The 57,671-nt window shown below is 68.6% G+C and carries 49 protein-coding genes (1 of these 49 only partly in view); 22 read left to right on the top strand and 27 right to left on the bottom strand.

Going from position 1 to position 57,671, the window contains the following annotated elements:
- Window positions 1–10 precede the first annotated feature (10 nt).
- The 3 genes from ABN401_RS09995 to ABN401_RS09985 all read left to right on the top strand — a co-directional run bounded on the left by ABN401_RS09995 (window position 11) and on the right by ABN401_RS09985 (window position 3,664).
- Window positions 11–2,086, top strand: a complete 2,076-nt coding sequence (locus tag ABN401_RS09995; RefSeq protein ID WP_349684696.1) for a capsule polysaccharide biogenesis protein — start codon at window positions 11–13, stop codon at window positions 2,084–2,086.
- Window positions 2,087–2,156: 70 nt separating this feature from the next.
- The gene (locus tag ABN401_RS09990; RefSeq protein WP_349684695.1) at window positions 2,157–3,308 is read left to right on the top strand and encodes a beta-ketoacyl-ACP synthase III; all 1,152 of its coding nucleotides are present in this window, start codon (window positions 2,157–2,159) and stop codon (window positions 3,306–3,308) included.
- A 98-nt stretch (window positions 3,309–3,406) separates the two neighbouring features.
- Complete coding sequence (locus tag ABN401_RS09985; RefSeq protein ID WP_349684694.1) at window positions 3,407–3,664, top strand: hypothetical protein; 258 nt, start codon at window positions 3,407–3,409, stop codon at window positions 3,662–3,664.
- A 55-nt stretch (window positions 3,665–3,719) separates the two neighbouring features.
- Here the strand turns inward: ABN401_RS09985 and ABN401_RS09980 are convergent, their stop codons facing one another.
- The 7 genes from ABN401_RS09980 to ABN401_RS09950 all read right to left on the bottom strand — a co-directional run bounded on the left by ABN401_RS09980 (window position 3,720) and on the right by ABN401_RS09950 (window position 15,444).
- Window positions 3,720–4,250: a porin family protein gene (locus tag ABN401_RS09980; RefSeq protein WP_349684693.1), complete on the bottom strand. Its 531-nt coding sequence runs from the start codon at window positions 4,248–4,250 to the stop codon at window positions 3,720–3,722.
- 160 nt (window positions 4,251–4,410) lie between these two features.
- Complete coding sequence (locus ABN401_RS09975; protein ID WP_349684692.1) at window positions 4,411–5,274, bottom strand: 2-dehydropantoate 2-reductase; 864 nt, start codon at window positions 5,272–5,274, stop codon at window positions 4,411–4,413.
- A 164-nt stretch (window positions 5,275–5,438) separates the two neighbouring features.
- On the bottom strand, window positions 5,439–8,117 hold the full coding sequence (gene ppdK, locus ABN401_RS09970) for a pyruvate, phosphate dikinase (RefSeq protein ID WP_349684691.1): 2,679 nt from the start codon (window positions 8,115–8,117) through the stop codon (window positions 5,439–5,441).
- Window positions 8,118–8,364: 247 nt separating this feature from the next.
- Window positions 8,365–11,940, bottom strand: a complete 3,576-nt coding sequence (locus ABN401_RS09965; protein ID WP_349684690.1) for an ABC transporter permease/M1 family aminopeptidase — start codon at window positions 11,938–11,940, stop codon at window positions 8,365–8,367.
- Window positions 11,941–11,950: 10 nt separating this feature from the next.
- Window positions 11,951–12,832: an ABC transporter ATP-binding protein gene (locus ABN401_RS09960; RefSeq protein ID WP_349684689.1), complete on the bottom strand. Its 882-nt coding sequence runs from the start codon at window positions 12,830–12,832 to the stop codon at window positions 11,951–11,953.
- 67 nt (window positions 12,833–12,899) lie between these two features.
- Window positions 12,900–13,238, bottom strand: coding sequence for an AprI/Inh family metalloprotease inhibitor (locus ABN401_RS09955; RefSeq protein ID WP_349684688.1), 339 nt, complete (start codon window positions 13,236–13,238; stop codon window positions 12,900–12,902).
- 100 nt (window positions 13,239–13,338) lie between these two features.
- Complete coding sequence (locus ABN401_RS09950; RefSeq protein WP_349684687.1) at window positions 13,339–15,444, bottom strand: malate synthase G; 2,106 nt, start codon at window positions 15,442–15,444, stop codon at window positions 13,339–13,341.
- 273 nt (window positions 15,445–15,717) lie between these two features.
- Here ABN401_RS09950 and ABN401_RS09945 point away from each other — a divergent pair, with 273 nt between their 5' ends.
- The gene (locus ABN401_RS09945) at window positions 15,718–17,280 is read left to right on the top strand and encodes a carboxylesterase/lipase family protein (RefSeq protein ID WP_349684686.1); all 1,563 of its coding nucleotides are present in this window, start codon (window positions 15,718–15,720) and stop codon (window positions 17,278–17,280) included.
- 13 nt (window positions 17,281–17,293) lie between these two features.
- Here ABN401_RS09945 and ABN401_RS09940 read toward each other — a convergent pair whose 3' ends face one another.
- Window positions 17,294–17,644 (bottom strand): type II toxin-antitoxin system PemK/MazF family toxin, encoded by a 351-nt coding sequence (locus ABN401_RS09940; RefSeq protein ID WP_349684685.1) that lies wholly within the window; start codon window positions 17,642–17,644, stop codon window positions 17,294–17,296.
- Complete coding sequence (locus tag ABN401_RS09935) at window positions 17,634–17,837, bottom strand: hypothetical protein (RefSeq protein WP_349684684.1); 204 nt, start codon at window positions 17,835–17,837, stop codon at window positions 17,634–17,636. Before ABN401_RS09935 ends, ABN401_RS09940 begins: the two co-directional genes overlap by 11 nt.
- A 327-nt stretch (window positions 17,838–18,164) precedes the next feature.
- On the opposite strand from ABN401_RS09935, the gene ABN401_RS09930 reads away from it, so the two are divergent.
- On the top strand, window positions 18,165–19,676 hold the full coding sequence (locus ABN401_RS09930; RefSeq protein ID WP_349684683.1) for a DEAD/DEAH box helicase: 1,512 nt from the start codon (window positions 18,165–18,167) through the stop codon (window positions 19,674–19,676).
- A 171-nt stretch (window positions 19,677–19,847) separates the two neighbouring features.
- On the opposite strand, the gene pufM is transcribed toward ABN401_RS09930, so the two are convergent.
- The 9 genes from pufM to ABN401_RS09885 form a co-directional block, all read right to left on the bottom strand.
- Window positions 19,848–20,768 (bottom strand): photosynthetic reaction center subunit M, encoded by a 921-nt coding sequence (pufM, locus tag ABN401_RS09925; RefSeq protein ID WP_349684682.1) that lies wholly within the window; start codon window positions 20,766–20,768, stop codon window positions 19,848–19,850.
- Window positions 20,769–20,783: 15 nt separating this feature from the next.
- Window positions 20,784–21,608 carry a photosynthetic reaction center subunit L gene (gene pufL / locus ABN401_RS09920; protein WP_349684681.1) on the bottom strand — a complete coding sequence of 275 codons (825 nt, stop codon included), beginning with the start codon at window positions 21,606–21,608 and terminating at the stop codon, window positions 20,784–20,786.
- A 115-nt stretch (window positions 21,609–21,723) separates the two neighbouring features.
- Window positions 21,724–21,888: a light-harvesting antenna LH1, alpha subunit gene (gene pufA, locus ABN401_RS09915; protein ID WP_349684680.1), complete on the bottom strand. Its 165-nt coding sequence runs from the start codon at window positions 21,886–21,888 to the stop codon at window positions 21,724–21,726.
- 82 nt (window positions 21,889–21,970) lie between these two features.
- Complete coding sequence (gene pufB, locus ABN401_RS09910) at window positions 21,971–22,102, bottom strand: light-harvesting antenna LH1, beta subunit (protein ID WP_349684679.1); 132 nt, start codon at window positions 22,100–22,102, stop codon at window positions 21,971–21,973.
- Between the two features lie 150 nt (window positions 22,103–22,252).
- A complete protein-coding gene (gene bchZ, locus ABN401_RS09905; RefSeq protein WP_349684678.1) occupies window positions 22,253–23,728 on the bottom strand; it encodes a chlorophyllide a reductase subunit Z in 1,476 nt (491 codons plus the stop codon).
- On the bottom strand, window positions 23,725–25,197 hold the full coding sequence (gene bchY / locus ABN401_RS09900) for a chlorophyllide a reductase subunit Y (RefSeq protein ID WP_349684677.1): 1,473 nt from the start codon (window positions 25,195–25,197) through the stop codon (window positions 23,725–23,727). Before bchY ends, bchZ begins: the two co-directional genes overlap by 4 nt.
- A 164-nt stretch (window positions 25,198–25,361) precedes the next feature.
- Window positions 25,362–26,354, bottom strand: a complete 993-nt coding sequence (locus tag ABN401_RS09895; RefSeq protein WP_349684676.1) for a chlorophyllide a reductase iron protein subunit X — start codon at window positions 26,352–26,354, stop codon at window positions 25,362–25,364.
- Window positions 26,351–27,274, bottom strand: a complete 924-nt coding sequence (bchC, locus tag ABN401_RS09890) for a chlorophyll synthesis pathway protein BchC (RefSeq protein WP_349684675.1) — start codon at window positions 27,272–27,274, stop codon at window positions 26,351–26,353. The genes ABN401_RS09895 and bchC overlap by 4 nt, the downstream gene beginning before the upstream one ends.
- Window positions 27,275–27,372: 98 nt before the next feature.
- Complete coding sequence (locus ABN401_RS09885; protein WP_349684674.1) at window positions 27,373–28,467, bottom strand: methyltransferase; 1,095 nt, start codon at window positions 28,465–28,467, stop codon at window positions 27,373–27,375.
- A 102-nt stretch (window positions 28,468–28,569) separates the two neighbouring features.
- Between ABN401_RS09885 and crtD the strand changes: the two genes are divergently transcribed.
- Together crtD and ABN401_RS09875 are read left to right on the top strand one after the other, a co-directional pair.
- Window positions 28,570–30,135, top strand: a complete 1,566-nt coding sequence (crtD, locus tag ABN401_RS09880; RefSeq protein WP_349684673.1) for a 1-hydroxycarotenoid 3,4-desaturase CrtD — start codon at window positions 28,570–28,572, stop codon at window positions 30,133–30,135.
- Entirely contained in the window at window positions 30,132–30,986 is an 855-nt protein-coding gene (locus ABN401_RS09875) for a hydratase (protein ID WP_490424185.1), read from the top strand. Before crtD ends, ABN401_RS09875 begins: the two co-directional genes overlap by 4 nt.
- Before the next feature lie 228 nt (window positions 30,987–31,214).
- Here ABN401_RS09875 and bchO read toward each other — a convergent pair whose 3' ends face one another.
- On the bottom strand, window positions 31,215–32,117 hold the full coding sequence (gene bchO / locus ABN401_RS09870) for an alpha/beta fold hydrolase BchO (RefSeq protein WP_349684671.1): 903 nt from the start codon (window positions 32,115–32,117) through the stop codon (window positions 31,215–31,217).
- 82 nt (window positions 32,118–32,199) lie between these two features.
- Between bchO and ABN401_RS09865 the strand changes: the two genes are divergently transcribed.
- A complete protein-coding gene (locus ABN401_RS09865; protein WP_349684670.1) occupies window positions 32,200–32,370 on the top strand; it encodes a hypothetical protein in 171 nt (56 codons plus the stop codon).
- A 9-nt stretch (window positions 32,371–32,379) separates the two neighbouring features.
- Here ABN401_RS09865 and ABN401_RS09860 read toward each other — a convergent pair whose 3' ends face one another.
- Together ABN401_RS09860 and bchI are read right to left on the bottom strand one after the other, a co-directional pair.
- Window positions 32,380–34,155, bottom strand: coding sequence for a magnesium chelatase subunit D (locus ABN401_RS09860; RefSeq protein WP_349684669.1), 1,776 nt, complete (start codon window positions 34,153–34,155; stop codon window positions 32,380–32,382).
- The gene (bchI, locus tag ABN401_RS09855; RefSeq protein ID WP_349684668.1) at window positions 34,152–35,162 is read right to left on the bottom strand and encodes a magnesium chelatase ATPase subunit I; all 1,011 of its coding nucleotides are present in this window, start codon (window positions 35,160–35,162) and stop codon (window positions 34,152–34,154) included. Before bchI ends, ABN401_RS09860 begins: the two co-directional genes overlap by 4 nt.
- Window positions 35,163–35,308: 146 nt before the next feature.
- On the opposite strand from bchI, the gene ABN401_RS09850 reads away from it, so the two are divergent.
- Together ABN401_RS09850 and ABN401_RS09845 are read left to right on the top strand one after the other, a co-directional pair.
- Window positions 35,309–36,595 (top strand): DUF3422 family protein, encoded by a 1,287-nt coding sequence (locus ABN401_RS09850; protein ID WP_349684667.1) that lies wholly within the window; start codon window positions 35,309–35,311, stop codon window positions 36,593–36,595.
- Window positions 36,596–36,704: 109 nt separating this feature from the next.
- Window positions 36,705–37,217, top strand: a complete 513-nt coding sequence (locus ABN401_RS09845) for a c-type cytochrome (RefSeq protein ID WP_349684666.1) — start codon at window positions 36,705–36,707, stop codon at window positions 37,215–37,217.
- Window positions 37,218–37,272: 55 nt separating this feature from the next.
- Here the strand turns inward: ABN401_RS09845 and ABN401_RS09840 are convergent, their stop codons facing one another.
- The 6 genes from ABN401_RS09840 to ABN401_RS09815 form a co-directional block, all read right to left on the bottom strand.
- Entirely contained in the window at window positions 37,273–37,530 is a 258-nt protein-coding gene (locus tag ABN401_RS09840) for a hypothetical protein (protein WP_349684665.1), read from the bottom strand.
- Window positions 37,531–37,534: 4 nt separating this feature from the next.
- Window positions 37,535–38,752, bottom strand: a complete 1,218-nt coding sequence (locus tag ABN401_RS09835; RefSeq protein WP_349684664.1) for a geranylgeranyl diphosphate reductase — start codon at window positions 38,750–38,752, stop codon at window positions 37,535–37,537.
- The gene (locus ABN401_RS09830; RefSeq protein ID WP_349684663.1) at window positions 38,739–40,088 is read right to left on the bottom strand and encodes a BCD family MFS transporter; all 1,350 of its coding nucleotides are present in this window, start codon (window positions 40,086–40,088) and stop codon (window positions 38,739–38,741) included. Before ABN401_RS09830 ends, ABN401_RS09835 begins: the two co-directional genes overlap by 14 nt.
- Complete coding sequence (chlG, locus tag ABN401_RS09825) at window positions 40,088–40,996, bottom strand: chlorophyll synthase ChlG (protein WP_349684662.1); 909 nt, start codon at window positions 40,994–40,996, stop codon at window positions 40,088–40,090. The genes ABN401_RS09830 and chlG overlap by 1 nt, the downstream gene beginning before the upstream one ends.
- 253 nt (window positions 40,997–41,249) lie before the next feature.
- Window positions 41,250–42,686 (bottom strand): transcriptional regulator PpsR, encoded by a 1,437-nt coding sequence (gene ppsR, locus ABN401_RS09820; RefSeq protein ID WP_349684661.1) that lies wholly within the window; start codon window positions 42,684–42,686, stop codon window positions 41,250–41,252.
- A 31-nt stretch (window positions 42,687–42,717) separates the two neighbouring features.
- On the bottom strand, window positions 42,718–43,602 hold the full coding sequence (locus ABN401_RS09815; RefSeq protein WP_349684660.1) for a cobalamin B12-binding domain-containing protein: 885 nt from the start codon (window positions 43,600–43,602) through the stop codon (window positions 42,718–42,720).
- 340 nt (window positions 43,603–43,942) lie between these two features.
- Between ABN401_RS09815 and bchF the strand changes: the two genes are divergently transcribed.
- The 12 genes in view from bchF to acsF are tightly spaced (at most 27 nt apart) and all read left to right on the top strand, a layout consistent with a single transcriptional unit that may run on beyond the window.
- The gene (gene bchF, locus ABN401_RS09810) at window positions 43,943–44,602 is read left to right on the top strand and encodes a 2-vinyl bacteriochlorophyllide hydratase (protein WP_349684659.1); all 660 of its coding nucleotides are present in this window, start codon (window positions 43,943–43,945) and stop codon (window positions 44,600–44,602) included.
- Window positions 44,599–45,933: a ferredoxin:protochlorophyllide reductase (ATP-dependent) subunit N gene (locus ABN401_RS09805; RefSeq protein WP_349684658.1), complete on the top strand. Its 1,335-nt coding sequence runs from the start codon at window positions 44,599–44,601 to the stop codon at window positions 45,931–45,933. Before bchF ends, ABN401_RS09805 begins: the two co-directional genes overlap by 4 nt.
- Window positions 45,933–47,492: a ferredoxin:protochlorophyllide reductase (ATP-dependent) subunit B gene (gene bchB / locus ABN401_RS09800; protein ID WP_349684657.1), complete on the top strand. Its 1,560-nt coding sequence runs from the start codon at window positions 45,933–45,935 to the stop codon at window positions 47,490–47,492. The genes ABN401_RS09805 and bchB overlap by 1 nt, the downstream gene beginning before the upstream one ends.
- On the top strand, window positions 47,467–51,366 hold the full coding sequence (locus tag ABN401_RS09795; protein ID WP_349684656.1) for a magnesium chelatase subunit H: 3,900 nt from the start codon (window positions 47,467–47,469) through the stop codon (window positions 51,364–51,366). The genes bchB and ABN401_RS09795 overlap by 26 nt, the downstream gene beginning before the upstream one ends.
- A gap of 11 nt (window positions 51,367–51,377) precedes the next feature.
- Complete coding sequence (bchL, locus tag ABN401_RS09790; protein WP_432763547.1) at window positions 51,378–52,286, top strand: ferredoxin:protochlorophyllide reductase (ATP-dependent) iron-sulfur ATP-binding protein; 909 nt, start codon at window positions 51,378–51,380, stop codon at window positions 52,284–52,286.
- A complete protein-coding gene (gene bchM, locus ABN401_RS09785; protein WP_349684655.1) occupies window positions 52,283–52,993 on the top strand; it encodes a magnesium protoporphyrin IX methyltransferase in 711 nt (236 codons plus the stop codon). The genes bchL and bchM overlap by 4 nt, the downstream gene beginning before the upstream one ends.
- The gene (locus tag ABN401_RS09780) at window positions 52,987–54,468 is read left to right on the top strand and encodes a BCD family MFS transporter (RefSeq protein WP_349684654.1); all 1,482 of its coding nucleotides are present in this window, start codon (window positions 52,987–52,989) and stop codon (window positions 54,466–54,468) included. The genes bchM and ABN401_RS09780 overlap by 7 nt, the downstream gene beginning before the upstream one ends.
- A gap of 24 nt (window positions 54,469–54,492) precedes the next feature.
- A complete protein-coding gene (gene puhA / locus ABN401_RS09775) occupies window positions 54,493–55,269 on the top strand; it encodes a photosynthetic reaction center subunit H (RefSeq protein ID WP_349684653.1) in 777 nt (258 codons plus the stop codon).
- On the top strand, window positions 55,266–55,970 hold the full coding sequence (gene puhB, locus ABN401_RS09770) for a photosynthetic complex putative assembly protein PuhB (protein ID WP_349684652.1): 705 nt from the start codon (window positions 55,266–55,268) through the stop codon (window positions 55,968–55,970). Before puhA ends, puhB begins: the two co-directional genes overlap by 4 nt.
- Before the next feature lie 27 nt (window positions 55,971–55,997).
- Window positions 55,998–56,456, top strand: coding sequence for a photosynthetic complex assembly protein PuhC (gene puhC / locus ABN401_RS09765; protein ID WP_349684651.1), 459 nt, complete (start codon window positions 55,998–56,000; stop codon window positions 56,454–56,456).
- Window positions 56,453–56,737, top strand: coding sequence for a hypothetical protein (locus ABN401_RS09760; protein WP_349684650.1), 285 nt, complete (start codon window positions 56,453–56,455; stop codon window positions 56,735–56,737). Before puhC ends, ABN401_RS09760 begins: the two co-directional genes overlap by 4 nt.
- A protein-coding gene (gene acsF, locus ABN401_RS09755; RefSeq protein ID WP_349684649.1) for a magnesium-protoporphyrin IX monomethyl ester (oxidative) cyclase crosses the window boundary here: on the top strand, window positions 56,734–57,671 show its 5' portion. The gene runs 184 nt beyond the window's last position; 938 of the gene's 1,122 nt are visible here — the first part of the coding sequence; its start codon is at window positions 56,734–56,736; its stop codon lies beyond the right edge, outside the window. The genes ABN401_RS09760 and acsF overlap by 4 nt, the downstream gene beginning before the upstream one ends.

Here is a 57,671-nt window from a genome sequence, read left to right as displayed (position 1 = left end):
AGCGTGACGATTGTCCCAGTCGACCTCTTCCCCCGACACGGCCTCGACGCCCGGACGCCGGGCCTGGGTGTGCTCGCCGGGCATCTGGGAAACGTCGTTCCTACGGACATTTCTGGCGGACTTCGACCTGCACGCCAGTCCGCTGGTTTCGGTCGACGCCGTCATCGGCTGGGGCCTGAAGCCGAGCTCGCGCGGCGGACGCCGCAGGGCGGGTCGGGCCGGCCTGCCCTATATCGCGCTGGAGGACGGCTTCCTCCGCTCCATCGGCCTGGGCGAAAGCGGGGCGGCGACGCTCAGCCTGATCGTCGACGACCTTGGTATCTATTACGACGCCACCCGCCCCTCGCGGCTGGAGTGTCTGATCCAGACGGCCGACGACTGGTGCGACGCGGCGATGCAAAACCGCGCCCGCGCCCTGATCGACCGCATCGTCGCCTCGGGCCTGTCCAAGACCAACATGGGCGCGGCGCTGGCCCCATCGGTCCTGAAGCCGGGCCGCCGCATCCTGCTGGTCGACCAGACGGCGGGGGACGCCTCCATCGCCTGTGGCCTTGCAGGGCCCGACAGTTTCGTCGCCATGGTCCGGGCCGCGCGCACCGAGCATCCGGACGCCCAGCTGATCGTCAAACGCCACCCCGCCGTCGCGGCCGGACGCAAGCAGGGATGCATTCCGGACAGCGAACTGGCCGGGCTGACCCTGATCGACACCGATGTCAGGGGTCCCGACTTGCTGGCGGCCGTGGACGCCGTCTGGTGCGTGACGTCGGCGCTCGGGTTCGAGGCCCTGCTGCGCGGCCTGCCGGTCCGCTGCTTCGGTGCCCCCTTCTATTCCGGTTGGGGCCTGACGACCGATGAGGTGACGACCGGCCGCCGGGGGGTGACGCGAGACATCGAGACGATCACCGCCGCCGCCCTGATCGCCTATCCCCGCTATATAGACCCCCAGACCGGCGAGCGCTGCGAGGCGGAAACGGCGGTCGCGCGGCTCATCACCCTGCGTGACCGCGCCGAGCGACTGGCGGGCGACTGGGCCGCCGTCGGCTTCGCCCCGGCCAAGCGCCCCCAGGTGCGCCGACTGCTGAATGGCCCCAAGACCCACCTGAGATACTTCGCCAGCGCCTCTCGCGCCGTCGCCCATGCGGAGCGGACCGGCGGCCGTCTGATCTACTGGGCCGGCAAGGAGACACCCGAGATCGCGGCGGCGGCCGCAGCGACCACGGCCCCGGTGGTGCGGATGGAGGACGGCTTCATTCGGTCGCGCGGCCTGGGCTCGGACTTCTTCGGCGCTCTGAGCGTCGCCCTGGACGATCTCGGCGTCTACTACGATCCGACGGCCCCCTCGCGGCTGGAGCGGCTGATCGACGATGGGGGGCAGGACGAGGCGATGCTGGCGCGCGCCGCGGCCCTGCGCGCGCGGATCGTCGGCGCGGGCCTGTCGAAGTACAATCTCGCCAGTGGACCCGCGCGGCCCGACTGGCCCGCCGACCGGATGAAGCTGCTGGTCGTGGGCCAGGTCGAGAACGACAAATCGATCCTGAAGGGGTGCGGCGACATCCGCACCAACTCGGGCCTGGTCGAGGCGGCGCGCGCCGACTTTCCCGACGCCTTCCTGATCTACCGCAACCATCCGGACGTCATGAGCGGCAACCGCCCCGGTCGGTTGGACGCCCACGCGATGGAGGCAGTCGACGCCGTCGCTGACGACCTGGACATCATAGACTGCCTGGAGGCCTGCGATACGCTCGCCACGCTAACGTCGCTGTCGGGCTTCGAGGCGTTGCTGCGTGGCAAGGTCGTTGCGACCTATGGGCGACCCTTCTACGGCGGCTGGGGGCTGACGACCGACCGGATGACCTTCGAGCGGCGCACGCGGCGAGCCGGCCTGGCTGCCCTCGTCGCCGCCGCCCTGATCCAGTACCCGATCTATGTCACGCCCGAGGGCTGGCCGTGCGAGGCCGAGGACCTGGTCGAGCGCCTGATCCGCGAGCGCGACACACCCGCCCCGCCCCCGCCGCCTCACCAGATCGCCCGCTGGTGGAAGGGCATCATCGCCAGTCTCGACCGCCGCCCGCCGCCGTCCTATTGAGACCTGAAACCAGAGGGATATCGTCCCTCAAACAGCGAGGCTCCGCGAGCCGAGCGATAGGGACACCACCTTGCCTCACGCCGTCATCGCCGCCACCGGCCTGTTCACCCCCGAGCAGTCCATCTCCAACGCCGAACTGGTCGCCGCCTACAATGCCTGGGCCGAGCGCTGGAACGCCGACCATGCGCTCCAGATCGCCGAGGGCGACGTCGCGGCGCTTACGCCGTCGTCGGTCGAGTTCATCGAGAAGGCGTCGGGCATCAAGAGCCGGTTCGTGCTGGACAAGGCCGGCGTGCTGGACCCCGCGCGGATGGCCCCCCGCATCCCCGAGCGCGGCAACGACGAGCTGTCGATCATGGCCGAGATGGCGGTGAAGGCCGCGCGTCAGGCCATCGAGGCCTGGGGCAAGCCGGTCAGCGAAATCGGCGCGGTGCTGTGCGCCGCCTCCAACATGCCCCGCCCGTATCCGGCCCTGGCGGTCGAGGTCCAGCAGGCGCTGGGGATCGACGGCTTCGGCTTCGACATGAACGTGGCGTGCAGCTCCGCCACCTTCGGCATCAAGACCGCGGCCGACTTCCTGACGAACGACCCGACCAAGGCCGTGCTGATGGTCAATCCGGAGGTCTGTTCGGCTCACCTGAACTTCACCGATCGGGACAGCCACTTCATCTTCGGCGACGTGGCCACCGCCCTGATCGTGGAAGCGTCGGACCGGGCCGGCCCGGGCGGATGGGACATCCTCGGCACCCGGCTGAAGACGGTGTTCTCGAACAACATCCGAAACAACTTCGGCTTTCTGAACCGCTGGGCGCTGGAGACGGGCGCTGCCGTCGGGTCCGACCGCGCGGCCGGCCAGCAGGACGACAAGCTGTTCATCCAGCAGGGCCGCAAGGTCTTCAAGGATGTGGTGCCCCTGGTATCGGACATGATCGTCGACCATGCCGGCGACCTGGGGATCGACCCGCAGGGACTGAAGCGCCTGTGGCTGCACCAGGCCAACATCAACATGAACCAGATGATCGGCAGGAAGGTCCTGGGCCGCGACCCGACCGAGGCCGAGAATGTCATCATCCTGGACGAATACGCCAACACCTCGTCTGCCGGGTCGATCATCGCCTTCCATCTGCACAATGACGGGTTCGATGCGGGCGAGACCGGGCTGATCTGCAGCTTCGGCGCGGGCTATTCAGCAGGGACGGTGTTCGTCCGTAAACGCGGCTGATCACGAACTGATGAGCCGAATAACACCGGCTTAGCTTGCGCCTGCGAGGCGAGTGGGTTCATGAAGGTCCATCCCTGACAGCCTGGCGGAGCGTCCGGATGAACCAACCGAAGCAGCCGAACTTCCTGGAAACCCTCGCGCGCGACGTCGCGCAGGTTCTCAAGTCTCTGGGCGGTTCTGCTCACGAGACCACGGTGATCGAATGCGTCGCGGCGCTCAGGCGCCAGCGCGGCGAGCCTGTCGCGCCGGATCTGGGCCGCCTCATCATCGAGGCCTTCCAGCGGTATTCGGAGTGGTTCACGCGTCCCTTCGGCGAAGGCTCCAAGCGCTGGGCCCTGATCGCCGAACCGGGCTGAGGCAGAGGCCCCCTCCCCATTCGCTAAGCGGCGAACGGGGAGGAGACGGTCCTTCTTAGAACTTCCGGACGTAGCTCACGCCGTAGGTGTCGACCTCGCCGCCGTTGTCGTCGGTGAAGTCGCGGCGCGTCCAGTCGGCGCGGATGCCGTTCTGGGCGTCGAAGAAATAGTTGCCGCCGACGCCGTAGTTGACGCTTTCGCCGTCCTCCTCGACCTCGAAGCCGGCGACCTCGGCCTTGATCGAGGTGGTGCCGTAGCCGACCCGGCCGAACAGTTCGAAGTTCGGAGCCAGCGGCAGGATGCCGACGGCATAGGCGGCTGCGTCATAGTCCTGCTCGATCGAGCCGGTCACGCCGCCGAAGGTGACATCGTCGTCCCGAACGCCGATCGAGGCTTCGCCTTCAAAGGCGACGTTCGGCGACACGCGCGCACCGACACGGCCGGTGACGGCCCCCAGGTCGGCGTCGTCGGCGTCAAGGGCCGTATAGCCCGCCGTCCCGTACCACTGCGGCTGGGACAGGCTCTGCGCCGCGACAGGCAGGGCGAACAGGGAAACGGCGGCGGTCGCGAGAAGAATGTTACGCATTGTTTCTTTCAAACTCCTAGATGCGGGACTGATCGTCCCGGCCCCATCCAGCGAGTGCTCAAGTAGGTATCGCCCTCGGCCGTTCCATAGGTGGCCGATTACATAGCGACGACTGTGAGCGGCGAAGCACAGACGTCGTTATGCTTGCCGCCTTCTTGCCCTAATCGAGGGCAGCCAGCAGGGTCGCGGCCATGGCGTTGAGCGGCGTGGGGATCCCATGCTTCCGACCCAGCCGGGCGATGACGCCGTTTCGCGCGTCCCATTCGGTCGGACGCCCGGCCCGGCGATCGGCCAGCAGGGAGTTGACCGAGTCCGGAGGCGAGGCCTGCGTCTGGGCCACGACCCGGTCGGGCAGGTCGGCGGACAGCACCGCCCCCTCGGCTGTTCCAACGGCCAGGCATTCGGCGACCAGATCCCGCATGAGCTCGGCGATGTCCGGACGGGAGACGACGCCCGCCGACCGGCCCGTCAGCCCACTGACGGCCCCGGCGCAATTGACGGCCAGCTTGGCCCAGGCCACCGACGTCCAGTCCACCTCAGTGGAGACAATGAGGTCAGGGCTGTCGAACAGAGCTGCGAACGCCGCGCCGTTCGCCCCTGTCGGCACCTTCATCCAGCCGTCGCGTCGCTGGACGACCACGCCCGGCGCGCTTCGTTCGGCCGGGATCTCGACCACCACCGGCACGATGCGGTCGGCGGGGACGTGGGGCGCGAAACGGGTCACATGCTCCACGCCATTCTGAAGCACGGCCACGCGGGTCGCGGGCCCGACGAGGCGGTCCAACCAGAGAGCCGTCGCGGCGACGTCATAGGTCTTGGTGGCGATCAGCACCCAATCGACGGGGTCGGCCTGCGAGGGATCCCACACGACGCGCGGCGTGGCCTCGATGCGGACGGCCGGGGTGTGGACGACGAGGCGATCGAACGGCGTGCGCGCGCACAGGACCGGGTCCAACCCGGACTGGATCAGATGGGCGGCGACCGTCCCGCCGATGGCACCCGGCCCCACAACGGCGACCGTCATCTTCCTTCTCACCTTGCGGGAGAAGGTGGCTCGCGGAGCGAGACGGATGAGGGGTGAAACTCGGTCTGCGAAATGTGGGCTATCCGAACCAACGTGGGTGCATCCACATACCCCTCATCCGGCTCTCCGGGCCACCTTCTCCCGCGAGGGGAGAAAGGACGCCTTCACCGATCTTTCTCGCGTTCCACGTTCAGCGCCGCCTGGGCCGCGGCCAGCCGCGCGATCGGCACGCGGTAGGGCGAGCAGCTGACATAGGCCAGGCCGACCTGTTCGCAGAAGGCGATGGACGCCGGGTCACCGCCGTGCTCGCCACAGATACCCATCTTGATGTCGGGCCGGACCGCCCCGCCCCGCTCGGCGGCGATACGGATCAGGTCGCCGACACCTTCCTGGTCCAGGCGGACGAAGGGGTCGGTCTCGAAGATGCCCTTGTCCATATAGGCCTGCAGGAACCGGCCCGAATCGTCACGGCTGATGCCGAACGTCGTCTGGGTCAGGTCGTTGGTGCCGAAGCTGAAGAACTCGGCGTGCTCGGCCAGGTCCCCGGCCCTGAGCGCCGCGCGCGGCAGTTCGATCATGGTGCCGACCAGGTATTCGACGCTGTCGCCGGCGGCCTCGAACACGGCCTTCGCCGTCCGGTCGGTCAGTTCGCGCAGGAACTTCATCTCCAGGCCGAGCGCGACCAGCGGGTGCATGATCTCGGGGATCGGTGCGGTGCCCGACGCCTGTTTGACCGCGATCGCCGCCTCCAGGACCGCGCGGACCTGCATTTCATAGATTTCGGGATAGGCGACGCCCAGCCGGCAGCCGCGATGGCCCAGCATGGGGTTGGTTTCCTGCAACTCCCGCGCCCGCTTCTTCAGCTTGGCGGCGTCCAGCCCGGAGGACGCGGCCAGCGCGTCCAGGTCCTCGTCCGAGTGCGGGATGAACTCGTGCAGCGGCGGATCGAGCAGCCGCACCGTGACCGGCAGACCGGCCATGATGGTGAACAGCTCGACGAAGTCCGACTTCTGGAACGGCTCGATCTTGGCCAGGGCCGCGCGGCGGCCTTGTTCGTCGTCGGCCAGGATCATCTCGCGCACCGCCGAGATGCGTTCCTCGTCGAAGAACATGTGCTCGGTCCGGCACAGGCCGATGCCCTCGGCTCCGAAGCCGCGCGCGGTCTTGGCGTCCAGCGGGGTCTCGGCGTTGGCGCGCACGCGCAGGCGGCGCACCTTGTCCGCCCAGGCCATCAGGGTCTGGAAGTCGCCGGTCAGCTCCGGTTCGATCATGGCCACCGCCCCGTCCAGCACCTCGCCCCTGGAGCCGTCGATGGTGATGACCTCGCCGGCCTTGAAGACGCGGCCGCGCGCGGTGAAGGTCTGGGCCTTTTCGTCGATGTGGATCTCGCCCGCGCCGGACACGCAGGGCCGGCCCATGCCGCGCGCCACCACCGCCGCGTGGCTGGTCATGCCGCCGCGCGCGGTGACGATGCCGCGGGCCGCGTGCATGCCGTGGATGTCCTCCGGCGAGGTCTCCTCACGCACCAGGATGACGGCGTCGCCCAGCTGGTTCAGCCGCTCGGCCTCGTCGGCGTCGAAACAGACCTTGCCGGTCGCGGCACCCGGGCTGGCGGGGAGGCCGGCGGCCACGACGTTGCGGGTCGCGTTGGGATCGAGTGTCGGGTGCAGCAGTTGGTCCAGCGCCGAGGGCTCGACCCGGCTGATCGCCTCTTCCTGGGAAATGACGCCCTCGGCGGCGAGGTCGACGGCGATCTTCAGCGCGGACTTGGCGGTGCGCTTGCCGTTGCGGGTCTGAAGCATCCACAGTCGGCCCTGTTCGACCGTGAACTCGATGTCCTGCATGTCGCGGTAGTGGGTCTCCAGCTTGCCGACGACGTCGACGAACTGGGCGAAGACCTCGGGCATCGCCTCTTCCATCGAAGGCGCCGTCTCGCCCATCTCCTCGCGCCCGGCCCGGGTCAGGGACTGGGGCGTGCGGATGCCCGCGACCACGTCCTCGCCCTGGGCGTTGATCAGGAACTCGCCGTACAGCCGCGCCTCGCCGGTCGAGGGGTTGCGGGTGAAGGCGACACCCGTGGCCGAGGTCTCGCCCATGTTGCCGAACACCATCGACTGGACGTTGACCGCCGTGCCCCAGCTTTCGGGGATGTCGTGCATGCGGCGATAGAATTTGGCCCGGTCGTTCATCCAGCTGGCGAAGACGGCCGAGACCGCGCCCCACAGCTGTTCATGCGGGTCCTGAGGGAAGGGTCGGCCCAGCTCGCGCTCGACCACGGCCTTGTATTCGACGACGACCTTTTCCCAGTCGGCGGCCTTCAGGTCGGTGTCGACGGTGACGCCCAGACGGTCCTTGTGGTCGTCCAGGACCTCCTCGAAGTCGTCGTGGCTCATCCCCAGGACGACGCTGGAATACATGGTGATGAAGCGGCGATAGCTGTCGAAGGCGAACCGGCGGTCACCGCTGAGCTTGGCCAGCCCCTCGACCGTGGCGTCGTTGAGGCCGAGGTTCAGCACCGTGTCCATCATGCCCGGCATGGAGGCGCGGGCACCGGAGCGGACGCTGACCAGCAAGGGATTCGACGCATCGCCGAAGGTCTTGCCGACCACCCTCTCGACCGTCTTCAGCCCCTCGGCCACCTGGGCCTGGAGCCCGTCGGGGTAGGTCTGGCCGTTGGAATAGTAGTGGACGCAGGCCTCCGTGGTGATGGTGAAGCCCGGCGGCACCGGCAGGCCCAGCGACGACATCTCCGCCAGGTTGGCGCCCTTGCCCCCCAGCAGATTCTTCATCGACGCGTCGCCGTCGGCGGAGCCCCCGCCGAAGCCGTACACCCACTTGGTCATTCGTCAGCCCCTGAGGATCGGATGCGGCGGGTTGGCCCCGCTCGGAAACCGGCCCTGACTACGGCCTGATCCGGAAAAGTGTAAGCGGTTTTGCGATCAGATCAGGCCGCAGATCGAAGCTGGACCTTGATTCACCAGCTTCGGCGGGATCGCGAAGCGATCCCTCCTCAGCGGATCAAGGTCTAGCGTGCTGCGCGCGCGAAGGCGAGGCCGGGCTGTAACAAAGGGTGATGCGGCGGCGGGTTCCCTATTCCACGCTCCGCACATTGTCGTCGGAGTTGCGGTCGATCCACTTGTTGTAGGGGTCGACGCCCGCGAACGTGGGCTTCTGGGCCGTGGTGAAGCGGAAGGTCTGCACCCCGGTCCGCAGGGGCCGGCGCTCGAACAACAGGACGTCGCCGGCGTCGAAGGCTCCGTCGCCCGGCTCGGCCGAGAACAGTCCGATGTCGAACGTCTCGTTCAGCGGCGCTTCCGTCTCGACGCCCTGGCCGTCGGCATAGAGCTTGCGCGCCTCGACCGTGACCGCGACGTCCCAGCGTCCGTCGGACCGGCGCGTGGCCGTCGTTTCGTTGACCTTCACGTCATACAGGGTGATCCGCTCGAACAGGTCGGTGATCAGGGCTTGCTTGTCGGCGGGCGCCACGGCGCGAAGGGCCGCGATCAGGTCCAGCGAGCGCGGATAGGGCGCGCCCTGGAAGCCGAACCGCTGGACCAGGGTCCGCAGGGCGGCGTTGACCCGGTCCTCGCCGATCTGGTCGGCCAGCAGATACATGACCGATCCGCCCTTCTGGTAGTGGATGTAGCCCTGGTTCTCGACACGATAGAGCGGCAGTTCCTCCAGCCGCTCGGTGCCACGGCTGCGCAGATAGTTGTCCAGCTCGAACTTGAGGAACCGGCGGATCTGATCCGCGCCATAGGTCTCCTTCATGACCATCAGGGCCGAGTACTGGGCCAGGGTCTCGGTCAGGGTCGTCGACCCCTGCGAGTCCGCGCTGACCACCTGGTGCGCCCACCACTGGTGACCCAGTTCGTGGGCGGTGATGTAGGTGACGTAGTCGATCTTCTCCGGGTCGCGGAAGTCGGCAATGAAGCCCAGCGATTCCGAATAGGGGATGGTGTTGGCGAACGCCTGGGCGAAGCTCGCATAGGCCGGGAACTCGATGATCCGCACCTGACGGAACTGGTAGGGGCCGAACGCCGCCTGGAAGTAGTCGAGCCCGGTCTTCAGGGACTGGATCATGCGGCCGACGTTCCGCTCGTGGCCGGGCTGGTGATAGACGGCCAGTTCGATGCCGTCGTGGACCTCGCGCTCGACCTCGTACCGGGCCGACTGGACCGACAGGAAGTTGAGGATGGGGGCCTCGGTGACGAAACGGGCGGTGCGCCGACCGTTGGCCGTGGTGTCGGAGACCTTGTAGCCCGGGGCGATCGGGGTCTGGTCAGCCACCGTGGTGACGGTGATGTCCGAGGTGACCCAATCGGCCCCGACATAGTTCCGGCCCTGGGCGGAGGTGTCCTCCAGCCGCGCCTGGCGCAGTTCGGCGGGCAGGCCGTATTTGCGCCGCGTGGTGCGGTCGCCCAGCAGCCCCTGGCGGCTCATGCCGATGATCGGCGCGAACTCGTTGTTGGAGACGAAGGTGCCGTTGTCGACCAGCCGGGTGGTGTTGCCGCGATGCTTGAAGCCCCGTTGCTCGAACACGGTCTCGAACCGCACCGTCCGCCGCTCGCCGGGAGCCATCGGCGTGGCGAAGCGGTAGATGCGGTAGTCGAACTCCTCCCACTCGCGGGCGATGGTCGCGCCCTCGACCTCCATGCGGGTGACCTGAAGATCAGGCAGCCAGCGCAGGTGCATCTCGGACAGGGGCGCGCCCGTGCGGTTCTCGACGACATAGGTTCCCTGGGTCTCCAGGCGCGGCGCGTGGGGATCCAGGTCCATGACGTAGGTCACGCTGACCATGGACGGCTGGGGCGTGTCCTCGAAGCGCAGCAGCGTCTTCTCGTACTCGGCCTGTCGCCGCTCCTCCTGGTCGGACGTCTGGTACTCGTTCAGGACATTGGTGTTGTAGAAGATGAAGCCGCCCAGGCCGACGAAGGCCACCAGTGCCACGGCTATGACCGCGCCCGCCGGGCCCATCAGACGACGCGGCAGCCGGCGCAGGCGCGGCATGAGACGGGTCTCGGTCCCGCGCCGCCACAAGGCGTAGGCCAGCACCAACAGGATAGTGGCGAACGCGGTCCAGTAGGCATCCGCCCAGTTGGCGAAGGTCTGGAAATCGCCCGTGCCGTTCATGTCGGACAGGGGCACGCCGGGTCCGCTGCCGTAACGATACAGAATGTGCTCGAAACCTAGATTGCCCAGGACGATGGTGCCGACCAGATAGACCACCATCAGGGCCCAGCCGACGAATTTGTTGGGCGACAGGGCCTGAACGAAGATCGCCAGAACCGCGATGAAGGCGAAGTTCAGCGTGCCCGGCAGCAGGAACCACAGCACATATTTGTCGATCTCGTAGTCGACGCCGCCCTTGTAGGTCTGGATCGCCATGCCGGTCAGCATGCCGACGACCAGAATCGAGCCGAGCACCAGGATCAGGGCCAGGGTCTTGGGAACCAGGAAGGTCCAGTCCGGCGTGGGCGTGGCGTCGATGATCTCGTGCGTGCGCCGCTCGCGATCCCGCCAGACCAGCTCGCCCGCGTAGTAGATGGCGACGATGATCGCGACGATGCCGAACGCCCCGATCAGCAGTTCGATGACCAGCCGCGTGACAAGGAAGACCGGCGCGCCATAGAGCTCGCCCGCGAACAGCAGGGTGCCGACGCCCTGGAAGGCCCCCAGAACGATCAGCACCAGGAAGGCGGGGCTCTTGAAGATCAGCGCCATCTCGAAGCCGGTGCGACGACGCAGCTGGGCCCAGCCAGACGCGAAACCATAGCTGGGCGCCGGCAGGGGGCCGGACGACGCGGGCGCGGCGGGGGCCTTCTCGGCCAGGGCGCGCAGCTTGTCCTGCTTGGTCGCCTTGGCTCCCCGCGCCGCGGGGCGGTACAGGAAATAGGCGGCGGCCAGGAAGACCGCGCCCACGCCGGTCCAGATCAGGCGGTTGTAGAGGAAGACCCCTTCCAGGGCCGGATTAAGGGTGTTGCGCTCGACCGGCGTCCAGTAGCGGGTCACCAGGCCGTAGGCCGAGGCCCCGAACGGCTCCAGCCAGGCCAGGGCCTGCTCGAACTCCGGACGCGCCAGAGCCGAGGTCAGGCTGATGTAGATGATGAAGACGGCGACGACGCCGACATAGGTCGCCATCATCGAGCGGGTCACCGTCGCCAGGGCGAAGAACAGCGCCGAGGTCAGGAAGACACCCGGCAGGCCCATGACCAGATAGGACCAGGCATAGTCGCCCGGCCGGAACGGCCCCACCGTCTCCTGGTCGACCCAGGGCATGAACGTGCCCAGAGCGATGCCGATCGAGACGCTGAGGAAGCACAGGGCGACGGCGGCGAAGGCCCCGGCGAAACGGCCGTAAAGATAGTCGAACTTGGTCGCCTGGGTCGCCTGGATCATCGGCCCGAAGCCGGTGGTGGCGTCACGGGCGACGACATTGGCCACAATGGCCGTCGTCGCCAGCATGAACAGGATGGCGAAGATCGTGTGCGCCTGCGCCAGGGCATAGGGCGCGTTGACGTTCACATTGCCCCCGCCCCCGATCGAGATGTTGTCCGACGCCGCGACCAGGCCGAAGCTGAACAGGGTGAAGATGATGGCGATGACCCAGAAGGCCGGCTGGCGCAGCTGGTAGCGGAATTCGAAGGCGGCGATCTTCGCGAACATGCGGCCGGCCTTACGCGGCGATCTTGCGCGACGCCGACAGCGTCGAGAAATAGACGTCCTCAAGCCCGCCCGGCACGGGCTCGAAGCCCTCGCCCGGACGCCGGTCAGACAGGACGTGGATCACGGTCTTGCCCGCGAACAGGCGCGTCGAGATGACCTCGTGCCTGGCGCGGTGTTCTTCCAGCGCCTCCTTGTCGATGGTCTTCTTCCAGACCCGGCCGTTCAGCCGCTCCATCAGCTCGGCGGGCGCGCCCTCCAGCTGGATCTTGCCGCCGGCCAGCACCGCCATGCGCGGGCACAGGTCGGCCACGTCCTCGACGATGTGGGTCGACAGGATGATGACGACGTTGTCGGCGATCTCGGCCAGCAGGTTCAGGAAGCGGTTGCGCTCCTCGGGGTCCAGACCCGCCGTCGGCTCGTCGACGATGATCAGCTTGGGATTGCCGATCAGGGCCTGAGCGATGCCGAACCGCTGGCGCATACCGCCCGAGAAACCCGCCAGGGCCTTCTTCCTGACCGACCAGAGATTGGTCTGGTTCAGCAGGCTCTCGACCGTCTCCTTGCGTTCCTTGCCGCCGGCGATGCCCTTCAGCACCGCCATATGATCCAGCATGTCGTAGGCCGAAACGCGCGGATAAACGCCGAAGTCCTGGGGCAGATAGCCGAGGGTGCGCCGCAGCTTCTCAGGCTCGGCGATGGCGTCGATGCCGTCGAAGTCGATGGAGCCCGAAGTGGGGGTCTGCAGCGTGGCGATGGAGCGCATCAGGGTCGACTTGCCCGCCCCGTTCGGCCCCAGCAGACCGAACATTCCGGTCGGAACGCTCAGCGAGACATCGTCCAGCGCGCGCGTTCCGTTGCCATAGACGTGGACAAGATTCTTCACCGACAGCATGCGACAGCCCTTTTTTTGGTCAAGGAAACTTGTCACGGCGATCGGCACGCCGCAAGTTACGATTACGTCAGGATAGCGGCGCGCGGGTCAGTCGGTAGCGTCCAGCCACCTCTTCGAACGCATCTTCGTCCGTCCGCCGGAAAGCCATGACGACCCCATCGTCGGCCCCCAGCAGCTGGAATCCGCCCTCGGTCGCCCGCCAGGATCTGGCCTTGGCGACGATCGGCAGACCGCAGTTTTCCGTCCGTGCTGGACGGACGCCCTCGACGATCAGGTTGGCCAGCGCCAGTTCGCATTGCGCCCCGCCGCCGACCTCGGTCAGCGCCCAGTATCCGGCGACCTGATCCACCGCCAGCACCGGCTCTTGAGGCTCTGACGACGCCGGCGGGGGGGCGCAGGCAGTCATCAGCAGGGTCGCGAGAACGGCGGCGGCTCGGAAGACGGGGTCATGTCGTCGGCTCCTCATGGCCCACCCTCGCCCCGCAGGATGGCCACCGCAAGGCCGATCAGCCGCCCTTCAGCTTCAAACGGAACGCATGCAGCAGGGGCTCGGTGTAGCCATTCGGCTGGGCCACGCCCTCGAACACAAGCGCCCGCGCCGCCTGATAGGCCAGGCTGGCCTCCGGCTCTGACGCCATTGGACGATACAGCGGGTCGCCCGCGTTCTGGGCATCGACCTTGGCGGCCATCCGAAGCAAGGCCGCCTCGACCTGCGCGTCGGTGCAGACCCCGTGCAACAGCCAGTTGGCGATGTGCTGCGAACTGATCCGCAGCGTCGCCCGATCTTCCATCAGGCCGATGTCGTGGATATCGGGCACCTTGGAGCACCCGACACCCTGGTCGATCCAGCGCACAACGTAGCCGAGGATGCCCTGGGCGTTGTTGTCGAGCTCGTCGGACACCACCTGCTCGGACCAGTCGGCACCCTGAGCCAGGGGCGGGGTGAGCAGATCCTCCAACCCCGGCGTCGGTCGCTGCGCCACCTCCTTCTGCACGGCGAAAACATCGACAGCGTGATAGTGCATGGCGTGAAGCGTCGCGGCCGTCGGGCTGGGCGTCCACGCGGTGTTGGCCCCGGTCTTCGGATGGCCGATCTTCTGCTCCAGCATGTCGGCCATGCGATCCGGTGCCGCCCACATGCCCTTGCCGATCTGGGCCCGCCCCGACAGGCCGCACGCCAGGCCGATCGCGACGTTGCGCGCCTCATAGGCCGCGATCCACTTCGAACTCTTGATGTCGGCCTTCCTGACCACCGGCCCCGCCTGCATGGCCGTATGGATTTCGTCGCCCGTGCGATCCAGAAAGCCGGTGTTGATGAAGACGATCCGGTCCCTGACCGCGTGGATGCAGGCCGCGAGGTTGGCCGAGGTGCGTCGTTCCTCGTCCATCACCCCGACCTTGATGGTGTGCCGCTCCAGTCCCAGCAGGTCCTCGACGGCGTCGAACAGCCGGTCGGTGAAGGCCGCTTCGTCCGGTCCATGCATCTTCGGCTTGACGATGTAGATCGACCCCGCCGTGGAGTTCCGGAACCGGCCGAGGCCTCCCAGGTCATACAGGCCGATCAGCGATGTCAGGATGGCGTCGAGCATCCCCTCGAACGCCTCCGAGCCGTCCGGCAGGCGGATAGCCGGATTGGTCATCAGGTGGCCGACGTTTCTGACGAACAACAACGACCGCCCCTTCAGCGTCCCGGTCGAGCCGTCGTCGGTGGTGTAGACCCGATCCGCCTCAAGCACCCGCTCCAGCGTCCGACCGCCCTTCTGGACGCTGGCCGACAGATCGCCCTTCATCAGGCCCAGCCAGTTGCGATAGGCGGCGGTCTTGTCGGCCGCATCGACCGCCGCGACCGAGTCCTCCAGATCGCAGATCGTCGACAGGGCCGATTCCAGGATCACATCGGCGATGCCCGCCGGGTCGGTCGCGCCCACCGGATGGTCCCGGTCGAACACCACCTCGATGTGCAGGCCGTTGTGGCGATAAAGGACGCCCTTCTCGGTGCGCCCGACGAACTGGTCCTGATGCTTCAGGGCGATGGCGTGGGAGAAGCTTTCGTCCACATCGGCCCAGGACACAGTCTCCAGCGGCACCGCCTCGTCAAGGAAGGCCTTGGCCCGCGCCACGACCCGCGCGCCCCGTTCGACATCGTAACGGCCCGCAGCCGGCAGATCGCCGAGGGCGTCGGTCCCATAGAGGGCGTCGTACAGGCTTCCCCACCGCGCGTTGGCGGCGTTCAACAGGAACCGCGCGTTCAGGATCGGGACCACCAGCTGCGGTCCGGCCAGTCGCGCCAGTTCGTCGTCCACCCGCTCCGTGCCGATCTGAAAGGGCGCGGGCTCGGGCACCAGATAGCCGATCTCGCGCAGGAAGGCGTCGGTCGCCCCGGCGTCGTGCGGCTGGCCCTTGCGCTCCGCATGCCAGGCGTCGATGCGCGACTGGAGGTCATCCCGCGTCGCCAGCAGCGCGCGGTTGTCGGGGGTGAACCGAGCGAAGATGTCCGCCACGCCCGCCCAGAAGCCTTCCGGCGTGATGCCGAGCCCCGGCAGGACCTCCGTCTCGACGAAGGCCGCCAGTTCGTCTGCGACCAGAAGGCCGGCGCGGTCGGTGTGGGCCATGGGACATCTCCGGCGGGAGCCGGGCTTGGGAGGCGGCTCGTAACAATGCGTGATCGCACTAGAGCGGTCGGCGGATGCGTCCGCAAGCCACCATCCACCTGACACCGGTGACATAGCCAGCCACCCGGCCTACCCTTCACTCACCGTGCACCCCGGCGACGGCCGGGGTCCAGCGCGGTCGCAGACGCCGGAATGCTCCCTGGCCTGAGGGCCGCTTCCGGCATCGCGTCTGGATCTGGAACCCGGCCTTCGCCGGGGTGCACGGAGGGTGTGATGCATGCTCAACGTCGGACAGTGATGGCGGGCCTGCTGCTGCCTATGCTCGCGGGATGGGCGCAGGGCGGGGCCGATCACCCCGTCGCTTCGACCGGCCATGGCCCGGTCCGCGGCTACCGCGACGGGCTGGTCACTGTGTTCAAGGGCGTTCGCTACGGTGCCGATACCGGGATCGGCCGGTTCCAGCCCCCGCGCCCTCCCCGCCCCTGGACCCAGACCGCCGACGCCTTCGACTATGGCTCCGCCAGCCCCCAGGGCGGCGCCGAGCCGAACCAGGACGAGGACTGCCTGTTCCTGAACGTCTGGACGCCCGCGCTCGACGACGGCCGGCGGCCGGTGATGGTCTACATCCACGGCGGCGGCTATTCGACCGGCTCGGGCTCCAGTCCGCTCTACGACGGCGCGCGGTTGGCCGGCCGAAACGACGTGGTGGTCGTCACTCTGAACCACCGGCTGAACGTGTTCGGATATGCCTATCTGGCGCGGCTGGCGGGCCCTGCCTTCGCCGACAGCGGCAATGCGGGCCAACTGGACCTGATCCTTGCCCTTCGGTGGGTCCGCGACAACATCGCGGCCTTCGGCGGCGATCCCGGACGCATCTTGGTCTTCGGCCAGTCGGGCGGTGGGGCCAAGATCGCGACCCTGATGGCCACGCCCGCCGCCGCCGGACTGTTCCACCGCGTCGCGACCATGAGCGGCCAGCAGGTCACCGCTTCGGGCCCCATGAACGCGACCCGCCGGGCCCTGGCCTGGCTCGAGGCGCTGGACCTGCCGCCCGAGCGCGCGGCCGAGGTCGCCACCCTGCCCGTCGACCGGCTGCTGCGCGCCACCGAGACCACCGATCCCGTCCTCGGCTACGGCTCCCTGTCGTTCGCCCCCGTGCTGGACGACCGCACCCTGACGCGCCACCCCTTCTATCCGGACGCTCCCGCCCAGTCGGCGCAAATCCCTATGATCATCGGCAACACCCGCGACGAGACCCGCGCCTTCCTCGGCGCCGATCCGGCGAACTTCAGCCTCGCCTGGGACGATCTGCCCGGCCGCATGACGATGGCCAACATGCGCATCGACGTCGCGCCTGAAGGGGTCGTCGCCGCCTACCGAGCGATGCATCCCGACTGGTCGCCGTCAGAGGTCTTCTTCGCCGCCACCACCGCCGCCCGCTCCTGGCGCGGGGCCGTCATAGAGGCCGAGGCCCGGGCGGCGTCCGGCAGCCCGGCCTGGGTCTATCAGCTGAACTGGACCAGCCCGATCGACGGTGGCCAACGCGGCGCGATGCACACCGACGACATTCCCCTGGCGCTCGATACCGTCGGCGCCCCCGGCAGCCGCGCCCAGGGTCCGCAGGCCCAGACGATGGCCGACATCCTGTCGGGGGCCTTCGTCGCCTTCGCCCGCACCGGCGATCCCAACCATGCCGGACTGCCGACCTGGGCCCCCTATGATCTGACCCGCCGCCAGACGATGATCATGGACGTCCCACCCCGGATGGAGGACGATCCGCGCGGCGACGAACGCCGCCTGTTCGCCCGCATTCCCTATGTCCAGCCAGGGACGTGATCTGCGGAGGGTCTTATGCTTGCGAAATATTGCCGAGCAACTGGAAGACCGTCTGATTCAAGACGGTCCGGTCCGCGTCGCCCAGGTGTCCCAGTCTTCCCGTGATCGAAGCCTTGCTGAAGGTGCCAATCACGAGCTTGAAGGCGGAAGGCTTCAGGAGCCCGGCAGTCCGCCAATCCGATATCAGCACGTCGCCTTCCATCAATGCTCGGTCGATCTTGCTGGTGATCGCCAGGAGAATGACGTCCGGACGCTGACGGTTGTAGTTTGCGGCACTGATCACCACGGCCGGGCGACGCTTGGCGGCCGACTGGTCGGTGAAGGGAAAGTCGACGACGACGACGTCGCCGAACTCAGAGATCATTGTAGATGTCGTCTTCTTCGTTATCCCACACCTTGGCGAAAGCGGGTTCGCTCGCTCGCAGGCAGTCGCGGACGAGAGCGCGGTGCTCTTCCTGAGCGCGGACGAAATCCACGAAAGTCATGATCTCGGCCACACGCTCGTCGGGCAGTTGGGCGATCTTTGCGATCAGGGTGTCTCGGACGATGTCGTTCATAGTCTCTGCTCTCTGGCCAAGACTACAGCAACTCGCCACGTCCGTCTCCCTCGCCTTGACTTCACCGTATTCGAAGCCCATGTGACCTCCGTCGCACCGTTGCGACCCCCGGTGCGCTCCAGCGCGTGTGGGTCTTCCTCCCAAGCGAAGACCTGACTGTAGCAGCGGCCGGCCCTCAAGATTCATTCGCTGCCCGGACACGCGGGGCGGCGCCCGATCAAGCCCGCGACCGCCACTCTGGCGATCCGTCGGGATTGGCGGCGCGCGGTCCTTTGGCGTCTCAGCCCGGCCGATGCGCGTCGCCGCATGCGAAAGACATCCGCTCCCATGAGCACCACCTTCGAATCCTTCGGCCTGAACAAGGCCCTTCTCCAGGCCCTCACCACCGAGGGCTACACCATCCCCACCCCGATCCAGGCCCAGGCCATCCCCTCGGTCATGACCGGCAAGGATCTGCTGGGCATCGCCCAGACCGGCACCGGCAAGACGGCGGCCTTCGCCCTGCCGATCCTGCATCGTCTGGCCGAGAACCGCGTCGCCCCCCTGCCGCGCACCACCCGCTGCCTGGTCCTGTCGCCGACGCGCGAACTGGCCAGCCAGATCGCCGACAGCTTCAAGGCCTATGGCAAACACCTCGGCTTCAAGGTCGCGGTCGTGTTCGGCGGCGTGAAATACGGCCCGCAGGAGCGCGCGCTCCAGGGCGGCCTCGACGTCCTGGTCGCCACCCCCGGCCGCCTGCTGGACCACATGCAGCAGAAGACGCTGGACCTGTCCTCGACCGAGATCTTCGTCCTGGACGAGGCCGACCAGATGCTGGACCTCGGCTTCGTCAAACCGATCCGCCAGATCGTCAGCCGCATCCCGGCCAAACGCCAGAACCTGTTCTTCTCGGCCACCATGCCGACCGAGATCGGCAAGCTGGCGGGCGAACTGCTGAAGGATCCCGTCAAGGTCCAGGTCACGCCGCAATCGACCACGGTCGAGCGCATCAACCAGTCGGTCGTCTATGTCGAACAGGGCCGCAAGCGCGCCCTGCTGACCGAGATGTTCTCGGACCCGAACTACACGCGCTGCCTGGTCTTCACCAAGACCAAGCACGGCGCCGACAAGGTCGCGGCCTATCTGGAGGCCGGCGGCGTTCAGGCCGGCGCGATCCACGGCAACAAGTCCCAGCCCCAGCGTGAACGCACCCTCGCCGCCTTCAAGGCCGGCAAGCTGCGCGTGCTGGTCGCCACCGACATCGCCGCGCGCGGCATCGACGTGGACGGCGTCTCCCACGTCGTGAACTTCGAACTGCCCTTCGTGCCCGAGGCCTATGTCCACCGCATCGGCCGGACCGCGCGGGCGGGCAAGGACGGCTCGGCCGTCAGCTTCGTCGCCGGCGACGAGATGAAGCTGCTGCGCGACATCGAGAAGGTCACGCGCCAGAAGATCCCCGCCAGCGACCGCCGCAACGACCCGGTCCTGGGTCGCCTCGACGCCTCGATCATGGCGGCCGGCGTCGGCAAGAAGGCCTCGATGCCCGACGACGACCGGGGTGAACGCCAGCAGCGCGGTCCCCGCAACCCGCGCCGCGACGGCGTCAAGCCCAGCCACGGCGGTCAACCGCACCGCGTGCGCGGTGGACGCGGCGGCCAGGGTCAGGGCTCCGGCCGGGGCGACGGCGGCGATCGTCCGATCTCCAACGTCGTGCCGTTCGATCCCCTCGCCGGCGACCGCGCCCGCTCGCGGCCGGTCGAGGCAGCCGCCACGGGCCCAGCCAAGGAGGGCGAGATCAAGCGCCGTCCGCGTCGCCGTCGTCCGTCCAACGGCGGCAAAGGCTACGTCGCCCGGGCCTGACGACCCGTTTCGTCTTTCACGAGATGGCCATCAGATCGCCGCCGTCGGATTATCCGGCGGCGGCGATTTCGTTTGCGTGAACTATCCCCCGACCAGGGCGACACCCGAAACGCAATCGACCCCGCGCACGAGGCGCGGGGTCGATCGTCGAGCCGTCTCTCAAGACTGAACTCAGCGGGCGTAGTCGTGGGCGATGGCCCAGTCGAACCAGTTGTCGACCACCGTGCCGGTCAACAGGATGCCGATGCCGCCGGTGAGCGTCGTCAGCACGGCGAACCACCAGGCCCAGCGATGGATGGACTCCATCGTGGCGTTGAAGCCCATGGTCCAGCGCCAGAACAGGGCCCCGCGCTCGGCGGCCGTTCCGCGGTCGGTGATCTGCTCGACCTCGCGCTCCGCGCCATAGCGGCTCGTGGCCAGAATGGTCGCGCCGTGCATGGCGAACAGCAGGGTCGAGCCATAGAGGAACACGATCGAGAGGGCGTGGAACGGGTTGTAGAACAGGTTGCCGTAGGTGATCGAGAAGGCTCCGGTCCAGTCCAGGTGCGGAAAGATTCCGAACGGCACGGCTTCGGACCAGCTGCCCATCATGATCGGGCGGATGAAGCCCAGCACGAGATACAGCCAGATCGCCGAGGCGAAGGCCCAGGTGGTGTGGGTGCCGAGACCCAGCGCCTTGGCCCGCTGGTAGCTGCGGATGCACCAGCTGATCAGCGACACCGTCAGGAAGAAGCCGGCGATCAGCCACCATCCGCCCTGGTTCAGCGGCGGCAGGATGTTCAGCCCCTGCTCCGGCGGCGGCGGATACAGCCCCAGCCACAGCAGCTGGCGAATGAACTCGAACGGGTTCCAGTTCACCTGGGCCAGCATGTTCAGGCCGATGATCTCGAAGGCCAGGAAGCCGGTCAGGAGAGACACGACCCCGGTCCAGCCCAGATGCATCGGGCCGATCTGGGCGTTGCCGATGGCGCCGATCCAGTGGACGAAGAAGGGCTTGCCGACGCGCTCGTCGTCTCGCTCGGTGGTGGGGGCGCCCATTTCGGCATGCCCGCGGACCTGAACCTGGGTGAAGATATTCTGATAGGCGTTCATTGTTCTCGCCCTCCCCTATTGCCAGATCGGCAGGTTGCGCCAGCCGTCCCACCATTCGGGCCAGCCCTTGTCCCAGAAGGGACCGCTGATGACGATGCAGATCGCGCTCCAGATCCCGGCCTGAAGCGCCAGGAACAGTCCGACCCGGTGAATGCCCAGGGTGCCGACCGAATAGCCGATGAAGTCGCGGAAGAAGGTGTCCTCGTGCTCGGGCTGGCGCACTTCCTTGCCGGGTCCCGGGTTGGCCGCGGCCAGCACCAGAGAGCCATGGAGCGCCAGCGCCATCGTCGTCGTGAAGAAGAAGGTCACGGCGATCATGTGCGCGGGATTGTAGTGAAAGTTCAGATACTGGTAGCCGACGTTCGACACCCAATCCAGGTGACTGAAGATGCCGTAGGGAAAGCCGTGTCCCCAGGCGCCCAGCAGGAACGGCCGGATCACGACCAGGCTGACATAGGCGAAGATGGCCACGCCGAAGGCGATCGGCACATGCAGGCCGATGCCCAGCTTGCGGCAGATCTCGACCTCCCGCAGCGCCCAGGAACAGAAGGCCCCGATGGCGCAGATGGTGACCAGCTGCCAGATGCCGCCTTCGCGCATCGGCGCGAGCGACAGGCCGTAGGCGATGTCGGGTGGATTGATCGAGATCAGCCACGGGTTCCAGGTGTCGCCCAGCGACGCCCCGTAGAAGATCAACGCTGTCCCCAGCGCGGCAAAGAAGGCGGTCGTGACGCCGAAGAAGCCGACGTAGAACGGACCCACCCAGAAATCGAACATGTCGCCGCCGATCAGGGTGCCACCCCTGATGCGGTATTTGCGCTCAAAACTCAGTAAGGCCATGACCGTCTCCGCCCGCTGTCCCGATCAACGCCGGGTTGGGCTCAAAATATCGGGGTCGCGACAGGCGGGATCGGATTGCTCCAGTCCCGCCCGCGCGCCGCATTCGCGGTTCCCGTCAGGGGGTGGCCGTAGCCGCCGCCGCGCGTTCTGCACCGTCGATCCAGTTGTACCGAGGCGAGCTGAGCAGGATGAAGTGGATCAGCAGAGCCAGAGTGAACAGGAAGACGGCGAGCGCCACGAGCGCCCTCCGGGGATCGAATAGGAGCCAAATTCTCCACATGACTGTAGTCCTCCATAGCCGGTGACCGGCTTTGTTGGCGACGACGGGTCAAAATGGCCCGCCGACAAAGTAAAGTGGAGACCTAGGCCCCCAACCAGGGACGCCAGTACCAGACCAGCACATGGGCCACGATCGCAATGACCGTGAACGCGATGAAGCTGGTCATGAAGAGGCCGTGGAATTCCTTGGCCGCCTCCGGCGTGAGTCCAGTCAAGGACCCCGTCGGTCTGTCATCAGGTAGATGAGACATCTCTCCTCCTTTCGTTGGAGCTAGTCCTCGGATGGGGGAAGATCCCCCGCCCGCTTCCGGCACCCGGACAAGCCGGACGACGGAACTTGGGTCCGATCAGGAGTGGCGATCGCGTCATGCGGCCCTCCCGCTCAGGACGATGGCGTTGGCGGCGATGAGGCGGTCGCGGGTGACCCGGTCCTCTCCGGCCTGGCGGGCGGCGCGTTCGGCCGTGTCGCGCAGGCGCTTGGCCGCGGAAATTCTGACGATGATCGGTTGGGCCGCGACCAGCTTTTCCAGCTCGTCCGCCGCGGCGTCTTCCCAATACAGCTCGGCGTGCGGTCGGGCCAGGGTCGGTTCGACCTTGTCCATCTGCGACGCCAGCGGCAGCACGTTGAACAGGGCGTCGAACAGGGCGTTGCAGACTTCCTGCACCAGATAGGTGCAGCCGCCATAGCCCATGAAGGGCGTGCCCGTGTGCCGTCGGATCGCCGCGCCCGGGAAGGACGCCGGCACCCAGACCCCGGACGGTCCGTGGCCGCCGCCGCCCTGAGACGCCTCGGCCAGATAGATGCGCTCGTTGATGCTGCCGAACAGGACCAGCGGCTTGGTCTCGCGGACCAGGCGGCTGATCTCGGCGTTGTCGGTCTTGGTCCCGGCCACCCGCGCGATGGCGAACTGGCACGGCAGGCCCAGGTCGTCCTCCAGGAACTTGCGGACGCCGCGCGTATAGGTCTCGTTGGCGACGATGGCGAAGCTGGCGGTGGCGAAGAAGTCCTGGGTGACCGAGCGCCACAGGTCCCACAGCGGCTTGATCGTCGTGTGCTTCTCGCGCTCGATGAAGGGCTCGGGATCCAGCCCCGTCATCTCGCCCAGCCGGCGCAGGAACAGGGTGGTCGAGTCCAGCCCGATCGGCGCCTGCAGATAGGGCTTCTCCAGCGCCTCGCAGAGCCCGCGCCCGAACTCGCGGTACATGCAGATGTTGACCTCGGCGTCGGCCAGATTGCGGACATCGGCCAGGTGGCTACCCAGCGGGAAGGTCATGTTGACCTGACACCCGATGCCTTCGCACAGGCGCTGGATCTCGGCCACGTCCGAGGGCATGTTGAACACGCCGTACATCGGGCCGATCAGGTTGACGCGGGGCTTGTCCCCTTCCACCCGGTCACGCGGGCGCGGCATCTTCTTCGGGCCGAACTGGGTCCATAGCCAGGTCAGGGCGCGGTCGGCCGACTGCCACTGATCCTCGTCGATGGTGCGCGGCAGGAAGCGCTGGATGTTGGTGCCCTCGGGCGTCACGCCGCCGCCGATCATCTCGGCGATCGAGCCCGTGACGACGACGGAGGGCAGGTCCTTGTCCAGCGTCTGCCAGGCCCGCTTCATCGCGCCTTCGGTGCCGTGGCGACCCAGCTCGTCCTCGCCCAGACCGGTGACGACGATGGGCAGTTCATGCGGCGGCAGGCCGTCGGTGTAGTGCAGGATCGAGGTGACCGGCAGGTTCTCGCAGCCCACCGGACCGTCGATGATGACCTGCAGGCCCTTGATGGCGGTGAAGGCGTAGACCGCGCCCCAGTATCCACCGGCCCTGTCGTGGTCGAGAATGAGGGTCACGTTCCGACGTGCTCCTCGGCCTTGGCCGCGGCCGCGCGTTGTTTGGCGTAGCGGGCCTTGAACTCGGGACGCAGAACCGGCGTCTCGGACCAGATGCCCGAGGTCTCGCCGGAGCCCACGCCCTCGAAGAACTCGGTCATCCTGTCGAACCGGGCCTTGTTGCCGATGGCGGCGTTGATGACCTGGGCCAGCGAGCCCGTGCCCGCCGGTCCCATCAGAGGCCGGGCCGAGATGAGGTTGGTGAAATACAGCGCCGGGATCGACAACGACTTGGCGTGCTGGACCACCGGCGTCGTGCCGATGGCGAGGTCCGGCTTGATCGCGTCGACCGCCGACAGATCCTGTTCCAGCGAGGCGCGGTAGTTGACCGTGACGCCCTTGGCTTCCAGCCATTCGCGATCCGGGTCCGACCATTTGGTCTGCGGACAGGCCGTGCCGACGTACTCGACCTCCGCCCCGCTCTCGATCAGCAGGCGGGCGACGAGGAGCTCCGAGCCCTCATAGCCCGAGACCACGATCCGGCCCTTGATCGGGGTGGCGGCCAGGGCCGCGCCGATCGCGCCGACCATGGCGTTCTTGACGCCGTCGATCTGGCCTTGAGGAACATGACAGGCCTCGCCGATGGCCTGGAGCCAGGCGGCGGTGCCGTCGCGGCCGACCGGGGCCGAGCCGACGACCTTGCGGCCCGCCGCTTCGAACTCGCGCACGCTGGCGGTGTAGAAGGGGTGGATGGCGGCGACGACGGCGCAGTCCAGCGCAGCGTACAGCTCGCGCCATTCGCGGGTCGGGACCACAGGCCCGGCGGCCAGGCCCATCGGCTCCAGCATCCGCCCGATGATCATCGGATCAGCCGGGAACATTTCGCCCAGCAGGGTGACGGTCGGCTTGTCCGTGCGTTCCTTGGGCGCGGCGACGGGGCCGGCCTCGACCTCCTTGCGCGCATAGTTCAGCATGGCGCCGGCCAGCACGTCCTTGGCCTCGGCGTGGGTCGGGATGCCGAAGCCCGGCACGTCGATGCCGACGATGCGGACGCCGTTGATCTCTTTCGGCAGCAGCTGCAGCGGCACGCCCGATGCGGTCGGCACGCACAGATTGGTCACGACGATGGAGTCGTAGAGTTCCGGATCCGCCATATCGTGGACGGCGTCGCGGATGTCCTCGAACAGCTTGCCGGTGACCAGGCTCTCGGAGTTGAACGGCACATAGCCGACCGAGCGGCGCGCGCCGTAGAAATGGCTGGTGAAGGTCAGGCCGTAGACGCAGCAGGCCGACCCGCTGAGGATCGTCGCCGTCCGCCGCATCCGCAGCCCGACCCGCAACGATCCGAACGCCGGGCACATCGACTGCGGCTGGTCGTGCGGACCGACCGGATAGTCCTTGGCATAGCGGGCCAGGACCTCGGACTTGCCCGCGCGAGAGGCGGCGGCCTGGAGTTCGGCCTTGCCGCCATGGCAACCGCCGTCGGTCACGACGACCTCGCCCCCAACGCCGTCATCCTCGGGCGTGACCCGAGGATCGGACGTTCCGCTGCTCGCGCGATCGGGGTGAGGCACAGTCCGCCCACCGTCCGGCCCTCCGATCAAGTCGGAGGGTGACGGCGTTTTGGGAAAGGCGGGTCCGTCGGCCATGGAGATCAGACCGCCTCGTCGTAGATGACTTCGAGCGACTGTTTGGGCACATAGGACGCGCCGCGCATGTCGCTCTGGCTCGCCGGCACCAGCCGCACCTCGCCGCCCACCTGGTCGGGGCTGAACAGGCCCAGCAGCCCGTCCTGCGTCAGGGGCTTGGGATGCTGCGGCAAACTGTCGGTCACGGCCTGGGCCAGACCGGCGAACAGACTGCCCCACTCGCTGTCGGCGGTGCCGATGATCTGATAGTTGGCCGACTTCCTGCGGATGTCCTCGTTGGCCGGGATGGAGGCCAGGACCGGGATGTTCACGGCCTCGGCGAAGGCGGCGGCCTCGCCCGTGCCGTCGTCCTTGTTGATGATCATGCCGGCGACGCCGACGTTGCCGCCCAGCCGGCGGAAATACTCCACCGCCGAACAGACGTTGTTGGCGACGTAGAGCGACTGCAGGTCGTTGGACCCGACGACGATGACCTTCTGACACATGTCGCGCGCGATCGGCAGGCCGAAGCCCCCGCACACCACGTCGCCCAGGAAGTCGAGCAGGACGTAGTCGAAGCCCCAATCGTGGAAGCCCAGCTTTTCGAGCAGCTCGAAGCCGTGGATGATGCCGCGTCCGCCGCAACCGCGCCCGACCTCGGGCCCGCCCAGCTCCATGGCGAAGACGCCGTCACGCTGGAAACAGACATCCTCGATCTTGACCTCTTCACCGGTCAGCTTCTTGGCGGCGGAGGTGGCGATGATGGTGGGGCAGGATTTGCCGCCGAACAGCAGCGACGTCGTGTCGGACTTGGGATCGCAGCCGATCAGCAGCACCCGCTTGCCCTGCTGGGCCATCATGTAGCTCAGGTTCGACAGGGCGAAGGATTTGCCCGATCCGCCCTTGCCGTAGATGGCGATGATCTGGGTTTCCTTGGTGACCTCGCCGGTGTGGACGGGATCGGGCTCGACCGCGGCTTCGGCACGCAGGTGTTTGTGGGTAATCAGGGTCACGGTCACGCGCAGTTCCTCCAATCGAGGATCATCTTGAGACAGGCAGGGTCGCCGAAGGCGGTCGGATAGGCGTCGTTGGCCTCGGTCGCCGCCATCCGGTGGGTGATCAGGCCGTCCAGGCTCAGCGCGCCGGACTGGATCAGGGCGGTCACGCCGGCCACGTCCTCGGGCTTGAACTCGGCGGCGATGCGGAACCGCGCCTCCTTCATGAAGGCCATCGGAAAGGCGAAGGACAGACGCGCCTCATAGAAGCCGGCCAGGACGATCTCGCCACTGCGGGCCAGCCGCGCGACCAGGAAGTCCATCAGGTCCTCGGCGCCGGAGGCGTCGTAGATCGAACGATAGTCGCGGCGGTCGTCCGCATCAGGGTGGATGCCTACGCCGTTGCGACGCGCGGCGTTGGTCTCCCAGACGGTCGGCTTGTCGTGGCCCATCGCCTCGGTGATGCGCAGCAGAAGCCGCCCCAGGGTGCCGTAGCCGACGATCAGGTCGGGAGCCGTCCCGCCGACGATGGCGTGATAGGCCGTCGCTGCCAGCGACAGCAGGACCCCGTCGTCGTCCAATCCCTCTGGCAGGGTGACGGTGCGCGACGACGGCGTGATCAGGGTGCGGGCCGCGCCGCCGAACAGGCCGCGCGCGTCGATGAAGTGGGACGAGCCGGGGACGAACACCCGCTCGCCGATTCTGGATCGCGCGTCGGCACCGGCGTCCACGACTCGGCCGATCGACTCATAGCCAGGCACCAGGGGATAACCGAGCCCGGGGAAATGCGGCATGCGGCCGTCCCACAGCAGGCGTTCGGTGCCGGTCGAGATTCCGCTGACGTCCACCTGGACGACCACGTCGTCGGGACCGGCCGGCTTCAGGTCGAGCCGGCGGAGCGCCAGTCGGCGGGGCTCCTCCAATACGACGGCTAAAGTGTCCATCTCAGTGCCTCGGGAGGCCGGACCACGATAGGCACCCTCCCGACTGTCAGCTTAGATTGACAGTTAGGGTTGTCAAACTTTGATTACACATTTGAGCGTCAAGCGCGGGCGACAATCAGGCTGGCGATCATCGGCATCGCGGTTGGAATGCGGCGGGCGCTGACGAATCCGGCCTGTTCGCACATCGCGATTATTTCTCGCGCCGGGCGAGGACGGCCCGAGCCCATGGCCAGCAGATAGATGCCGAAATAGGCGTCCCCCACCCTCTCCGCGCCGTGCTCCTGCGCCATCGGTTCTCCGATGATCAGCACGGCACCGGGTTCGAGCGCCCGTCGAATCGCGTGGAGAATCTCCAGCGCAGGCCCGTCGTCATGGTCGTGAAGCACGCGGATCAGGCTGACGATGTCTGCCCCGCCCGGAAGGGCGTCCCGGAACACATCGCCGCCGGTCGCATGGAGTTGCAGCCCCTCGGCCGCGAACCTCGCCCGGGCCCGCTCGGCCACGGCGGGCAGGTCGAACAGCATCCGCTCGACGTCCGGTGCCCGCGCCGCCACGGCCCGCAGGAAGGTCCCCTCTCCGCCCCCGACGTCCAGCAGCCGCCGGTGTCCACCCATGGGATAGGCGTCCAGAACCTGTGCGGCGACCATCGCCTGAGAGGCCGTCATCAGGCCGGAGTAGGCCCCCGCCGCTTTGGCGTCGGGGGGCCCGCCCTCGGCATAGGTCCAGTAGGCCGCCAGTGCCCCGCCCCCACCCCCGCGCCTCAACAGGGCCAGCGGGTCCGCGAGGTCGGCATACAGCAGGGCATGATGGTCGATCATAGCCGCAACCCCCGGAGCACCGAGCAGGGCCGCCCCCTCCACCCCAAGCGCCCATCGGTCGGGCCCGGCCGATTCGGCCAGCTTCAGCGCCGCCGCCGCGCGGAGCAGCCGCAGTGCGCCGTCGCGGTCCAGGTCCAGATGCGCGGCCAGGTCGCCGACCTCGGCGGGCCCTGCCGCCAACCGTTCCAGCAATCCGGACCGAACGCAGGCGTGGGCGATCTGCGAATAGACGAAGCCCGCCGTCAGATCGAACAGCGCCTGGGCCCGCCGACGCGCCACCGGACGGGTCAGCGGGAACCGTGCCGCCCACCGCTGGAAGCCCGGCGAGCCGATCAGCGCATTGCGCCAGCCACGCCAGCGGTCGGCAAGGGTCATGAACGGGGTCGCCGGGTCATTGTCGCACGAGGGTGGATTTCACTTGTGTCAATCTGACTGGACACCTTTAGTGTCACTTGGACAAGACGCGAAAGGCGCGCCATGCCGCGTGAGCGGGTCGTTATCGTCGGAGCCGGGATCGGCGGTCTGTCCGCCGCCGTCGATCTGTGCGCGCGGGGCATGGACGTCACGGTGGTGGAGAAGACCGCGACGGCCGGCGGAAAACTGTCCGAAATCCATACGGACGGCGTCGGCATCGATTCCGGCCCGACGGTCTTCACCATGCGCTGGGTCTTCGACGCCCTGTTCGACGCGGCGGGGGCATCCCTGGACGACAGCCTGACCGTTCGCCGCGCGGACACCCTGGCGCGTCACAGCTGGCCCGACGGCTCGACCTTCGATCTGTTCGCCGATCTCGATCGCTCGGCCGAGGCCGTGGGCGACCTGTCGGGCGCGGACGAGGCCCGGCGGTTTCGCGCCTTCGCCGCCCGGGCCGCCAGGATCTACCAGGTGCTGGAACGCCCCTTCATCCAGCGGTCCAGGCCCTCCATCGCCGGGCTGACGCTGGACATCGGCCTGCACCGGCCGCTGGATCAGTGGTCGATCATGCCCTACCGCTCGCTGTGGTCCGAGCTGGGCTCCTATTTCCGCGACCCGCGCCTGCGCCAGCTGTTCGGCCGCTACGCCACCTACGCCGGCTGCTCGCCGTTCAAGAGCCCGGCGACCCTGATGCTGATCGCCCATGTCGAGCAGCAGGGCGTCTGGCTGGTCGAGGGGGGCATGCAGCGCATCCCCGAGGCCCTGACCGGCCTGATTCGAAGCCTTGGGGGCACCGTCCGGACCGGCGAGCCCTGCTCCGAGATCACCGTCGACCGTGGCGGGGCATCCGGCGTCGTCCTCGCGTCCGGCGAACGGATCGAGGCCGAGACCGTCGTCGTAAATGCCGACCCCTCGGCCGTCGCTCAGGGCCGGTTCGGCACGCAGGCCGCCCGCGCCGTCACGGCCACGCCGCCGCGCGCCCGATCGCTGTCGGCCCTGACCTTCGCCTTCACCGCCGACACCGCGACGGCACCGTTGGTCCGGCACAACCTGTTCTTCTCACCCGACTACGTCGCCGAGTTCGATGCGCTCCACGCAGGGCGGATGCCCGAAATCCCGACCGTCTACGTCTGCGCCCAGGATCGGGCCGACGACGACGGGCCACCCCTCAGCGAAGGGGCCGAGCGCTTCTTCGCCATCGCCAACGCGCCGCCCGATGGCGACGTCCACACCTGGTCGCAAGAGGAGATCGACACATGTCGCTCGCGCGCCTTCGAATCGATCCGCCGCTGCGGCCTCAGCCTGGACCCCAGGCCGTCGTCGATGGTGGCCACGACGCCCGACGCCTTCGAGAGGCGCTTTCCGGGGACGGGTGGCGCGCTCTACGGGAGGGCGGGGCACGGCTGGGACGGGGCCTTCAGACGGCCCGGAGCCCGTACGCGGATGCCGGGACTTTATCTCTGCGGCGGGGGGACACACCCTGGAGCGGGCGTGCCGATGGCGGCTCTGTCGGGGCGGCAAGCGGCCTCGGCCGTCATGGCGGACCGCGCTTCGATCAGGCGGTCGGCCCCGGTGGCTATGGCTGGTGGTATGTCGATGCCCTCTCGGACGACGGCCGCTTCGGCCTGACCATCATCGCCTTCGTCGGCAGCGTCTTCTCGCCCTGGTACGCCTGGTCGGGACGACAGCGGCCCGAAGATCACTGCGCCCTCAACATCGCCTTCTATGGTCCCGGCTGCGACCGCTGGGCCATGACCGAACGTCCCAAGGGCCAGGTCTGGCGCGACGCCGAGAGCCTGAGCATCGGACCCAGCAGCGTGCGCTGGGACGGCGACGACCTGGTCATCCGTTTCGACGAGATCACCGCCCCCGTTCCCCCCATGCCGATGATCCCGCAGGGCTTGCGCGGCGTCGTCCGGGTCAAGCCACGCGCCATCAACACCATCGCCTTCCCGCTGGATGCCCAGGGCAAGCATGTCTGGCGCCCGATCGCGCCCCGCGCCCGGATCGAGGTCACCCTGGACGACCCGGCCCTGTCGTGGACCGGCGAGGGCTATCTGGACACCAATGCGGGGACCGAGCCGCTCGAGGACGCCTTCGAGGTCTGGGACTGGTCGCGCGCCCATGTGAAGGACGACAGCGCCGTCCTGTATGACCTGAAGCGCAAGGACGGCTCGGCGCTCAGTCTCGCGCTTCGCTTCGACAGGCACGGCGTGCCGGAAACCTTCGCGCCGCCACCGCATGTCCCCCTGCCCCCGACCCTCTGGCGGATGCCGCGTCACACGCGAGCCGACGAAGGGCACCGGGCGACCCTGCAAAGAACCTGGGAGGACACGCCCTTCTATTCGCGATCCACCCTGTCGACCCACCTTTTGGGAGAGCCGTGCCAGGCCGTGCACGAAAGCCTGTCACTGGGGCGGCTGAGATCGCCCTTTGTCCGGGCCATGCTCCCCTTCCGCATGCCGCGCTCGCTCCGCTGAGGCCTCGCGGTCGCGCTTCTGCGAACGACGCGTCGAGATCAGCTCCCAGATGGCCCAGGCCAGGATCAGGCCGAAGACCAGGATCATCTCGACCACGAAGACCTGCTGTCCGCTCAGCATGGTGGCGTCTCCCCTCATCTGACCAACTTTTTCCGCTCATCCCCGCGAAAGCTGAGCTCCCAAAGCACTGGGTCCCCGCTTTCGCGGGGATGAGCGGAAAGGGAAAACTCAGCCTACTCGCTCTGTACCCGTCAGAAGCCCATGCCTGTCCGCCACATCCTCGATCACCGCCGCCACCAGATCGGGCCGTTCCTCATGCGCCAGATGGCCGAGGCCCGAGAGAGCTACGAGCCGGGCGGTGGGCAGGGATGCACGCACCTCGTCCGCCACCGACGGCGGGACCGCCTGATCCCGGCTGCCGACCACCAGCGTCAGTTCGGCCTGCAATCCCGGCAAGCTGCCCAGCATGTCGGAGATGTTCCAGCTCCCCATCATGCCCAGGGTCCCGGCGACATGCCCGGGCTTTCGCAGCAGGCGGCCATAGAGCTCGACGCCCCGGTCATCGATGACCGAGCCGGTGCCCCGGATCAGCCGCGCGACCCGTCCCGGATCGCGCGCCGCCTGGGCGAACAGATGCACCGCCAGCGGATTGACGAACAACCCCATGGCCAGACCCCGGAACAGCGGAGCCACCGCCCCGGCGAAGGGCTGCAGCGCGCCGTTGATCGCCACCACTGGCGCCTCGCCGAATCGTCCGTCCAGCGACATCCGCAGGGCGATCGCGGCACCCGCCGAATGGGCCACCACCGCCGCCGGTCGAAGCTGCAAGACCTCCAGCAACTGAGCCGTACGCCGGGCCATGTCCCACAGCGACAGCCGGTTGTCGGGCGGCATGGCGGTGAAGCCGTGGCCAGGAAGATCCGGGGCGACCACCGTGAATCGCTCCGTCAGTGCGGGCATCAGGTCGCGCCAGCTGTGCGTCGCCGCGCCCGCTCCGTGCAGCATCAACACCACCGGACCCTCACCGGCGACCTGGACATGCCAGCGCATGTCGCCGGCCATGACGAAACGACTGGCCTCGCGGTTGGGCCAGTCGCGCCCCTCGACGTCCCACTCCGGCCGCTCACCCATAGCTTGGCCTTCGGAACGATCGCGACGCGGGCGTCATTGAATCCCCCATCAACCCAAGACCAGCCCGAAGGAGGCTGAACCCATGGACTCCGGTGAACTCATTCCCTCGCTCGCCCTGATGACCCTGCTTGTCGTCCTGGCCTTGGCTGTGGTCGGCTTCGTATTGTTCAAGCGAAAGCGCGCCAACCGCCACCCGATGGACCAGCGTCCCGACGATACGATCGCCAAGGTTCGGGTCGACGATCCTCGCTAGGCTCATCGCTCAGACCTCCAGCGCCTTGACCAGGTCGCGGACCCGCTCCGCCTCGACATAGGGCAGGGAGGCGAAGTTCGCGCCCATCGCTTCGGCCAGTTTCGCGCCGTCGCCTCGCGGGCGGGGCGACACGTCGATGAGCGCGGCCGACAGCCCTGCCGCGCGGATGCGGCGGCACGCCGTCAGGGCGTCCTGCTCGGCCCGGGTGCGGAACGCCCCACCGTCCAGCGCGATGTTGCCGCGTCCATCGGTCATGACGACCAGCAGCGGCGTCCGCCCCTTTGCGCGCTCGCCCAACGCTAGCGACGCCGCCGTTTCCAAAGCCGAGGCCAGCGGCGTGGTCCCGCCCCCCGCCAGAGCGGCGAGTTCGCGCCTGGCCCGCGCCAGCGACCGCGTGGGGGGCAGCAAGATCTCGGCCGCCTCCTTTCGAAACGCGATCAGCGCCACCTGCGTCCGCCGCACATAGGCCTCGGCCAGCAGTAGCTCGACCGCCCCCTTGGTCTCGGCCAGCCGCTGCAGGGCCGCGGAACCCGAGGCGTCCACCACGAAGATCACCGTCGTCTCGGCGCGCTGCTCGAAGCGGCGGATGCGGAAGTCGTCGCGCCGGACCCGGAGGGGGCCTCGGCCCGCGCCTGGTTCCTGGCCACGCAGCCTTTGCCACGGCGCGGCGGTCTTCAGGGTTTCCACCAGATCAAGCGAAGAGGCCCCGTCCGGCCGACCCGGCCGCGATCCGATCCGCCGCCCGCGTCTGGCCGCCGGCAGTTTCGCCCCCGTTGGTCCCGACCGCGTCGGCGCGCCCCGGATCGTCTGGCCCGACGCGGCCCACATGGCTTCCAGCCCCTCGGGCAGGGCCGCGCGCGCCGCCTCCAGCACGAGATCGTCCAGTTCGCCGGGTTGCATCTCCGGCGCATCCGCGTCGGGGTCGGGATCGAGATCGTCGCCCGTGTCCGCCTCCGCCTCGTCGGGCTCGCGCTCCGGCTCGGCGGTGTCCTCGTCCGGCGCGGGCCGGGGCGGCAGGCGCGTGGCGCGGGGGCTCAGCACCAGCCGGGCGGCTGTCGACAGATCCTCGGCCTGGATGGCGTCGCGGCCCTCGAGCGCCGCCAGGGCCCAGGCGGCGCGCAGGGTCAGAAGCGGGGCCCGCACCGAGGCGATGCCCAGGGCCTCCGCCGCCGCGCAGACGGCGTGGATCGCCGCCTCGTCCGGGGCCGCGACCTGCGCGAGGTCCGCCCGCGCCTCGGCGATGTCGTCGGGCGTCGCGCTGATCGGCAGGGCCTCGCGCCAGCCGACGCCGTCCAGATCCAGCCGAAACGCCAGCCGCTCCAGCAGGGCCTCGGGCGGGCATTCGTCCTCCAGCCCCTCGTCCAGGGCGACCAGGACGAACCGGGTCGACGTGCGCTCCGACGCCCCGTCGCGCTCGATGCGTACCGCGCCCTCGTCGATCGCCGCGGTCAGCCGGGCGGCGACTGCACCGTCCAGTCGCTCGGCCATGGGCACGATCAGGACGCCACCGTCCGCCTCGGCCAGCAGGCCTCGCTGAAGCACCCGCGTGCCCGTTCCCAGCGCCGCCGCCAGATCGAGGCCGCCCAGCAGCCGGTCGTCACCGATGCGGGGCGGCAGCCGCCGCCACGGTGTCTGATCCGAATGAAGGCCTTTCAGTCCCGCGATCCAGGCGTCGCGGACCGGCCCCGGTCCGGCGCGGACGGCCGCCCCGCCCAGCTCCGGATCGACCGCCAGCAGCGCCGCCGCCAGCATCGCGTCGGCCCAGACCTGCGCGGTATCCGTCATGCCGCGAGCAGGTCGTCCATGGCCCGCTCAATCCGGCTGGTGCCCGCCTGATCGTCCAGCGGCCCCCGCCGGAGCCGGTGACGCAGGGCCATGGGCGCGATCCGGCGCAGGTCGGTCTCGGTGACCGTGTCTCGCCCCTCGAACGCCGCCATCGCGCGCGAAGCGCGCAGCAGGGTCAGCTCGCCCCTCAGACCATCGGCCCCGACCGCCATGCACAGCCGCGACCCTGTCTCCAGGACCGCATCGGGCACGGTGACGGCGTCCAGCATGGCCTGCGCCGCAGCGACCTTCTTTCTCACCGCCGCGTCCTTGGATTTCCAGGTCTTGGCGAAGCCCGCCGGGTCGCGGTCGAAGGCGTCGCGCCGCTTCACCACCTCGATCCGCTCGGCCAGGGTCTCGGGGGTGCGAACCTCGACCGAGAGACCGAACCGGTCCAGCAGCTGAGGTCGCAACTCGCCTTCCTCGGGGTTGCCGCTCCCGACCAGCACGAAGCGCGCGGGATGGCGCACGCTCAGGCCCTCGCGCTCGACGACGTTCTCGCCCGACTGGGCGACGTCGAGCAGGAGGTCAACCAGGTGGTCTTCCAGCAGATTGACCTCGTCGATGTAGAGAAAGCCGCGGTTGGCCCGCGCCAGCAGCCCCGGCTCGAACGCCTTTTCGCCCAAGGTCAGCGCCTTCTCGAGGTCCAGCGCGCCGACGACCCGATCCTCGGTGGCGCCCAACGGCAGATCGACGACCGGCGCGGGGGTCTGGCCGGGGCCCTCGTGGCGGCAGACGCCCGCGCAGGCCGAAGACGGCGCGTCGGGCTCGCAGTTGAAGCGGCATCCGGCGATCACAGGCAGGGCGGGCAGCAGCGCCGCCAGCCCCCGCACCGCCGTCGTCTTGCCCGAGCCCCGATCGCCGAAGACCATGACCCCGCCCAGGGTCCGGTCCACGGCCGCCAGCAGCAGGGCCAGCTTCATGTCCGTCTGGCCCACGATGGCCGAGAAGGGAAAGACGACGCGCATGAGTGTCCAATCTGTTGGACAGCGACGGTCACACCATTGACGGTTCGGGTCAACGCGTCGCGGGCTCGATGATCGGCGTCATTTGAACTCGGGCCTCGGTCGTGCCTATCGTCCCGCTTGGGCCAAGGGTCCCCGGAGAGGCGCGCATGGCCAAGGCGACCAACACCAGCTGGCGTTTCCATCCCCAGCGCGACGCCCTGCTGGCCGAGGCGCATGCCCGCCCCTTCACGCCCCTGACCGGTCCCGCCCTGGTGACCCGAATCGCCACCCTGTCCGGCCAGACGGGCGAGGCGGCCGACCGCCAGCACATGGCGACCCTGTGCCGCCGTCTGGGTCAGCCCGAACCCGGTGCCGATGCCCGCTGGGCGGTGGTGGACGGCGGGTCGTGGCGATTGCGCTGGGAACGGCATACCGAACTGTCCACCTGGACGGGCTTTCGCACACCGACGGGCGGCACGCCCTTCGAGGAGACCGCCCTCGACCTCGTGCCCCAGGATTGGCTGTCGGAGTTCCCGGGCGAGGTCCTGGTGGCGACACGACTGGAAGTCTGGCCCGCCGTGGACGAGAAGGCCGCCTCGGCCATGTTCGGGGTCGAGGTCGTCGGAGCGCGGCTGTCGGACGGCGCGGCCATCGCCCTGACGGACTTCCGGCCCGATGGCCGGGGCATGACGCGGCTGCTGATGCTGGCCCACGCTGGCGACGCCTCCCAGACCGGGCGCATGGCCCAGAGCCTGCTGGAGATCGAAACCTACCGGATGCTCGCGCTGCTGGCCTTCCCCGTCGCGGGCCAGGCCGGCCGGGAATTGTCGGCGATCGAGGCGAGGGCGGCGCAGCTGGCCGAAAAACTGACCGAGCAGGCGGACCCGGAAGCCGACCGGCGTCTGCTGGATGAACTGTCGACCCTGGCGGGAGAAACCGAGGCCCTGATCGGCCGCACGACCTTTCGTTTCGATGCAGCGGTCGCCTACCACCGCATCGTGCGCGAGCGCATCGACATGCTGCGCGAGGACCATATCAACGGCCTGCTGACGCTGGGCGAGTTCATGCAGCGTCGTCTCGATCCCGCGATGCGCACCTGCGACGCCGTGGCCGAGCGGCAGAGGGCCGCGATCCGCCGGATCGCCCGCATGGCCCAGATGCTGAACACGCGGGTCGAGGTCGCCGCCGAAGCGACCAGCGCGGCCCTGCTGGCCTCGATGGACAAACGCGCCGGGGCCTCGCTGAAGCTGCAACAGACGGTCGAGGGCCTGTCGACCGCCGCGATCGCCTACTATGCCGTGGGGCTGCTCGGCTTCCCCCTGAAAGCCATCGAAAAGGCCTGGCGCGGCTTCGACGCCACGGTCGCGACGGGCATCATCGCGCCGCTCGTGGTGCTCGGCGTCTGGATGTGGTTGCGAACCTTCCGCAAGAAGGTCACCGGCGACGACCACTGACCTAAATGTCGCGGCGTTTTGCGGAGCTTAGAGCCCGGCGCCGCAGTTGACAGTCAAAGCGCCGGGTCTAAGGTCCGCTCAACTCGATTATCCTTGGGAGGCTGCGGGTATGCGTAAATTCGGTATCATGGGTGTCGTCGCTTCGGCCGCCCTTCTCGGCCTCGCGGCCTGCGGCGGTGGTGGCGAAGAAGCCGAGGCCCCGGCCGCCCCCGCCGCTGAAGCTCCCGCTGCCGAAGCGCCGGCCGCTCCGGCCGCTGAACCCGCTGCGGCCCCTGCCGCTCCGGCCGCCGGCGCGACCCTGCAGGTGGCCGGTCTGACGGGCGACGCCGCCGCCGGTCAGCGCATTTTCGGCCAGTGCCGCACCTGCCACGTCGTCGAGCCGGGCGTGAACCGCGTCGGTCCGTCGCTGCATGGCGTCGTCGGCCGCGAAGCCGGCACGGTGCCCGGCTACACCTACTCTGCCGCCAACCTGGCCAGCGACGCGGTGTGGGACGAGCAGACCCTGTTCACCTACCTGGAAAATCCGCGCGGCTTCATGCCCGGCACCAAGATGGCCTTCGTCGGCCTGCGCGACCCGCAGCAGCGCGCCGACGTCATCGCCTATCTCAAGACCCAGGCCTGATCGCTTCGATCGGCTGAAGGATCAAAGGCCCCGGCGGAAACGCCGGGGCCTTTTTCTATGTCCGGGTCTCAAGCCTTCGCCTCAGGTCCAGCAGGTGAAGCGGAAACGAGGCCAGGAGCGCCAGGCTTATCCACCACCAGTCGGCCCCGACCAGGGCCGCGCGCACGCCGAGCAGAATGAAGACGCCGGGCCCGAGCACAAGCAGGGTCGCCCAGAGCGACATGCGACGCGTGCCGATCAGCCAGGCCGCCTCCAGAGCGATGACGACCAGCACCACGTCGACCGCGTGACCGCTGGCGAAGAAGGCCTGCATGGGATCAGGCCGGGCGCAGGCCCAGCAGGTGACCCATGTCCTTGAAGAAGATGCGGGCGTGGGCGGCGGGCTTCGCCTTGACCAGCTCCTTGTTCATATAGGCCTGCCAGGTCAGTTCCTGGATGTCGGGGTCGTCGCACAGGGCGACGAACCGTTCGCGGCGCTTGTCGGAGCGGTACCAGAAATGCTGCATGATCCCGAGCACCATGAAGACCTTGCCATGGGCCTTCATGAACCGCTTGCGCGCCGTCTTCAGCTCACGGACGTCGCCGGTGGCCAGCGTCGCCTCGACGGCCTCGGCGGCCAGACGGCCCCCTTCCATCGCATAGTAGATGCCTTCGCCCGAGGCCGGGGCCACCACGCCGGCCGCGTCTCCGGCCAGCACGACATCCCGGCCGTTGTCCCACCGCTTCATGGGCTTGAGCGGGATGGGGGCCCCTTCGGTCCGGACGGTCTCGCAGCCTTCCAGCCCCGCGACCTTGCGCAGCGCCGTCACCGCCGTTCGCAGCGAGAAGCCCTTCTGCATGGAGCCGACGCCGATCGAGGCGGTCTCGCCGTGCGGGAAGATCCAGGCGTAGAAGTCAGGCGACAGATTGCCCTGATACCAGACATCGCAGCGCTGGGCCTCGAAGTCGGCTGCGCCCGCCGCCGGGGCCTTGATGATCTCATGATAGGCGAAGACATAGCGCTGCCTGTCCGCGCCCTTGACCTGCTGGGCCGCGACGTTGGAACGCGCGCCGTCCGCGCCGATGACGGTCCTGGCGCGCACGGCGATGGGGGGCGCGTCCTTGTCGGCACCCTGCGTTCGATAGAGCACAAGGGCCGAGCCATCGGCCTCGCGCTCGATCGCCGTGAACGTCCCCGACCGGCGCTGGGCCCCAGCGGCCTCCGCACGGTTCCGCAACCACTCGTCGAAGCTCTCGCGGTTGACCATGCCGACATAGCCGCCCTCGATGGGCATGCGGACGCGTTTGTCGGATGGCGCGATCATCCGGGCCTCGGACGCCTTGGCGCAGATCAGGCTGTCGGGGATGTCGAAGTCCTTGATCAGCCGCGGGGGAATGGCGCCGCCGCACGGCTTGATGCGGCCCTGCCGGTCCAGCAGCAGCACCGTGCGGCCCTGGCTGGCCAGATGCCGGGCCGCGGTGGAGCCGGAGGGCCCGCCGCCGACCACCACGCAGTCAAAGGTTTCGGCGACGACGCCGAGTTCAGGCCTGGACATGACGGGCTCCCGCATGGGGTGAGGCGGCGGGCAAGTCGCTGCTCTGGGCAGGTGCGCCGATCCGCGAGGCGATGATGGCCGAGGCCAGGAACAGCCCGGCCTCCAGAATGAAGACGAGACCGAAGGCGGGCGCGTCGGCCCCCATCAGGCCGCGCCCGATGTCGACGCCGAGGGCCCCCAGGAACCCTCCGGCCGCGAAGCCCATGGCCTGGGCCGCGCCCCAGACGCCCATGCGGATGCCCTCGCGGGGCCCTCCCCCTTCGCCGGCCAGCCCCATCATGGAGCCGATGGCGGCGACGGCGAACATGCCGTTGAAGAAGCCGAGGCCAAACACCGTCGGCAAAAGCGGCCAGGCGGGTCCCACGGCGGCGGCGGCGGCCAGAAGACCCAGCATCGCGGCCGAACCCACGCAGCCCGCCATGGTCCAGCCACGCATCCAGCCTCGCCCCTTGCCGCCGATGAATCCACCGAGCGCGCCCACCAGCACCATGCCCAGCAGAACGCCGCCGTTCTGGACCCCCGACATCTGGGTCGACTGGCCGGGCGTCATGGCGAACACCAGCCCGGCGAAGGGCTCCAGGATCAGCTCCTGGGCGCTGTAGGCGATCATCGAGACCAGCACGAAGATGGCGAACAGTCGGGCCTTGGGATCGGCGAGGGTCTGTTTCAGGGCCTCGGAGAAGGGAACACGGGCCTCGGTAGCCGCCGCAGACGCGGTCGCCGGGCCCTCGATGCCGAGCACCGCGACGAGCGTCACGACAAAGGCGATCAGGGCGACGCCACTGGCCACCATGGCCAGCCGCTGCATGGAAAAGGGATCGAGCAGCCCCCCGCCGATCCCGGCGGTCAGGACGATGCCCACGATCATCATGATCCAGGTGATGGCCGCCGCCGCCGGGCGCCGGCTGGGCGTCACCCGCGTGGCCAGCAGCGCCAGCAGCGACGTGCCCGCCGCGCCGACACCCGCCCCGATCATGGAAAAGGCGAGGATGGCCAGGATGATGCCCGCGAACGTGGACGACGCCATCAGGGCCGTGGCGTTGGTGGCCAGCAGCGCCCCCATGGCCAGGACCCCCATGCCGCCGATGATCCAGGGCGTGCGCCGGCGTCCCATGTCCGAGCCGTGGCCCCAGCGAGGCCGCGACAGCTGGACGACATAGTGCCAGGCCACCAGCGCCGCCGGCAGGGCGACGGGCAGGGCCAGCTCCACCGCCATGACCCGGTTCAGCGTCGAGGTGGTCAAGACCACGATCGAGCCCAGCGCGCTCTGCACCAGGCCAAGCCGGATGATCCCCAGCCAGCCGAGGCCCGCTGCGGCAGGGTTCGGGCGGTCCATCACGAAGCTCCGGAAAGGCTCGACACCGCGAAGGCCGAGACCATCATGCCGATGACGTAAAGTGTGGTTCCCGTGGCGTTGTACCAGGGCGTCAGATCCCTGGGCCGGCCCAGCAGCCGGGCCATAAGGCCGAACTGGATGGCCAGCAGGACGCCGACCGCCAGCCCGTGCCAGGGCCGGTCCCAGGCGACGAACAGCAGGGTGACCACCAGAACCTGGGGCGCGGCCATGACGGCGCAGGCGATGCGGGCCGCGCTGTCGACGCCGAGTTCGGCCGGCAGGGACTTGAGGCCCAGCCGCCGGTCGCCCTCGACCGCCTTGAAGTCGTTCAGGACCATGATGCCGTAGGCGCCGAAGCTGTAGAGGGCCGCGAGGATCAGGACGGGCGCGCCCGGCAGGGCTCCGGCCATGACCGCCGCCCCCGTGAACCAGGTCAGGCCTTCATAGGAAAACGCCACGGCGAAGGGTCCGGCGACGCCCGAGACCTTCAGCCGCAGCGGCGGGGCGGAATAGGCCCAGGCAAAGACGAGCCCCAGCGTCGTCGCGGCGAAGACCCAGGGTCCGGTCAGGGCCGCGACGACCAGCGACAGGGCGGTCCAGACGATGGCGATCCACAGACCCCAGCGTCCCGGGATGCGTCCCGACGGGATGGGTCTGGCCGGCTCGTTGATGGCGTCGACGTGGCGGTCGAACCAGTCGTTGACCGCCTGACTGGTGGCGCAGACCAGCGGCCCGGTCAGGGCGACCCCGGCGATCAGGAAGGGCCAGCGGCCCTCGAACGACGCGCCCGACGAGACCACCCCGCACAGGAAGGCCCACATCGGCGGGAACCAGGTGATGGGCTTGAACAGCTCCAGCACGGCCGCCGGAGACGGCACGGTCCGGGAGGGCGCGGCAGGCGACGGCAAGGGGATCGTCCTGTCCATGGCGAACGGTAGGATTGGACAGGGGGAAGTGTCAATCTGGATTGACACTTCTTCGCCTCCGAAGAGCGGGAGTCGCCCCTAACGCGTGGGAGTGACTCTCACTTCTCTCATTCCGGTCGAATCGTTGACCGCAGGACACCGGAACATAGAGTGCCGATGCGTCGAAATCGGTCGCAGGCTCGCAGGCGTGCGCGCTCTCTCAGGGGTGCGTGGGCGCCGCGACAAGCCAGACGTATCAGTCGTCCAGATCGCCGAGACCGTAGCGGCGCAGTTTGGAATAGAGGCTCTGACGGCTGAGGCCCAGCACGTCGGCGGCCGAGGCCCGGTTGTCCTCGGTGAGGGCCAGCGCCGCCTCGATGCACAGTTTTTCGATCAGATCCGTCGACTCGCGGACGATGTCCTTCATCGGCACCCGGCCGATCAGATGGGTCAGTTGCTCGACCGACTGCGACACCGCTCCGGTCAGGAGCGGGCCAGAGCCCGTGACCGCCATCGGCACCGGTCGGCGGGCGACGTTGCGGATGCTGAAGCCATAGGTCGGGCGGATGTCGTCCGGCACCACCACGGCGGTGACCTCGACCTCTTCGGGCTCGCCGAACCCCGAGCGGACGACCGTCGCGAAGTTTCGCAGGGCACCGTGCTCGCGCAGTTGCGACAGCATGATCTTAAGATCGATCTGCGGCCGGCCGAGGAACCTGTCGAGCGGCAGGTGCGTCGCCTCCTCGCGACTGGCGAGATGAATCAACTCCAGGAAGGCCGGGTTGGCCGTCAGAATGCGCAGGTCGGTGTCCGTCACGACGAAGGCGTCGGAGATGCGCGACAGCACCGCGTTCAGCGCCGCGTTCGGATCCGCGGCCGAAACCAGGCTTTCGGGCGTCAGCCGGACCAGCAGCGAGGCGGTCCGGTCGTGACGATACATGGAGGCCGACAACAGGCAGATCGCGCCGCCCGCGAGCCTCACGGGCGCCGACGCCCCGGCGGTGGAACTGTTGGCCGAGGCCAGCAGGTCCTCGGCGTCGGCGAAGCTGGAGGAATCGATCAGCGTGGTGAAGGGCTGGCCGACCACGGCGGCGGCGTCGCGGCCCGTGATACGGCCGACGGCGGGGTTGGCCTCGCGGATGCGACGGCTGGGTCCGTCCAGAATCAGAACCGCCTCCGATGCGCTCTGGAACAGCAAGCGGTAGCGCTGCTCGGCCTGGCGCAGGCGCAGATAGTCCCGCTCCACGGACTGCTGAACCTGGATCAGGCGCTGCTGGAGAATCGCCGAGGCCTGAAGGTCGCGGCCGATGACGATGACGCGCCCGTCACTTCCAGCCCCAAGGGCGAAATAGCGGACCGGAATGTCCGAGCCGTCGTCCGCCCGGTGGTTGACCTGGCGCCAGCGCGAGGCCTGGCCCTTGAAGGCCGCGTCCAGCATCTCGGAGACCTTGATGCGGCTTTCCTCGGTGACCGTGTCGATCCACCGCCGGTCCATCCAGTCGCCGATGCCGTTGTCCGCCAGATCGCCGTTGGACACGGAGACGTCGCGCACCACGCCGTCGCGGTCCAGGATCAGGGCGACGTCGCTGGCGGCGGCGACGAGACCGGCGGCCGCATCGGCCGACAGGCTGCCGAAAGCCGCTTGTGGCTGGCGGAACGAAATGGCGGCCGGAGCGGACGACTGAACGGTCATCTGGGCGCAGTATCGGTCCGGCGCCCCATCTTCAAGCGACCGTTTGCTGCCGGCGGAAGATCGCGTCCACGACCTGGACGGCCTCCCTGGCGTCGCCGGCCGTGTGATCGGCCCCGACCCGCGCGACCCGCGATGGGTCCACCTCGAACGCCCGTCCGCCCACGATGACCTTGAGGTCGGTGTTGAGCGAGGCCTGACGCACATTTGCGATGACCGGCGGCAGGACGTCCAGCCAACGCTCATTGGCCATCGAGAAGCCGACCAGATCGAAGCGTTCAGCCCGCACCGTGTCGACCAGATCCTCGGCGGTCGCATCGGGCATGCACACCGTCCGCCAACCGGCGCGACGGAAATATTCGACCACCAGGACGAGACCGAAGGAATGGTGGTCCCCCGGCGTCAGGGCGAACAGGGCCGTACGACCGTCGCCGCCACCTGTCTCGACGTGCACCCGGTCGGCGAACTCATAGACGATCTGCTGCAGGCGACAGAGGCCGATGGTGACGTCCGTGAAGCTGCAGTCGTCAGCCTCCCACATCTCGCCCAGACGCTTGGCGGCCGGCGACAGCAGGTCGAAGTAGATGGTCTCCACGCCCACGCCGCGCCGTACCAGCAGTTCGATATGTTCCAACAGGGTGGCGAGGTCGGCGACCATCACCTGTCGCGAGAACCGCTCCAGCTCGGCGGGCGCGATCACGCCGGTGTTCATCGGAATGACGTCGCTGGCCGGGGCGTCGCGATGCGCCATCAACAGGCGGGGAATGATTTCGCCCTCGATCAGCTGGGCCAGGGCCAGGGGAGAGGGATCCTCTGCCAGCAGGCGTTCGGGCCGCTCGAACCGGACGACATTCTCGCCCTCGTCCGCCGACGTCGACCGCGGGGTCCGGTGGTCTTCTGCGCGGTGGGTGCTAGCCATCGATACTCCTCCCCAGGAGCGTAGTCCCATGCGTCAGGCAGGATCCCCATCCACCCGGCAATGCGTATCCAAAAGGCCAATGCGGAGCGTCCGCATATCATCTCGCGCTTTGGTCCGGACCGCCCGCGGAGAGGCGGGATACGGCTGGTTACCGGCAATCGACGCACGCACGTCACAGTCTCTTAACACTGCCATTGGCTCTCCGTTTTCCGCGTGAGTCAAGCTCGCCCCAACGGCGAGGTGTCAATTTCAATTTACGTCCAATCTATTTGACACTTGTGCGGTCGGGGACCTAGGCTTCGGTCATCGCCTCTATCTTGGGGCGACCCGGAGTCGGTCGATGTCCTCGAGCGCGATCCACCCTTCAGGCGGCCAGAACCGCCGTCCCGTCCCGGTTCGCAGCCCCGGACAGAGCGTCTTCGACCGTGGTTTCGGGGCCCTGCTGGACGCCGTCGCCCCCTGCCCCTGGACGGCCCACACCGGCGATCATCGCCTGACGCGCCGCAGCCTGCGCGCGGTGCGGCCGAGCCGTCCCCTGTATTCGGCCGAAGAGCGGCAACGTCGCGATTCCACCATATGGACGCTGGTCCAGGGCGTCCTGGCCCCGGTCCAGTTCATCGCCTTCGGCATCAGTTTGGTGCTGGTTCTGAACTATCTGTGGACAGGTGAGGGCGCGGCTGCCGCGACCCTGTCGGTCCTGATCAAGACCGCCCTGCTCTATACCATCATGGTCACCGGCGCGGTTTGGGAGAAGGTCGTGTTCGGCCGCTTCCTGTTCGCCCCGTCCTTCTTCTGGGAGGACGTCTTCTCCATGCTCGTTCTGGCCCTGCACACGGCCTATCTGGGCATGGTGCTGCTGAACATCGGCACGCCGCGCGAACAGCTGATCCTCGCGCTCGCCGCCTATGCGACCTACGTCGTCAACGCCGCCCAGTTCATCTGGAAGCTGCGCATGGCGCGCCTGCAAGCTCCGTCCAGACTTGAGACGGTCCAGGCATGAGCGAGGCCTTCGTTCTCGACGCGCCTTCTTCCGTCGGCGGATGTTCGACGGCTCCGGTTCTGCGCGAACGGGGACAACGCGAGGTTTTCTGTGGATTGACGGGCATCGTCTGGCTGCACCGCAAGATGCAGGACGCCTTCTTCCTGGTCGTCGGCTCGCGCACCTGCGCCCACCTGATCCAGTCGGCCGCCGGCGTCATGATCTTCGCCGAGCCGCGCTTCGCCACCGCCATCATGGAGGAGAAGGATCTCGCCGGCCTGACCGACACCAACGACGAGCTGGACCGGGTCGTTGATCGGCTGCTGGCGCGCCGTCCCGACATCAAGCTCCTGTTCCTCGTCGGCTCCTGCCCGTCGGAAGTCATCAAGCTGGACCTCAGCCGCGCCGCCGGTCGCCTGTCGGAAAAGCACAGCCCCAACGTCCGCGTGTTGAACTATTCCGGCAGCGGCATCGAGACGACCTTCACGCAAGGCGAGGACGCCTGCCTGGCGTCCCTGGTGCCCCAGATGGCCACGGCCCCGGCCGACGCCGCGCAGAGCCTTCTGATCGTCGGGGCCCTGCCCGATGTGGTCGAGGACCAGTTTCGCCGCCTGTTCGCCGCCATGGGGATCGAGCGCGTGGAGGCCCTGCCCGCCCGCAGGATCGCGGACCTGCCCAGCGTCGGTCCCAACACCCGCTTCCTCGTGGCCCAGCCCTTCCTCGGCGACACCGCCCGGGCCCTGGAGGATCGCGGCGCGGTCCGTCTGGACGCCCTGTTCCCGTTCGGAGCCGAGGGAACGACCGACTGGCTGCGCGCCGCCGCGGTCGCCTTTGGCGTGGACGAGATGCTGTTCCGGTCGGTCGTCGCGCCGGGCCGCGAACGCGCCGCCCGCGCGCTCGAAAAGGTCCGGCGCGCGCTGGAAGGCAAGTCGATCTTCTTCTTCCCGGATTCGCAGCTGGAAGTGCCGCTGGCGCGGTTCCTGTCGCGCGAGCTGGGCATGGTGCCGCTGGAAGTCGGCACGCCGTATCTGCATCGGACCCACCTGAACAAGGAACTGGCGCTGCTGCCGTCCTCGACAGTGCTGAGCGAAGGCCAGGACGTGGATCGTCAGCTGGACCGCTGCCGCGCCGCCCGGCCGGATCTGTCCGTGTGCGGACTGGGCCTCGCCAATCCGCTGGAGATGGAAGGCCTGACGACCAAATGGTCGATCGAGCTGGTGTTCTCGCCGGTCCACGGCTTCGACCAGGCCGCCGATCTGGCCGAGCTGTTCGCCCGCCCGATGAACCGTCAGGACCGCCTGTCGGACGCCATCGTGCCAATCCGCGCTTCTGGCCGCCGGAGGGCTGTCTGATGCAGCTGACCGTCTGGACCTATGAAGGCCCGCCCCACGTCGGCGCGATGCGGATCGCCACGGCGATGTCAGGTTTGCATTACGTCCTGCACGCGCCTCAGGGCGACACCTACGCCGACCTGCTGTTCACCATGATCGAGCGGCGCGGGGCCCGCCCGCCGGTCACCTACACCACCTTCCAGGCCCGCGATCTGGGCACCGACACGGCCGAGCTGTTCAAGACCGCCGTCATCGACGCCCACGCCCGCTTCCAGCCCCAGGCGATGATCGTCGGCGCGTCCTGCACCGCCGAACTGATCCAGGACGATCCCGCCGGCATGGCCCTGGCCATCGGCCTGCCGATCCCGGTCATCCCTCTGGAGCTGCCCAGCTATCAGAAGAAGGAAAACTGGGGCGCGGCCGAGACCTTCCGCCAGCTGGTCCGCCACCTGACGACCGCCGTCGAACGATCGCCGATGGCGGGCCGCAAACCGGTCTGTAACATCCTGGGGCCCACGGCGCTGGGCTTCCGCCATCGTGACGACGTGGTCGAGATCACCCGCCTGCTGGAGCGGATGGGCGTTCAGATCAACGTCACCGCGCCGCTGGGCGCCACCCCCGCCGACATCGCCCGCCTGGGGGCCGCCGACTTCAACGTCGTGCTCTATCCCGAGATCGCCGGAGAGGCCGCCAAACAGCTCGAGAAGCAGTGCGGCCAGCCCTCCATCAAGACCGTACCGCTGGGCTACGGCGCGACCATCGATTTCGTCAAGGAAGTCTGCGCCCTCACCGGCCTGGAGCCCGCGCCCGTGCTGGACGGCGTCCCCTCGCGGATGCCGTGGTGGTCGCGTTCGGTCGATTCGACCTATCTGACCGGCAAGCGCGTCTTCGTGTTCGGCGACGCCACCCACGTCATCGCCGCCGCCCGCGTGGCGTCCGAGGAGCTCGGCTTCGAGGTCGTCGGCATGGGCTGCTACAATCGCGAGTTCGCCCGCGAGGTCCGCGCCGCCGCCGCCGACCTGGGCCTGACCGCCCTGATCACCGACGACTACCTCGAGGTCGAGGACGCCATCGCCGCGCTGCAGCCCGAACTGGTGCTCGGCTCACAGATGGAGCGCCATATCGCCAAGCGGCTGCGCATCCCTTGCGCCGTCATCTCGGCCCCCTTCCACGTCCAGGACCACCCGGCCCGGTTCTCGCCCCAGATGGGGTTCGAGGGCGCCAACGTCCTGTTCGACACCTGGGTGCATCCGCTGGTCATGGGGCTGGAGGAGCACCTGCTGCACATGTTCCGCGACGACTTCGAGTTCAGTGACGAGGCGGGTGCGTCGCATCTGGGCGGTCACGGCGCGGGCGCGGCCAAGCCGGCGGTCGCGGCGGACGCCGTCGCCTCGACCGAAGTCGCCTCGGTCTCCTCGGAGATCGTCTGGGCCGCCGACGCCGAGGCGGAACTCAAGAAGATCCCGTTCTTCGTGCGGGGCAAGGCCAGGAAGAACACAGAACGCTTCGCCGCAGAGCACGGCCTGGCGACCATAGGGGTGGAGACGCTGTACGATGCGAAATCGCATTACAGCCGCTAGTCCGGACGCCCGGACAGGCGAAACACCCGAGGTGCGGGTCTGCATCGTCACGCTCGACAACCATCTGGCGGGCGCGGTGGCGGCGGCGGAGGCCGAGCTGCGCCGGACGGTTCCGGGCCTGACCATCACCCTGCACGCCGCGTCGATCTGGTGCAGCGACCCGGCCGCGCTGCAAGCCTGCGTCGCCGACATCGCCGAGGCCCACCTCGTCATCGCCTCGATGCTGTTCGTCGACGACCACGTCCAGATGGTCCTGCCGGCGCTGAAGGCCCGCAACGCGGCCTGCGACGCCATGGTCTGCATGATGTCGGCGGCCGAGGTCGTGAAGCTGACCCGCATGGGTCCCTACAAGATGGACGGCTCGACCAAGGGTCCGCTGGCCATGCTGAAGAAGCTGCGCGGAAATACCAAGGCGACCGGCGGCGTCCCGGGCGAAAAGCAGATGGCCATGCTGCGCCGCCTGCCCAAGATCCTGGCCTTCGTGCCCGGCACGGCCCAGGACGTGCGCGCCTATTTCCTGACCCTGCAGTACTGGTTCGCCGGCTCGACCGAGAACATGGTCTCCATGGTCCGCTATCTGGTCGACCGCTATGCCGACGGCGAGCGCCGGTCCCTGCGCGGCACGATGAAGGCGGCGGCACCGGTCGAATATCCCGAGATCGGCGTCTATCACCCCCGGATGACGGGTCGGATGGCCGAGACCGCGGCCGCCCTGCCCGCATGTTCTTCTCCGCTCATCCCCGCGAAAGCGGGGACCCAGTCCTCAAGTGAGGCTGGGAGTCAGGGATCAGCCGCCACGCGTCGTAGCGAAGGGTCATCGCCCACAGCACTGGGTCCCCGCTTTCGCGGGGATGAGCGGGGAATGGAGAGGCAACCGACGGTCGGCCTGGTGATCCTCCGCTCCTACGTCCTGGCCGGCGACGCCGCCCACTATGACGGCGTGATCGAGGCCTTCGAGGCCAAGGGCATCCGCGTCGTCCCCGCCTTCGCCAACGGGCTCGACGCCCGCCCGGCGATGGACGCGCTGTTTATGACGGACGGCCGCCCCACCGTGGACGCCATCGTCAACCTGACCGGCTTCTCGCTCGTCGGCGGGCCCGCCTACAACAACTCCGAGGCCGCCGCCGAGACCCTCGGCAAGTTCGACGTGCCCTACGTCTCCGCCCACCCGCTGGAGTTCCAGTCGTTCCAGCAATGGAGCGCGGGCGAGCAGGGCCTGCTGCCGCTCGAAGCCACGATGATGGTCTCCATCCCCGAGCTGGACGGCGGCATCGCCCCCATGATGTTCGGCGGACGCACCGACGGATCGGGCGAGGCCTGCACGGGCTGCCGCCGCCGCTGCACCTTCCCCGGCGCCGACGCCAAGTCGATGGTCGCCTGCCCCGAGCGCGCCGCCACCCTGGCCCAGCGCGTCGACAAGATGATCGCCCTGCGCCGATCGGATCGTGCCGAGCGGAAGATCGCGGCGGTCCTGTTCAACTTCCCGCCCAACGCCGGGGCCGCCGGAACGGCCGCCCAGATGTCAGTGTGGGCCAGCCTGCACAAGACCCTGACCCGCCTGGCCGCCGAGGGCTACACCGTCGAGGTCCCGGCCTCGGTCGAGGCCCTGCGCGAAGCCATGCTGGAGGGCAACGCCGCCCGCCTCGGCACCGACGGCAACGTCCACGTCCGCATCCCCGCCGAGGACCACGTCCGCCGCGAGACCTGGCTGAGGGACATCGAGGCCGTCTGGGGCCCGGCCCCCGGCAAGTCCCTGACCAACGGCTCTGACCTGTTCGTGCTCGGTGCCCGCTTCGGCAACGTCTTCGTCGGCCTGCAGCCGCCCTTCGGCATCGAGGGCGATCCGATGCGGCTGATGTTCGAGGGCGGCTTCGCCCCCACCCACGCCTTCTCCGCCTTCTACCGCTGGATCCGCGAGGACTTCGGCGCCCATGCCGTCCTGCATTTCGGCACCCACGGCGCGCTGGAGTTCATGCCCGGCAAGCAGACCGGCCTGTCGGAAGCCTGCTGGCCCGACCGCCTGATCGGCGACCTGCCGAATCTGTATCTCTACGCCGCCAACAACCCCTCCGAGGGCATGATCGCCAAGCGGCGCTCGAACGCGACCCTGATCAGCTACATCACCCCGCCGATCAACGACGCTGGCCTGTACAAGGGCCTGCTGGACCTCAAGGCCCTGGTCGATCGCTGGCGCGGGTCGGACCTGGACGCCGTGGCAGAGCGCGCCCAGCTCGCTCCGATGATCTTCGAGGCGGCCGAAACTCTGAACCTCGATCTGGTCGACGGCACCGAGGACGCCCGCGTCAACGCCCTGATCGCCACGCTCCAGGAGCTGGAGCAGACCCTGATCCCCAACGGCCTGCACGTCCTCGGCGAGGCCTTCACCGCCGACGAGCGCACCGACCTGCTGCTGGCCGTCGCCGAGGCGCGCGAGGGACCCAAGCCCGGCCGCGACGCCGTCCAGGCCCTAGTCGACGGCGCCGACGCCCGCACCGCCCTGGGCATCAGCGGCCTGGCGTCCGACACCGCGGGCATCGAGCTGTTCCGCCACCTGCACGCCACCAACGTCTCGCTCTCGACCAACCCCGAGATGGAGGCCCTGATCGCGGCACTGGACGGGGGCTACGTCATGCCGTCGCCGGGCGGCGACCTGCTGCGCACGCCCGAGATGCTGCCGACGGGCCGCAACATCCACGGCTTCGACCCCTTCCGTATTCCCAGCGCCTATGCCGTCGCCGACGGCCGCCGCCAGGCCGACCGCCTGCTGGCCAAGCACAGGCTGGAGACCGGTGCCCTGCCGGAATCCATGGCCATCGTGCTGTGGGGCACCGACAATCTGAAGTCCGAGGGCGGACCGATCGCCCAGGCCATGGCCCTGATGGGTGCCCGCCCCCGCTTCGACGGCTACGGCCGCCTGTGCGGCGCCGAACTGGTGTCGCTGGAGGAACTGGGTCGCCCGCGCGTCGACGTGATCGCCACCGTCTCGGGCATCTTCCGCGATCTGCTGCCGCTGCAGATGAAGATGCTGGCCGACGCCGCCTGGCTGGCCGCCACCGCAGACGAACCGATCGAGCAGAACTTCGTGCGCAAACGCGCCCTCGAGCATCAGGCCAAGCTGGGCTGCGATTTCGAGACGGCGTCTCTGCGGGTCTTCTCCAACGCCGAGGGGGCCTACGGCGCCTCGGTCAACTCGCTGATCGATTCGGGTGCCTGGACCGAAGAGGGGGAGCTCGCCGACGCCTTCGAGAGCCGCAAGGGCTTCGCCTATGGCAGGAACGGCAAGCCGATGAAGCAGCCGGCCCTGCTGAACAGTGCGCTCGCCGGCATCGACCTCGCCTACCAGAACCTCGACTCGGTCGATCTGGGCGTCACCACCATCGACCACTATGTCGACACCCTGGGCGGCGTGGCCAAGTCGGCCGAACGCGCGCGCGGCAAGGCCTCGCCCGTCTACATCGGCGACCAGACTCAAGGGGAAGGCAAGGTCCGGACCCTGGCCGAACAGGTCACCCTGGAAAGCCGCACCCGCGTCCTGAACCCGCGCTGGTTCGAGGGTCAGCTGAAGCACGGCTCCGAAGGCGTCCGCGCCATCGAGGCGCAGGTGACCAACACCCTGGGCTGGTCCGCCACGACCGGCGACGTCCAGCCCTGGGTCTATCAGGAAATCTCGGAGACCTTCGTCCTGGACGCCGCCATGCGCGACCGGCTGGCGACCCTGAACCCCAAGGCCTCCGCCCGCATGGCCAACCGCCTGCTCGAAGCGTCCGACCGCGCCTACTGGGCCCCGGACGCCGCCACGCTTCAGGCGCTGCGCGACGCCGCCGACGAACTCGAAGACCGCCTCGAAGGGCTCACGCCCGCCGCGGCGGCTTAAGGACGACACCGATGACCATGACCCTCGACATGCCCCAGACCCTCAAGCGTCGTCCCCCGGACGGCGCCGGATCGGTCCAGGTGGAGATGGACGCCACGCTGAACATCGGCACGGCCAAGGTCTTCGCCGTCTACGGCAAGGGTGGCATCGGCAAATCGACGACCAGCTCCAACCTGTCCGCCGCCTTCAGCCTGCTGGGCAAGCGGGTGCTGCAGATCGGTTGCGATCCCAAGCACGACAGCACCTTCACCCTGACCAAGCGCCTGGTCCCCACCGTCATCGACGTCCTGGAGACGGTGAACTTCCACTCCGAGGAACTGCGGCCCGAGGACTATGTCTATGAGGGCTTCAACGGGGTGCGCTGCGTCGAGGCGGGCGGACCGCCAGCCGGCACCGGCTGCGGCGGCTATGTCGTCGGCCAGACGGTCAAGCTCCTGAAGGAACACCATCTGCTGGAAGACACCGACGTGGTGATCTTCGACGTGCTGGGCGACGTGGTCTGCGGCGGGTTCGCGGCGCCCCTCCAGCACGCCGAGCGCGCCCTGGTCGTCACCGCCAACGACTTCGACAGCATCTTCGCGATGAACCGCATCGTCGCGGCCATCAAGGCCAAGTCCAAGAACTATCAGGTCCGTCTGGGCGGCATCATCGCCAACCGCAGCTCGGGCACCGACGAGATCGACCGCTTCAACGCCGCGATCGGCCTGAAGCGCATCGCGCACTTCCGCGACCTGGACGAGATCCGCCGCAGCCGCCTGAAGAAGTCGGTCGTGTTCGAGATGGACGGCTCCGACGAGCTGGAGGCCGCCAAGGCCGAATACATGCGTCTGGCCCAGTCGCTGTGGGACGGCATGGAGGCCATCGAGGCCGAGCCGATGCGCGACCGCGACATCTTCGAGTTCCTGGGGTTCGATCAGTGAGCGCCACCCTCGACACGCGCACGACGGCGACCTGGGACCAGTATCGCGGCCGGCTGGAAACCTATTTCGACCGCACGGCCCTGGACGCGTGGGCGCAGCTGACGAGTGACGCGCCGGTCTCCAAGATCCGCGCCACGGTCCGTGCCGGGCGCGACGAGATGCGCGGCGTCCTGCTGAACTGGATGCCCGCCGACCTGACCGGCCTGCGCATCCTCGACGCCGGCTGCGGCACCGGGGCCCTGGCCGTCGAGGCCGCCCGGCGCGGGGCCGAGGTGGTGGCCATCGATGTGTCGGCCAGCCTCGTCGACATCGCCCAGGAACGTGCGCCGACGGACCTCAAGGGCTCCATCGACTGGCGCGCGGGCGACATGATGAGCCCCGACCTCGGCGACTTCGATCACATCGTGGCGATGGACAGCCTGATCCACTATCCGACCGACGACATCGTCGCGGTCCTGGCGGCCCTGTCGCAGCGGACGCGCGGGTCCATCGTCTTCACCGTCACGCCGCGAACGCCCGCCCTGATGCTGATGCTGACGATGGGCAAGCTGTTCCCGCGCGCCGACCGCGCGCCCGCCATAGTGCCGGCCAAGCTGGATGCGCTCGCCGCCCGGCTGTCGGCCCTGCCCGGCGTTTCGGTCGGCCGCAGCCGCCGGGTCCAGGGCGGCTTCTATACGTCTCAAGCGCTGGAGCTCGTCCGGTGCTGAACGCGCTGCTTCTGCAAAGGGCGGCCGAACGGGCCGCGATCAAGGCGGACCCCGACTACAACCGGGCCCAGTGGGCGCGGCTGATCTCGGCCTGCCTGCCCTTTGCCGATGCGGCGACCACCGAACTTCCGCTGGGCCGTCTGCTGCGGCTGTCGCTGTTCCAGATCTCGGTCGGCATGACGACCGTGCTCCTGACCGGCACCCTCAACCGTGTCCTGATCGTCGAGCTCAATGTCCCGGCTGTCCTGGTCGCCGCCATGGTCGCCATCCCCTTCCTGTTCGCCCCGCTGAGGGCCTTGATCGGACACCGGTCCGACACCCACCGCTCGCATCTCGGCTGGCGCCGGGGGCCCTACATCTGGTTCGGGTCGCTGCTGCAATTTGGGGGCCTCGCCATCATGCCTTTCGCCCTGCTCATCTCCGGCGGCCACGGCACGGGGGCGGAGTGGATCGGCCATCTGGCGGCCGTCGTCGCCTTCCTGCTGGTCGGCGCGGGCATTCACACCACCCAGACGGCCGGTCTGGCGCTCGCCAACGACCTGGCCCCCGAGCACGCCCGGCCCCGGGTCGTGGCGCTGCTCTACGTCATGCTGCTGGTCGGCATGCTGATCTCGGGCATCCTGATGGGGCTGATCCTGGCCGACTTCCAGGAAGTGAAACTTGTCGGCGTGGTCCAGGGCGCGGCCGTCCTCGCCATCGTCCTCAACATGACCGCCCTGTGGAAGCAGGAGGCCCAGGACCTGGCCCTGACCGCCAAGGACAAGCCGCGCATCGCCTTCGAGACCGCCTGGGCCGAGTTCTCCGCCGGGGGCCGCGCCAGCCGCCTGCTGGTCGCCACGGGCCTGGGGGCGGCCGCCTTCTCGATGCAGGACGTCCTGCTGGAACCCTATGGCGGCCAGATCCTGGGCCTGTCCGTCGGCCAGACGACCGGCCTGACCGCCTTGTGGGCCGCGGGCACCCTGGCTGGCCTCGCCCTCGCCGCGCGTCAGCTCAACCGGGGCGCGGAGCCGCACCGCATGGCGGGCTTCGGCCTGACCTGGGGCATCCTGGCCTTCGTCGCCGTGATCTGCGGCGGGGCCTTCTCGCTGGCGCCCGTCTTCTGCGCCGGCGTGGTCCTGATCGGCCTGGGCGGCGGCATGTTCTCGGTCGGCACCTTGACCAGCGCCATGGCCCTGGCCCGCGACGGCAAGTCGGGCATCGCGCTCGGTGCCTGGGGCGCGGTTCAGGCCACGGCTGTCGGCCTCGCCATCTTCGCGGGCGGGGGCCTGCGCGATCTGGTCACCCACCTGGCCGAGGCCGGGATGCTGGGGACCGCCATGACCACACCGGCGACCGGCTACATCGTCGTCTACCACCTGGAGATCGGCCTCCTGTTCGCCGCTTTGGTCGCCATCGGGCCCCTCGCCCGCTACGCGCCCGCCGCCTTGTCCACGCCTTCCACCCAACGGTTCGGCCTCGCCGATCTGCCCGCCTGATCCTGGTTCGCAAAGGAGCCTGACATGGAAAACAGTCCGTACCTCTTCGGTGATTTCGACGTCGCCGAACTGTGCCTCATCACCTTCTTCCTCTTCTTCGCGGGACTGGTGATCTATCTGCGCCGCGAGGATCGCCGGGAGGGTTATCCGCTGGAGGACGACGTCTCCGGCCGGCACGAACCGCTGGGCGGCCTTCTGTTCACGGCCAAGCCCAAGACCTTCCTGCTGCCGCACGGCCACGGCACGCGCACCCTGCCGCGCGCCGACAACCGCGACACCCGCCAGATCGCCGCGCGCCGCAGCGCCCCGACCGACGGCTCGCCGCTGGAGCCCACGGGCAATCCGCTGCTGGACGGCGTCGGACCCGGCGGATACGCCGAGCGCCCGAACTACGCCGACCTGACGCTGGAGGGCCTGCCGCGCATCGTGCCGCTGCGGGTCGCCCCTGACTTCCACGTCGCGCCGGAAGACACCGATCCGCGCGGCCTGGCGGTCCTGGGCTGTGACGGGCTGAAGGGCGGAACGGTCTCCGACGTCTGGGTCGACCGCTCCGAACAGCTGATCCGCTACCTCGAGGTCGCCGTCGGCGCCCGCAAGGTTCTGCTCCCCATGACGATGTGCATCGTCGACGGCGGGGCCCGGGCCGTGAAGGTCCGCGCCATCACCTCGGCCCAGTTCGCTGACGTCCCCGGCACGGCCAGCCCCGACCAGGTCACCCTGCTCGAGGAAGAGAAGATCGTCGGCTACTACGGCGGCGGTCACCTCTATGCGACGCGCGACCGCCAGGAGCCCTGGCTGTGAGCCGCCCGTCCGGAATCTCGGCCGCCGTCGGCCAGGAGCACGAGGGCGAGCCCGTGCGCGGCCTGCCCGGCCACCTGCCCGAGGGCGAGCACATCCTGTGGCAGGGGGCTCCCGACTGGAAGGTCCTGGCCCGGACTTCCATGCGGGCCGACTGGGTGGCGCTCTATTTCGGGGCGCTCGCGGCCTGGAACCTGGGCAACGGCCTGGCCCAGGATCAGGGCCTAGCCTCGGCCCTGACCTCGGCGGCCTGGACGCTGGCGGCCGGGTCCATCGCGGTGGGCCTTCTGGTCGGCTATGCCGTCCTGGTCGCCCGGACCACGGTCTATACGATGACCAACAAGCGGTTCGTGCTGCGCCACGGCGTGGCCCTGTCGAAATGCTTCAACATCCCCTATCGCAGCGTCGCGACGGCGGGGCTGAAGCTGGACGGCAAGGGTTTCGGCGACATCCCCATGGGTCTCGCCGACGGCGCGCGCATCGCCTACCCGCACCTGTGGCCGCACGTCCGGCCCCTGACCATCATGAACCCCCAGCCGATGATGCGGGCCCTGCCCGACGCCGCGTCGGTGGCCGAACGCTTCAGCCTGCAACTGCAGCTGGCCGCCTCCGCCGCCGACAAGCCCTTCGTCGCCGAACCCGTTCGTGCCGGCGTCCGTCCGGAGCGTCAGGCCCCGTCCAGCGGCCAGCCGGCCGCCGCCTGATCCGACCGAGAGAAGAGGAACCCCGCCGTGTCCAACCTCGATGAACACCCCTTCCCCAAGGCCCCGTTGATCGCCGCCATCTTCGTGGTCGGCCTGACGGTGGTCGGGGTCGGGGCGACCCGGATGGGCTTCATCAGCCCGGGCGCGGTGGAGGCTCCGGCCGTCACCCCGGTCGCGACGGCGGACATGCGGTTCGCCGATATGGACGACGGCGGCGTGCGGGTCTCCATCGTGGATGACGGCGAGCGGATCATCCCGCCCGCCACCGGCGGCTTCGTGCGGGGTGTCCTGCGCGGCCTCGTGCGCGACCGCCGGGCCCAGGGCCTGGGGGCCGAACAGCCGTTCCGCGTGACCGAATGGTCCGACGGCAAGGTCACCATCGAGGACACGGCGACCGGCCGCGTCGTCAAGCTGGACGCCTTTGGCCCCACCAACCGCCAGGCCTTCGTCGACCTGATGAAAACCCCTTCGGAGACCGTGGCATGAGCCGACAATTCCAGACCGGCTGCACGATCGAGGTCGAGCATTCCGACGAGAGCCTGCACGCCCACGTCGCCCTGGACGGCGAGCCCGCCATGCGCCCTGGCGATGCGATCCAGGTCCATGGCGATCCCATCCACGTCGCCTTCGGCGAGCGCCGCACCTTCCGCCGCACGGCGACCGTGACCCGCGCCAGCTGGATCGAACGCACCTGGACGCGGCTCACCGCCGGCCTCGAGTTCGGCGAGCTCTACGACGTCAGCTTCACGCCCCGGAGGACCCTGTGACCGCCCTTCCGCTCGACGACTATCAGGAGACCCCGCAGCTGGTGGCGCTGCGCCGCGACGCCGCGCGCCAGTCCGTCCGCTCCGTCGAATCGACCAAGATGGCGACCGAGGACACGGTGCTGTCCCCCCGGTTCTACACCACCGACTTCGCCGCCATGGACCGCATCGACGTGTCCCCGGTGCGGGCCCAATGGGACGCCCTGATGGCCGAGTTCGCGGCCGACACCAACAAGGACCACTTCAAGCGCGACGCCGCCTTCGAAGGCGTGATCGAGAGCCTGCCTGAGGACCTGAGGAAGGAGTTCATCGACTTCCTGGTGTCGTCCCTGACGTCGGAATTCTCGGGCTGCGTCCTGTACGCCGAGATCGCCAAGCGGGTTCAGAACCCCGACATCCGCGCCCTGTTCAAATACATGAGCCGCGACGAGGCCCGCCACGCCGGCTTCATCAACGACACGCTGAAGGACGCCAACATCGGCGTGGACCTGGGCTTCCTGACCAAGGTCAAGAAATACACCCACTTCAAGCCCAAGTTCATCTTCTACGCCGTCTATCTGTCGGAGAAGATCGGCTACGCCCGCTACATCGCCATCCATCGGCACCTGCAGCAGAACCCCGAAAAGCGGTTCCACCCGATCTTCAAATGGTTCGAGCGGTGGTGCAACGACGAGTTCAAGCACGGCGAGGCCTTCGCCCTGATCATGCGGAATGACCCCAAACTGCTGACCGGCGGCAACGTCTGGTGGATCCGCTTCTTCCTGCTCAGCGTCTACGCGACCATGTATGTCCGCGACCACATGCGGCCGGCCTTCCACAAGGCGCTGGGCGTCGACATCACGGACTACGACTACGAGGTCTTCCGCATCACGTCGGAAATCTCCAAACAGGTCTATCCGGTCACCCTGCGCTCCGACGCGCCCAAGTTCCGCGAAGG

Origin of the sequence: Brevundimonas aurifodinae (assembly GCF_040195595.1) — a bacterium.
GTDB classification, from domain to species: domain Bacteria; phylum Pseudomonadota; class Alphaproteobacteria; order Caulobacterales; family Caulobacteraceae; genus Brevundimonas; species Brevundimonas aurifodinae.
The sequence above is the reverse complement of the archived record's forward strand: the minus strand, read 5'-3'. Positions and strand labels throughout refer to the sequence as shown.

Bases quoted from the DNA above. Each gene is read 5' to 3' on its own strand.
- ABN401_RS09985 (WP_349684694.1), top strand. From the start codon at position 3,407: ATGAACCAACCGAAGCAGCCGAACTTCCTGGAAACCCTCGCGCGCGAC.
- ABN401_RS09980 (WP_349684693.1), bottom strand. From the start codon at position 4,250: ATGCGTAACATTCTTCTCGCGACCGCCGCCGTTTCCCTGTTCGCCCTG.
- ABN401_RS09975 (WP_349684692.1), bottom strand. From the start codon at position 5,274: ATGACGGTCGCCGTTGTGGGGCCGGGTGCCATCGGCGGGACGGTCGCC.
- ppdK (WP_349684691.1), bottom strand. From the start codon at position 8,117: ATGACCAAGTGGGTGTACGGCTTCGGCGGGGGCTCCGCCGACGGCGAC.
- ABN401_RS09965 (WP_349684690.1), bottom strand. From the start codon at position 11,940: ATGTTCGCGAAGATCGCCGCCTTCGAATTCCGCTACCAGCTGCGCCAG.
- ABN401_RS09960 (WP_349684689.1), bottom strand. From the start codon at position 12,832: ATGCTGTCGGTGAAGAATCTTGTCCACGTCTATGGCAACGGAACGCGC.
- ABN401_RS09955 (WP_349684688.1), bottom strand. From the start codon at position 13,238: ATGACTGCCTGCGCCCCCCCGCCGGCGTCGTCAGAGCCTCAAGAGCCG.
- ABN401_RS09950 (WP_349684687.1), bottom strand. From the start codon at position 15,444: ATGGCCCACACCGACCGCGCCGGCCTTCTGGTCGCAGACGAACTGGCG.
- ABN401_RS09945 (WP_349684686.1), top strand. From the start codon at position 15,718: ATGCATGCTCAACGTCGGACAGTGATGGCGGGCCTGCTGCTGCCTATG.
- ABN401_RS09940 (WP_349684685.1), bottom strand. From the start codon at position 17,644: ATGATCTCTGAGTTCGGCGACGTCGTCGTCGTCGACTTTCCCTTCACC.
- ABN401_RS09935 (WP_349684684.1), bottom strand. From the start codon at position 17,837: ATGAACGACATCGTCCGAGACACCCTGATCGCAAAGATCGCCCAACTG.
- ABN401_RS09930 (WP_349684683.1), top strand. From the start codon at position 18,165: ATGAGCACCACCTTCGAATCCTTCGGCCTGAACAAGGCCCTTCTCCAG.
- pufM (WP_349684682.1), bottom strand. From the start codon at position 20,768: ATGAACGCCTATCAGAATATCTTCACCCAGGTTCAGGTCCGCGGGCAT.
- pufL (WP_349684681.1), bottom strand. From the start codon at position 21,608: ATGGCCTTACTGAGTTTTGAGCGCAAATACCGCATCAGGGGTGGCACC.
- pufA (WP_349684680.1), bottom strand. From the start codon at position 21,888: ATGTGGAGAATTTGGCTCCTATTCGATCCCCGGAGGGCGCTCGTGGCG.
- bchC (WP_349684675.1), bottom strand. From the start codon at position 27,274: ATGGACACTTTAGCCGTCGTATTGGAGGAGCCCCGCCGACTGGCGCTC.
- ABN401_RS09885 (WP_349684674.1), bottom strand. From the start codon at position 28,467: ATGACCCTTGCCGACCGCTGGCGTGGCTGGCGCAATGCGCTGATCGGC.
- crtD (WP_349684673.1), top strand. From the start codon at position 28,570: ATGCCGCGTGAGCGGGTCGTTATCGTCGGAGCCGGGATCGGCGGTCTG.
- bchO (WP_349684671.1), bottom strand. From the start codon at position 32,117: ATGGGTGAGCGGCCGGAGTGGGACGTCGAGGGGCGCGACTGGCCCAAC.
- ABN401_RS09865 (WP_349684670.1), top strand. From the start codon at position 32,200: ATGGACTCCGGTGAACTCATTCCCTCGCTCGCCCTGATGACCCTGCTT.
- ABN401_RS09860 (WP_349684669.1), bottom strand. From the start codon at position 34,155: ATGACGGATACCGCGCAGGTCTGGGCCGACGCGATGCTGGCGGCGGCG.
- bchI (WP_349684668.1), bottom strand. From the start codon at position 35,162: ATGCGCGTCGTCTTTCCCTTCTCGGCCATCGTGGGCCAGACGGACATG.
- ABN401_RS09850 (WP_349684667.1), top strand. From the start codon at position 35,309: ATGGCCAAGGCGACCAACACCAGCTGGCGTTTCCATCCCCAGCGCGAC.
- ABN401_RS09845 (WP_349684666.1), top strand. From the start codon at position 36,705: ATGCGTAAATTCGGTATCATGGGTGTCGTCGCTTCGGCCGCCCTTCTC.
- ABN401_RS09840 (WP_349684665.1), bottom strand. From the start codon at position 37,530: ATGCAGGCCTTCTTCGCCAGCGGTCACGCGGTCGACGTGGTGCTGGTC.
- ABN401_RS09835 (WP_349684664.1), bottom strand. From the start codon at position 38,752: ATGTCCAGGCCTGAACTCGGCGTCGTCGCCGAAACCTTTGACTGCGTG.
- ABN401_RS09830 (WP_349684663.1), bottom strand. From the start codon at position 40,088: ATGGACCGCCCGAACCCTGCCGCAGCGGGCCTCGGCTGGCTGGGGATC.
- ppsR (WP_349684661.1), bottom strand. From the start codon at position 42,686: ATGACCGTTCAGTCGTCCGCTCCGGCCGCCATTTCGTTCCGCCAGCCA.
- ABN401_RS09815 (WP_349684660.1), bottom strand. From the start codon at position 43,602: ATGGCTAGCACCCACCGCGCAGAAGACCACCGGACCCCGCGGTCGACG.
- bchF (WP_349684659.1), top strand. From the start codon at position 43,943: ATGTCCTCGAGCGCGATCCACCCTTCAGGCGGCCAGAACCGCCGTCCC.
- ABN401_RS09805 (WP_349684658.1), top strand. From the start codon at position 44,599: ATGAGCGAGGCCTTCGTTCTCGACGCGCCTTCTTCCGTCGGCGGATGT.
- bchB (WP_349684657.1), top strand. From the start codon at position 45,933: ATGCAGCTGACCGTCTGGACCTATGAAGGCCCGCCCCACGTCGGCGCG.
- ABN401_RS09795 (WP_349684656.1), top strand. From the start codon at position 47,467: ATGCGAAATCGCATTACAGCCGCTAGTCCGGACGCCCGGACAGGCGAA.
- bchL (WP_432763547.1), top strand. From the start codon at position 51,378: ATGACCATGACCCTCGACATGCCCCAGACCCTCAAGCGTCGTCCCCCG.
- puhA (WP_349684653.1), top strand. From the start codon at position 54,493: ATGGAAAACAGTCCGTACCTCTTCGGTGATTTCGACGTCGCCGAACTG.
- ABN401_RS09760 (WP_349684650.1), top strand. From the start codon at position 56,453: ATGAGCCGACAATTCCAGACCGGCTGCACGATCGAGGTCGAGCATTCC.